The 56,925-nt window shown below is 59.0% G+C and carries 54 protein-coding genes and 1 pseudogene (1 of these 55 running past the window's edge); 34 read left to right on the forward strand and 21 right to left on the reverse strand.

All coding sequences use genetic code 11. From position 1 onward, the window contains the following. The 3 genes in view from fdxA to BJP08_RS07720 are tightly spaced (at most 6 nt apart) and all read left to right on the forward strand, a layout consistent with a single transcriptional unit that may run on beyond the window. A protein-coding gene (fdxA, locus tag BJP08_RS07710; RefSeq protein WP_071569037.1) for a ferredoxin crosses the window boundary here: on the forward strand, window positions 1-36 show its 3' end. 291 nt of this gene lie to the left of the window's left edge; 36 of the gene's 327 nt are visible here — the last part of the coding sequence; its start codon lies off the left edge, out of view; the stop codon is at window positions 34-36. Window positions 37-42: 6 nt separating this feature from the next. After that, window positions 43-1,149 carry a succinyldiaminopimelate transaminase gene (gene dapC, locus BJP08_RS07715; RefSeq protein ID WP_071569038.1) on the forward strand — a complete coding sequence of 369 codons (1,107 nt, stop codon included), beginning with the start codon at window positions 43-45 and terminating at the stop codon, window positions 1,147-1,149. 5 nt (window positions 1,150-1,154) lie between these two features. Continuing rightward, the gene (locus BJP08_RS07720) at window positions 1,155-1,718 is read left to right on the forward strand and encodes a GtrA family protein (RefSeq protein WP_255364801.1); all 564 of its coding nucleotides are present in this window, start codon (window positions 1,155-1,157) and stop codon (window positions 1,716-1,718) included. A 12-nt stretch (window positions 1,719-1,730) separates the two neighbouring features. Here BJP08_RS07720 and BJP08_RS07725 read toward each other — a convergent pair whose 3' ends face one another. The 3 genes from BJP08_RS07725 to BJP08_RS07735 all read right to left on the reverse strand — a co-directional run bounded on the left by BJP08_RS07725 (window position 1,731) and on the right by BJP08_RS07735 (window position 5,560). Continuing rightward, window positions 1,731-3,101 (reverse strand): amino acid permease, encoded by a 1,371-nt coding sequence (locus tag BJP08_RS07725; protein WP_071569039.1) that lies wholly within the window; start codon window positions 3,099-3,101, stop codon window positions 1,731-1,733. Continuing rightward, the gene (locus BJP08_RS07730; RefSeq protein ID WP_071569040.1) at window positions 3,098-4,528 is read right to left on the reverse strand and encodes an amino acid permease; all 1,431 of its coding nucleotides are present in this window, start codon (window positions 4,526-4,528) and stop codon (window positions 3,098-3,100) included. Before BJP08_RS07730 ends, BJP08_RS07725 begins: the two co-directional genes overlap by 4 nt. A 93-nt stretch (window positions 4,529-4,621) precedes the next feature. Further along, window positions 4,622-5,560, reverse strand: coding sequence for a succinyltransferase (locus BJP08_RS07735; protein WP_071569041.1), 939 nt, complete (start codon window positions 5,558-5,560; stop codon window positions 4,622-4,624). Window positions 5,561-5,687: 127 nt separating this feature from the next. Here BJP08_RS07735 and BJP08_RS07740 point away from each other — a divergent pair, with 127 nt between their 5' ends. Genes BJP08_RS07740 through BJP08_RS07765 form a run of 6 tightly spaced genes read left to right on the forward strand, consistent with a single transcriptional unit; the run spans window position 5,688 to window position 9,511 of the window. Next, complete coding sequence (locus BJP08_RS07740; RefSeq protein ID WP_071569042.1) at window positions 5,688-6,491, forward strand: TIGR00730 family Rossman fold protein; 804 nt, start codon at window positions 5,688-5,690, stop codon at window positions 6,489-6,491. Window positions 6,492-6,494: 3 nt separating this feature from the next. Further along, window positions 6,495-7,331 carry a dihydropteroate synthase gene (gene folP / locus BJP08_RS07745; protein ID WP_071569043.1) on the forward strand — a complete coding sequence of 279 codons (837 nt, stop codon included), beginning with the start codon at window positions 6,495-6,497 and terminating at the stop codon, window positions 7,329-7,331. Continuing rightward, complete coding sequence (locus BJP08_RS07750) at window positions 7,331-8,104, forward strand: glucosyl-3-phosphoglycerate synthase (RefSeq protein ID WP_071569044.1); 774 nt, start codon at window positions 7,331-7,333, stop codon at window positions 8,102-8,104. The genes folP and BJP08_RS07750 overlap by 1 nt, the downstream gene beginning before the upstream one ends. Window positions 8,105-8,113: 9 nt before the next feature. After that, complete coding sequence (locus tag BJP08_RS07755; protein ID WP_071569045.1) at window positions 8,114-8,470, forward strand: hypothetical protein; 357 nt, start codon at window positions 8,114-8,116, stop codon at window positions 8,468-8,470. Beyond that, window positions 8,442-8,609, forward strand: coding sequence for a DUF3117 domain-containing protein (locus tag BJP08_RS07760; RefSeq protein WP_071566913.1), 168 nt, complete (start codon window positions 8,442-8,444; stop codon window positions 8,607-8,609). Before BJP08_RS07755 ends, BJP08_RS07760 begins: the two co-directional genes overlap by 29 nt. A 32-nt stretch (window positions 8,610-8,641) precedes the next feature. Further along, window positions 8,642-9,511 carry an SAM-dependent methyltransferase gene (locus BJP08_RS07765; protein WP_071569046.1) on the forward strand — a complete coding sequence of 290 codons (870 nt, stop codon included), beginning with the start codon at window positions 8,642-8,644 and terminating at the stop codon, window positions 9,509-9,511. 7 nt (window positions 9,512-9,518) lie between these two features. Here BJP08_RS07765 and BJP08_RS07770 read toward each other — a convergent pair whose 3' ends face one another. Together BJP08_RS07770 and glgA are read right to left on the reverse strand one after the other, a co-directional pair. Next, a complete protein-coding gene (locus BJP08_RS07770; RefSeq protein WP_071569047.1) occupies window positions 9,519-10,907 on the reverse strand; it encodes a GH32 C-terminal domain-containing protein in 1,389 nt (462 codons plus the stop codon). A gap of 24 nt (window positions 10,908-10,931) precedes the next feature. After that, on the reverse strand, window positions 10,932-12,089 hold the full coding sequence (gene glgA / locus BJP08_RS07775) for a glycogen synthase (RefSeq protein WP_071569048.1): 1,158 nt from the start codon (window positions 12,087-12,089) through the stop codon (window positions 10,932-10,934). 121 nt (window positions 12,090-12,210) lie between these two features. Between glgA and glgC the strand changes: the two genes are divergently transcribed. Continuing rightward, window positions 12,211-13,434, forward strand: coding sequence for a glucose-1-phosphate adenylyltransferase (gene glgC, locus BJP08_RS07780; protein WP_071569049.1), 1,224 nt, complete (start codon window positions 12,211-12,213; stop codon window positions 13,432-13,434). Between the two features lie 67 nt (window positions 13,435-13,501). Here glgC and BJP08_RS07785 read toward each other — a convergent pair whose 3' ends face one another. Beyond that, window positions 13,502-14,194 carry an O-methyltransferase gene (locus BJP08_RS07785; RefSeq protein WP_255364803.1) on the reverse strand — a complete coding sequence of 231 codons (693 nt, stop codon included), beginning with the start codon at window positions 14,192-14,194 and terminating at the stop codon, window positions 13,502-13,504. A gap of 101 nt (window positions 14,195-14,295) precedes the next feature. Between BJP08_RS07785 and sigE the strand changes: the two genes are divergently transcribed. Genes sigE through tatB form a run of 3 tightly spaced genes read left to right on the forward strand, consistent with a single transcriptional unit; the run spans window position 14,296 to window position 15,738 of the window. After that, window positions 14,296-14,919, forward strand: coding sequence for an RNA polymerase sigma factor SigE (gene sigE / locus BJP08_RS07790; RefSeq protein ID WP_071569050.1), 624 nt, complete (start codon window positions 14,296-14,298; stop codon window positions 14,917-14,919). Between the two features lie 44 nt (window positions 14,920-14,963). After that, window positions 14,964-15,305: a zf-HC2 domain-containing protein gene (locus tag BJP08_RS07795; protein ID WP_071569051.1), complete on the forward strand. Its 342-nt coding sequence runs from the start codon at window positions 14,964-14,966 to the stop codon at window positions 15,303-15,305. A gap of 10 nt (window positions 15,306-15,315) precedes the next feature. Continuing rightward, window positions 15,316-15,738, forward strand: a complete 423-nt coding sequence (tatB, locus tag BJP08_RS07800; RefSeq protein ID WP_071569052.1) for a Sec-independent protein translocase protein TatB — start codon at window positions 15,316-15,318, stop codon at window positions 15,736-15,738. Between the two features lie 17 nt (window positions 15,739-15,755). Here the strand turns inward: tatB and BJP08_RS07805 are convergent, their stop codons facing one another. Further along, window positions 15,756-16,904: an Mrp/NBP35 family ATP-binding protein gene (locus BJP08_RS07805; protein ID WP_071569053.1), complete on the reverse strand. Its 1,149-nt coding sequence runs from the start codon at window positions 16,902-16,904 to the stop codon at window positions 15,756-15,758. 60 nt (window positions 16,905-16,964) lie between these two features. On the opposite strand from BJP08_RS07805, the gene BJP08_RS07810 reads away from it, so the two are divergent. Continuing rightward, the gene (locus tag BJP08_RS07810; protein WP_071569054.1) at window positions 16,965-17,510 is read left to right on the forward strand and encodes a general stress protein; all 546 of its coding nucleotides are present in this window, start codon (window positions 16,965-16,967) and stop codon (window positions 17,508-17,510) included. After that, window positions 17,491-18,303, forward strand: a complete 813-nt coding sequence (locus BJP08_RS07815; RefSeq protein ID WP_143110057.1) for a hypothetical protein — start codon at window positions 17,491-17,493, stop codon at window positions 18,301-18,303. The genes BJP08_RS07810 and BJP08_RS07815 overlap by 20 nt, the downstream gene beginning before the upstream one ends. Before the next feature lie 93 nt (window positions 18,304-18,396). On the opposite strand, the gene BJP08_RS07820 is transcribed toward BJP08_RS07815, so the two are convergent. Together BJP08_RS07820 and BJP08_RS07825 are read right to left on the reverse strand one after the other, a co-directional pair. Beyond that, a complete protein-coding gene (locus tag BJP08_RS07820) occupies window positions 18,397-22,110 on the reverse strand; it encodes a multifunctional oxoglutarate decarboxylase/oxoglutarate dehydrogenase thiamine pyrophosphate-binding subunit/dihydrolipoyllysine-residue succinyltransferase subunit (RefSeq protein WP_071569056.1) in 3,714 nt (1,237 codons plus the stop codon). A gap of 595 nt (window positions 22,111-22,705) precedes the next feature. Further along, window positions 22,706-23,623 carry a hypothetical protein gene (locus BJP08_RS07825; RefSeq protein WP_071569057.1) on the reverse strand — a complete coding sequence of 306 codons (918 nt, stop codon included), beginning with the start codon at window positions 23,621-23,623 and terminating at the stop codon, window positions 22,706-22,708. 101 nt (window positions 23,624-23,724) lie between these two features. Between BJP08_RS07825 and BJP08_RS07830 the strand changes: the two genes are divergently transcribed. Continuing rightward, window positions 23,725-25,290, forward strand: coding sequence for a carboxylesterase/lipase family protein (locus BJP08_RS07830; RefSeq protein ID WP_071569058.1), 1,566 nt, complete (start codon window positions 23,725-23,727; stop codon window positions 25,288-25,290). A 54-nt stretch (window positions 25,291-25,344) separates the two neighbouring features. Further along, window positions 25,345-25,944: a hypothetical protein gene (locus BJP08_RS07835; RefSeq protein WP_071569059.1), complete on the forward strand. Its 600-nt coding sequence runs from the start codon at window positions 25,345-25,347 to the stop codon at window positions 25,942-25,944. A gap of 9 nt (window positions 25,945-25,953) precedes the next feature. Here the strand turns inward: BJP08_RS07835 and BJP08_RS07840 are convergent, their stop codons facing one another. Continuing rightward, the gene (locus BJP08_RS07840) at window positions 25,954-26,415 is read right to left on the reverse strand and encodes a hypothetical protein (protein WP_071569060.1); all 462 of its coding nucleotides are present in this window, start codon (window positions 26,413-26,415) and stop codon (window positions 25,954-25,956) included. Window positions 26,416-26,538: 123 nt separating this feature from the next. On the opposite strand from BJP08_RS07840, the gene BJP08_RS07845 reads away from it, so the two are divergent. Both BJP08_RS07845 and BJP08_RS07850 read left to right on the forward strand, forming a co-directional pair. Then, window positions 26,539-27,747, forward strand: coding sequence for an MFS transporter (locus BJP08_RS07845; protein WP_071569061.1), 1,209 nt, complete (start codon window positions 26,539-26,541; stop codon window positions 27,745-27,747). Window positions 27,748-27,756: 9 nt separating this feature from the next. Then, on the forward strand, window positions 27,757-28,569 hold the full coding sequence (locus BJP08_RS07850; protein ID WP_071569062.1) for a nucleoside hydrolase: 813 nt from the start codon (window positions 27,757-27,759) through the stop codon (window positions 28,567-28,569). A gap of 62 nt (window positions 28,570-28,631) precedes the next feature. Here BJP08_RS07850 and BJP08_RS07855 read toward each other — a convergent pair whose 3' ends face one another. The 6 genes from BJP08_RS07855 to BJP08_RS07880 form a co-directional block, all read right to left on the reverse strand. Beyond that, a complete protein-coding gene (locus BJP08_RS07855; protein ID WP_071569063.1) occupies window positions 28,632-29,630 on the reverse strand; it encodes an L-lactate dehydrogenase in 999 nt (332 codons plus the stop codon). Window positions 29,631-29,771: 141 nt separating this feature from the next. Further along, entirely contained in the window at window positions 29,772-30,686 is a 915-nt protein-coding gene (locus BJP08_RS07860) for a NaeI family type II restriction endonuclease (RefSeq protein ID WP_071569064.1), read from the reverse strand. 9 nt (window positions 30,687-30,695) lie between these two features. Next, window positions 30,696-31,745 (reverse strand): DNA cytosine methyltransferase, encoded by a 1,050-nt coding sequence (locus BJP08_RS07865; protein WP_071569065.1) that lies wholly within the window; start codon window positions 31,743-31,745, stop codon window positions 30,696-30,698. A gap of 89 nt (window positions 31,746-31,834) precedes the next feature. Continuing rightward, entirely contained in the window at window positions 31,835-33,217 is a 1,383-nt protein-coding gene (locus BJP08_RS07870; RefSeq protein ID WP_369816413.1) for an amino acid permease, read from the reverse strand. A gap of 84 nt (window positions 33,218-33,301) precedes the next feature. After that, window positions 33,302-34,186, reverse strand: coding sequence for a trypsin-like serine protease (locus BJP08_RS07875; protein ID WP_071569066.1), 885 nt, complete (start codon window positions 34,184-34,186; stop codon window positions 33,302-33,304). A gap of 15 nt (window positions 34,187-34,201) precedes the next feature. Beyond that, window positions 34,202-35,173, reverse strand: coding sequence for a hypothetical protein (locus tag BJP08_RS07880; protein ID WP_071569067.1), 972 nt, complete (start codon window positions 35,171-35,173; stop codon window positions 34,202-34,204). Window positions 35,174-35,289: 116 nt separating this feature from the next. Between BJP08_RS07880 and BJP08_RS07885 the strand changes: the two genes are divergently transcribed. The 5 genes from BJP08_RS07885 to BJP08_RS07905 all read left to right on the forward strand — a co-directional run bounded on the left by BJP08_RS07885 (window position 35,290) and on the right by BJP08_RS07905 (window position 41,064). Next, window positions 35,290-35,973: a response regulator transcription factor gene (locus BJP08_RS07885; protein ID WP_071569068.1), complete on the forward strand. Its 684-nt coding sequence runs from the start codon at window positions 35,290-35,292 to the stop codon at window positions 35,971-35,973. Then, window positions 35,970-37,112: a HAMP domain-containing sensor histidine kinase gene (locus BJP08_RS07890; protein WP_071569069.1), complete on the forward strand. Its 1,143-nt coding sequence runs from the start codon at window positions 35,970-35,972 to the stop codon at window positions 37,110-37,112. The genes BJP08_RS07885 and BJP08_RS07890 overlap by 4 nt, the downstream gene beginning before the upstream one ends. Beyond that, complete coding sequence (locus BJP08_RS07895; protein WP_071569070.1) at window positions 37,109-39,214, forward strand: DEAD/DEAH box helicase; 2,106 nt, start codon at window positions 37,109-37,111, stop codon at window positions 39,212-39,214. The genes BJP08_RS07890 and BJP08_RS07895 overlap by 4 nt, the downstream gene beginning before the upstream one ends. An 89-nt stretch (window positions 39,215-39,303) precedes the next feature. Beyond that, on the forward strand, window positions 39,304-40,122 hold the full coding sequence (locus BJP08_RS07900) for a trypsin-like serine protease (RefSeq protein ID WP_071569071.1): 819 nt from the start codon (window positions 39,304-39,306) through the stop codon (window positions 40,120-40,122). 39 nt (window positions 40,123-40,161) lie between these two features. Then, a complete protein-coding gene (locus BJP08_RS07905) occupies window positions 40,162-41,064 on the forward strand; it encodes a trypsin-like serine protease (protein ID WP_071569072.1) in 903 nt (300 codons plus the stop codon). Between the two features lie 4 nt (window positions 41,065-41,068). Here BJP08_RS07905 and BJP08_RS07910 read toward each other — a convergent pair whose 3' ends face one another. From BJP08_RS07910 to putP, 3 genes are read right to left on the reverse strand one after another with little or no spacing between them, the layout of a single operon-like run. Continuing rightward, window positions 41,069-41,554, reverse strand: coding sequence for a DUF2269 domain-containing protein (locus BJP08_RS07910; RefSeq protein ID WP_071569073.1), 486 nt, complete (start codon window positions 41,552-41,554; stop codon window positions 41,069-41,071). A gap of 30 nt (window positions 41,555-41,584) precedes the next feature. Continuing rightward, on the reverse strand, window positions 41,585-42,220 hold the full coding sequence (locus BJP08_RS07915; RefSeq protein ID WP_071569074.1) for an HNH endonuclease family protein: 636 nt from the start codon (window positions 42,218-42,220) through the stop codon (window positions 41,585-41,587). 1 nt (window position 42,221) lies between these two features. Further along, a complete protein-coding gene (putP, locus tag BJP08_RS07920; RefSeq protein ID WP_071569075.1) occupies window positions 42,222-43,808 on the reverse strand; it encodes a sodium/proline symporter PutP in 1,587 nt (528 codons plus the stop codon). A gap of 105 nt (window positions 43,809-43,913) precedes the next feature. Between putP and BJP08_RS07925 the strand changes: the two genes are divergently transcribed. The 9 genes from BJP08_RS07925 (at window position 43,914) to BJP08_RS07965 (ending at window position 55,035) form a co-directional block, all read left to right on the forward strand. Beyond that, window positions 43,914-47,039, forward strand: a complete 3,126-nt coding sequence (locus BJP08_RS07925; RefSeq protein ID WP_071569106.1) for a DEAD/DEAH box helicase — start codon at window positions 43,914-43,916, stop codon at window positions 47,037-47,039. After that, a complete protein-coding gene (locus BJP08_RS07930; protein ID WP_071569076.1) occupies window positions 47,036-47,899 on the forward strand; it encodes a hypothetical protein in 864 nt (287 codons plus the stop codon). The genes BJP08_RS07925 and BJP08_RS07930 overlap by 4 nt, the downstream gene beginning before the upstream one ends. Continuing rightward, window positions 47,899-49,104 (forward strand): metallophosphoesterase, encoded by a 1,206-nt coding sequence (locus BJP08_RS07935; RefSeq protein ID WP_071569077.1) that lies wholly within the window; start codon window positions 47,899-47,901, stop codon window positions 49,102-49,104. Before BJP08_RS07930 ends, BJP08_RS07935 begins: the two co-directional genes overlap by 1 nt. Further along, entirely contained in the window at window positions 49,105-51,741 is a 2,637-nt protein-coding gene (locus BJP08_RS07940; RefSeq protein ID WP_071569078.1) for an AAA family ATPase, read from the forward strand. It begins immediately after the preceding gene. A 43-nt stretch (window positions 51,742-51,784) separates the two neighbouring features. Next, complete coding sequence (locus tag BJP08_RS07945) at window positions 51,785-52,258, forward strand: MarR family winged helix-turn-helix transcriptional regulator (RefSeq protein WP_071569079.1); 474 nt, start codon at window positions 51,785-51,787, stop codon at window positions 52,256-52,258. Window positions 52,259-52,279: 21 nt separating this feature from the next. Next, complete coding sequence (locus BJP08_RS07950) at window positions 52,280-52,513, forward strand: PspC domain-containing protein (RefSeq protein WP_255364802.1); 234 nt, start codon at window positions 52,280-52,282, stop codon at window positions 52,511-52,513. Between the two features lie 88 nt (window positions 52,514-52,601). Continuing rightward, on the forward strand, window positions 52,602-52,760 hold the full coding sequence (locus BJP08_RS11640; protein WP_177221736.1) for a hypothetical protein: 159 nt from the start codon (window positions 52,602-52,604) through the stop codon (window positions 52,758-52,760). Window positions 52,761-53,541: 781 nt separating this feature from the next. Further along, window positions 53,542-54,198 (forward strand): hypothetical protein, encoded by a 657-nt coding sequence (locus tag BJP08_RS11425; protein WP_143110058.1) that lies wholly within the window; start codon window positions 53,542-53,544, stop codon window positions 54,196-54,198. Between the two features lie 324 nt (window positions 54,199-54,522). Further along, a complete protein-coding gene (locus tag BJP08_RS07965; protein WP_071569082.1) occupies window positions 54,523-55,035 on the forward strand; it encodes a hypothetical protein in 513 nt (170 codons plus the stop codon). Between the two features lie 400 nt (window positions 55,036-55,435). Here the strand turns inward: BJP08_RS07965 and BJP08_RS07970 are convergent, their stop codons facing one another. Together BJP08_RS07970 and BJP08_RS07975 are read right to left on the reverse strand one after the other, a co-directional pair. Beyond that, window positions 55,436-55,975, reverse strand: coding sequence for a hypothetical protein (locus BJP08_RS07970; protein ID WP_143110059.1), 540 nt, complete (start codon window positions 55,973-55,975; stop codon window positions 55,436-55,438). Further along, window positions 55,938-56,141 (reverse strand): hypothetical protein, encoded by a 204-nt coding sequence (locus BJP08_RS07975; protein WP_071569084.1) that lies wholly within the window; start codon window positions 56,139-56,141, stop codon window positions 55,938-55,940. The genes BJP08_RS07970 and BJP08_RS07975 overlap by 38 nt, the downstream gene beginning before the upstream one ends. A gap of 597 nt (window positions 56,142-56,738) precedes the next feature. Between BJP08_RS07975 and BJP08_RS11645 the strand changes: the two are divergent. Continuing rightward, window positions 56,739-56,870: pseudogene (locus tag BJP08_RS11645) on the forward strand (IS256 family transposase); the annotation flags it as partial. Between the last annotated feature and the right edge of the window lie 55 nt (window positions 56,871-56,925).

Genomic DNA, 56,925 nt, shown 5'->3' on the forward strand with positions numbered 1-56,925 from the left:
GTGGAGGCGCTTCCACCGCAGAACCAGGACGGTTAATACTGCATGAGCACGCACGATCGCGCCAGCTTGGGGGAGCAACTGCCGGAGTTCCCTTGGGATACCATCCTTGACGTCAAGCAGAAGGCTGCTAGCCACCCCGGTGGACTTATTGACCTTTCAATCGGAACACCGGTAGACCCCGTCGACCCGTCTATCCAGCTTGCGCTGGCCGAACATGCAGCAATTCCTGGGTATCCGCCGACGCAGGGGTCAACAGCCCTGCGTGAAGCGATCGCGGATTCCCTGCAGCGGCGATACAACATCCACGGGCTGCACGCTGACGCGGTGCTTCCAGTTATCGGCACCAAGGAAGCCGTCGCGTGGCTTCCGACCATGCTCAACCTGCGTGGGGGCACCGTGGTGATCCCGGAGATCGCGTACCCAACGTACGAGGTTGCCGCGGTACTTGCAGGCTGCAAGGTCGTGCGCTCCGACGCTCCTGTCGATGGCGCTTCGCTGGTCTTTTTGAACTCCCCAAGCAACCCAACCGGACGCGTGCTCTCAGCACAAGAGATGCGTGTGTGGGTCGACTTCGCGCGGGAGACAGGCGCGATCATCGTGTCTGATGAGTGCTACATGGGCCTGGCGTGGGACGAAAATCGTGCCCCGGTGTCGTTGCTCGACCCGGCGGTCAGTAGCGGCGACAATACCAACCTTTTGGTCATGCACTCGCTGTCGAAAACCTCGAATATGGCTTCATACAGAAGCGGATTCATCGCCGGAGACGAGTCACTCGTGCAGGAGCTTCTCCTGATGCGCAAGCACACCGGGATGATGATGCCGGGGCCGATCCAGGCCGCAACGCTGGCTGCGCTCCAGGACGATCAGCACGAAACGCTCCAGCGGCTGCGCTACGCCAACCGCCGCGTGACGCTGTTGCGCGCACTGCTCGATGCCGGATGTAGCGTCGACCATTCCGAGGCAGGGCTGTACCTCTGGACCCGTAGGGACGGGGCAGACGCCCGCCAGACGCTCGACTGGTTCGCGCAGCGTGGCATCTTGGTCGCGCCAGGGGACTTCTACGGCCCAGGCGGCTCGCAGCATGTCCGAGTCGCCCTCACGGCCTCCGACGAGGCCATCGCTGGGGCCGCGCAGCGACTCTCGGAGTAGCCCCTGTGGATACCTCAACTGAGCGTCTTGGGACGCGTGTCGTTCGTAGCCTGCGCGAATTTCTCCGCTTCGGCATCGTGGGTGGATCCGGCGTCGTGGTCAATTTGGTGGTGTTCTACATCGCCAAGAAGGCAATCGACGCCGGGTTTGACCTTCACGAAGGCGATATCTTTTTCAACCTTTTCGGCACTCGCTTTAATGTGCGGTGGTACCACGTACTCGCTACCGTGGCGTTCCTCGTGGCAAATACATGGAACTACCAGCTCAATCGGTCGTGGACGTTCCGCGGGCCCCAACGTCGTTCGTGGATCCGAGGGTTCTTCCCCTTCCTCGCCACGGGTGTGATGGCGTTTGTCGTTTCGCTGGTGTTCTTGACGTTGTTTATGAACCCAAACTCCCCAATTGGGCTGCCAGATCACATTTTCGACGACTCTACGGGCCTTCGCACGAAGTCCTACTGGTCACAGGGGCTGGCGACGCTCATCGCAACGCCGGTGAACTACATCATCAATAAAATTTGGACGTTCTCGAAGCCGAAACAAGCTCCGAAAACGTCCGAGACGTCCTAGTTTCCCTTGCCGCTAGGCGCCTTCTTTGGTGCGGCGCACTAGGAAAGATGCGCCGATCAGCACCGCGGAGACGATCAGGACGGCGATGATCTGGCCTCGGGTGGAGGCGTCGAAAAGCATGAGTACCGTGAGTCCCACAAGCGCAATCAGCGTTGCCCATGGCACCCAGTTCGCTCCGCGGACCTGCACCGCGGAGTGCTTGATCTGCGGGTGGAGGCGGATATAGCTCAGCGTAATCATCACCCAGGTGACCATGAGGCATCCGCCGACGGCGTTCATGAGGAAGTCGAGGAGCCCCGGCGGGTTCCACCACTGCAGGCCGACCGCAGCGAAGGCGAAGAACATCGACACCAATACGGAGTTCATTGGGACAGCGTTCTTGTTCGTGGCGCGGAGCCAGCGTGGGGCGTCTCCCTCGAGTGCCTGCTGGTAGGCGAGGCGAGACGTGCCGTAAATCTGGGCGTTGAACGCGGACAGCAGCGCCAGGACGATGACGGCTTCCATGAAGCCGACGACGCCAGGAATGTTCGCCATGCTGAGCACCTGCGTGAATGGTGAGTCCGCCGCGGAGTCGGCGCCGTCGATCTCTGCGTTTGGGATCAGCAAGATGATGACGATGATGCTTCCGATGTAGAACAGCGCGATGCGCCAGATAATGGAGTTGACTGCGCGCTTGACGGCCTGTGCGGGGTTCTCCGACTCCGCCGCCGCGATGGTGACAACCTCGATACCGCCGAAAGCGAACGCCACGGCGAGCAGCCCAGCGGCGACGCCGGCGAAGCCGTTCGGCATGAAGCCTGACTCCCGAACATTGTCCAAGCCGACGAAGTCGTGGCCCGGGAGAATGCCAAGGAAAAGCGCAGCGCCGATGACCAAGAAGAGGAGAATGACGGCCACTTTGATCATGGCGAACCAGTACTCAAACTCACCGAAGCCCTTCACCTGCGCGAGGTTGATGACGGCGAAGAATACCACCGTGACCAGCGCCGGAACCCATTGTGGGACATCAAACCAGCCGGACATGATTGCGGCTGCGCCGGTGATCTCGGCGCCACCAACCATGATGAGGAGGAACCAGTAGAGCCAGCCCAACAGGAAGCCTGCCCAGTGGCCGAACGCCTGGCGCCCATACGTTGCGAACGAGCCGGAGGATGGGCGGGCTGCAGCCATCTCGCCGAGCATACGCATAACCGAGATAACAATCAGGCCTGCGATCGCGTACGCGACCAAGATGGCGGGGCCTGCGGCTCGGATGCCGACGCCCACTCCGAGGAAGAGACCAGCGCCTACCGCCATGCCCAAACCCATCAGGGTTAGGTGACGCGATTTGAGGCCGGTCCCCAGCGTGGCGTCGTCTGTTTCAGCGTTGTGTTGTGTAGTCATCGAATGTTCCTCTCGGCGGCGTCCTTAGCGCGCTGTTGGAAAGTGTCGGTGCGGGTCCAGAGGACGCCAGCGATTGAAATGATGCCCACGACAACTGCTACCGCGAACATTTGGAAGCGACCGTCAGGGTTGGTCAGCATGAGCACCACGATGGCTCCCGCCAGGACAACGGTTGCCCACGGCAGCACGCCTGGCGCCCACATGCGGACGTGCGTGATTTCGTCTCCCTTCACCAGCTGCGGGTGGATGCGCAGGAAGGAGAAAGTGATGGCAAACCACAGCACGATCAGGCAGCCGCCGACGGCGTTGAGCAGGAATGCGAGCAGTCCCGGCGGGTTCCAGTACTGCAGTGCGACAGCCACGAAGCCGAAGAACACGGAGAGGATCACGGCACGCATCGGTACGCCACGGTGGTCGGTGCGTGCGAAAGCTTCGGGAGCGTCACCACGCAGGGCGAGGTTGTGCAGGAACCTTGAGGAGCCGTAGATCTGCGTGTTGCACGCGGAGAGCAACGCAATGACGATGACGGCCTCCATGATCCCTACCGCGCCCGGGATGTTCGCCAGGTGCAGTACTGCGGTGAATGGGGACTCGGAGGCGTTGTTCGCCCCACCGATGTCCTCATACGGCAGCAGCAGGACGATAAGCAAGACGGAGCCAATGTAGAAGATGCCGATGCGCCAAATAATGGAGCGGATCGCGGAATGTACTGCGACCTCTGGATCTTCTGATTCGGCGGCGGCGATTGTGACGAGTTCGATGCCGCCGAACGCGAACGCAACCGCGAGCAGCGCCGTAGCGACGCCACCCCAGCCGTTCGGCATGAACCCGAACTCGGCAATGTTGGTTGTGCCGACGAACGACGTTCCTGGCAATAGCCCCAGCCACAGCGCTACGCCGAGGGCGAGGAAGAGACAAATTACGGTGACCTTAATCAACGCGAACCAGAACTCGAATTCGCCGAGGTTTCGCACCGCGGCAAAGTTGATCGCCGTGAAAATAACAATTGCTGTCAGGGCTGGGATCCACGGAGAAACAGACAGCCAGGAAGCGATGATGGCGGAAGCACCGGTGATCTCGACCGCCATGATCATGATCATCATGAACCAGTACAGCCAGCCGATAGCAAAGCCGGCCCACGGGCCGAAGGCTTGCTCCGCGTAGGTGGAAAACGTTCCGGAGGACGGGCGAGCGGCAACCATCTCCGCGAGCATCTGCATGATGCAGACGGTGATTGCGCCCGCGATCATGTAGGCAATAATGACGGCGGGGCCTGCTGCGGCGATACCCACACCAGTGCCGAGAAAGAGCCCGGCACCAATTGCTGAGCCGAGGCCCATCATGGTGAGGTGCCGGGTCTTGAGTCCGCGCTGTAGGGATGTCGACGCCCGAGTGGGGGCAACAACCGAAGAAGCTTTCAAAGACATGGCAATTACCTTAAACACTCATGTGGCTTCATGCCTATCATTTATCGACGTGTCGTTGCGTGGCGGGCCAACTCGGCCCGCAAAAGTTGAGCGTTAACTGTTTCGTGCGCGGAGTACCGGCGTTGTGCTCGCGGGCTCCTGGCTGATGGTGATATCACTCTGACCAGCAATCTCACTTGCTGGAATATGTGTCTCATTTCTTGTGTCGTAGATAATTGTCGACGGCTCCAGCATCACATTGACACCGATCTCACAGTTGTCCCCGAGATCTACCCCGAGTACACCCGATGCGGGGTGAAGTACGCAATTGCGGCCCACTCGCAACGGAACCCGGTTATGCCCACTGCCGCGCATGGCCATCAACACTGCCGACAACGCAACCTCGGTGCCCTCGCCAACCGTGACAGCAGAAGAAAGCCGTCCTTCAATTTTCGCCGGACCAAGCGCGCCGGAGTTGTGCGAGACGTAGCCTTCGCGGACCACGGTCGTTCCCGGAGCCAAGTAGGCTCCGAGGCGCACGCGCTCCGCCTCGGAGATTGAGACACCTGTTGGCACGACGTAGTCGACCATACGGGGGAGTCGCTCGATGCCGTAGACGTGGATGTTGCCCCTGCTACGCAGGCGAGTTCGCACGAACTCGAAGTTATCGGCCAAGCACGGGCCCTTATTCGTCCACACCACCGGTTCGAGATGTTCGAGGCAGTCTTCCATGTTAACTTCGAAAGGACGTACCAGACGGTGGGAGAGCAGGTGGAGCCGGAGGTATACGTCGTGGGCATCCACCGGAGGTTGGGAAAGGTCCGCGATTGTGGTGCGCACCGGCACATGTTCGACCAGGCGGTCAGAGTCCATACCGACCAGGCTTAAAAACGCATCGCCGAGCTCGTGTGCGCTCACCCGTCGGGACCCGGAGGTGAGGCCGGAGGGGTCGTCGATAATTGAGGGTGAGGGGTACCAGGTGTCGAGTACCGTCCCGTCCAGAGAAATATTGGCAATACCTGTGGCCTGCGCTCCTTGTAACATGCTTGTCATCTTAAACGTACAGACGCAATGTGTTGGACTCGGCCGAAAAGCCGGGGGTCCGTTGGCCTCCCGCAGGAGTTTTTGGCAGAGTCGAATCCAACGCCGAACCCAGCGTGCACCGAGGAAGGAAGGAACCATGGCACCCCACAAGTCCCCACGTCCGGATAAAGGCCGAAAGCTCCGTGGGCCGATCATGCTGCGCAGCGAAGACGCCGAACAACCGACGACGCACGACCGGCGCCTCTTGGAATCCTTGGGCTACAGTGACCACGACTGGAAGCATGCGGACCCGTGGCGCGTGATGCGGATCCAGTCCGAGTTTGTAGCGGGCTTTGATGCGCTAAGCGATCTGCCGAAAGCCGTGACGGTGTTTGGTTCCGCGCGACTCAACGAGGGGACTGAAGAATATTCGCTGTCGTGTGAAGTGGGCAAAGCGCTGGTCGAGGCGGGTTACGCGGTGATTACCGGCGGAGGCCCAGGCTTGATGGAAGGCCCGAACCGCGGTGCCCACGACGCTGACGGGATCTCGGTTGGACTCGGTATTGAACTGCCGTTTGAGCAAAACCTCAACGATTGGGTCGACCTCGGCCTGAACTTCCGATACTTCTTTGCCCGCAAGACGATGTTCTTGAAGTACTCGCAGGCGTTCATCGCACTGCCAGGTGGGTACGGAACGATGGACGAGCTGTTTGAAACACTCGTGATGGTGCAGACGCAAAAGGTGACGAACTTCCCGATCGTCCTGATGGGCTCCGAATTCTGGTCTGGGTTGGTTGCCTGGATTGAACAGCAGCTGCTGGGCCGCGGTTTGATCTCGCCAGGCGACGAATCCCTGTTTTACGTTACCGACTCCGTCGACGACGCCATCGCGCACATCGTGCACGCGCACAAGGTGATGACGGACGCTCGACTACGAGATACCGACAACGAGGACGTCTAAAACATGCACCGCCGCATCGCAGAGGTGATGGCCATCATCAACCGGACGCCCGATTCGTTCTACGACAAAGGCGCGACGTTTGCGATCGAGCAAGCGCTCGACCGTGCGGATACCGTGATTGCGCAAGGTGCGTCGATCGTTGATGTCGGCGGGGTGAAAGCAGGCCCCGGGGATGAGGTTGACCCCGCAGAAGAGATCGAGCGGGTAGTGCCGGTCATCCAGGGTATTCGGCAGCGCCACCCGTCCGTCCGCATCAGCGTCGATACCTGGCGCGCCGATGTCGCTGAGACCGCAATCGGTGCCGGCGCTGACCTCATTAACGACACCTGGGCAGGCTACGACCCAGAGCTTGTCGAGGTCGCCGGAGCACACCGTGTGGGATACGTGTGCTCTCATACTGGTGGTGCAGTACCACGGACTCGCCCGCACCGTGTGCATTACGACGACGTCGTTGCCGATGTCATCCGTGAGACTACCGCGTTAGCCGAACGGGCAGTCGCTTGCGGCGTGCCTGAGAAACTCGTGATGATCGACCCGACCCACGACTTCGGCAAAAACACGTTCCACGGCCTCGAACTGCTACGCCGCGTCGATGAGCTCGTTGCCACAGGGTGGCCCGTCTTGATGGCGCTGAGCAACAAGGACTTCGTCGGCGAAACGCTCGACCGCGCAGTCGGAGAGCGCGTCGCTGGGACGCTCGCCGCCACGGCGTGGTCCGCGGCGCGAGGCGTCGCGGCGTTTCGCGTCCACGAAGTCGCCGAGACCCTCGACGTCATCCGGATGACCGCCGCCATCCAAGGCAACATGGCGCCACTCAATACTGTGCGGGGGCTTGCCTAGTGCGCGTCAGTGTTGTCATTCCGGCCCTCAACGAGGCCGCTACCGTCGGGCAGGTCGTGCAGCGCTGCCGTGCATCCAACGCGGTCCTTTGCGGCGGCGAGGTCCTCGTCATCGACTCAGATTCAACTGATGGCACAGCAACGATCGCGGCACGCGCGGGGGCTAGGGTGGTCAACTGGCGTGAAGTGAGCCCCCTTGAGCCGCAGGAAGGCAAGGGTGAAGCCTTGTGGCGAGGAGTGAAGGCAGCGCGAGGCGCGCACGTTGTATTTGTCGACGCTGACGTCACCTCCCTACATCCGTGGTGGATTGACGCCCTCGCGAAACCTCTCCAGAACCCGGAGGTACACCTCGTGAAAGCCCGCTACGTGCGCGCGCTACACGGGAATCCAACGGGAGGCGGGCGAGTCACTGAGCTCACCGCAAAACCGCTCCTGCGTAGGTTTTTCCCAGATCTGGGCGATATCAGTCAGCCACTGTCCGGCGAATACGCGATTCGGCGAGACACGGCGTTGCAGCTGCCGTTCGTTGCCGGTTACGGCGTCGAGTCTGGTCTGCTTATCGATACTTATGCCAGGTACGGCCGTACTGCAATAGCGGAGGTGGACCTCGGGAGCCGGGTACACCGCAACCGCCCTATGGCGGAGTTGGGGCCAATGGCAGAGGTGGTGGCCTCGACAATCATTGATCGAGCGTTGGCGCTAGGTCAGGCTGACTCAGGGCTGAAGACAGTTCAACGACCGCCCTGGTGCGAAATTCCGCGCGCTGAACGCTAGTATGATGACATGCTTTCTTGGATCATCCTGATTATCGCCATCGCCATTTTTTGCGTGCTTGGCTTTTTGCTCTTTGCACAACTGTTTGGGCGTGGTGAACAGCTGCCCCCGATGATGGAGACCGAGGACGTGAAGTCCGCGAACCGTCTCGCCGTTGAAGAGGGCAACATTGGCGATGTACACCTTGAAGTAGTGCACCGAGGCTACCGGATGGACCAGGTTGATGACCTGCTCACAGCGCTCGGAGAGAAGTACGGGTTTGCGCCTGCTATCAGTCAGCTGACCGAAAACAGCGTAGTATTGGATACAAACGTTTTGACTGAAGGAGAAGCGACAGATGGCAGCAATGAAGCCGCGCACCGGTAATGGACCAATGGAAGCCGCTGAGGAAAGCCGGAAGATCGTCATGAGGATTCCGTCCGACGGAGGTGGCCGTCTGGTTATTGAGATGAGCAAGGAAGAGGCCGCTGAACTCGGTAATCTTCTGATCGAAGCCGTAGGATAAGAATTTTCTAAACTTAAGGTAATATACCCAGCATGCTCAAAGACATAATTGATGTGCTGGCAGATCCCGTAGACCTTACTCCTCTTCGTGGCGAAGAAGAGTTTTCACGCCTCGTTTCCGAAAGCGGCCACTCTTACGATGTGGCGAAGCAAGGCTACGTCACGTTGGCGAGTGGGAAAGGCCTGCAACATGTCGGTGACTCGTTGGAGATGATCCTCTCCCGCGAGTCATTTTTGTCGCAAGGGCACTTCGCCCCATTTGTTGAAGCGATGACTGAGCACGTAGAAAATGTGCTTGACCTCAGCGCGCCAGAGGAAGATCACCCCGTGATTCTTGAGGTCGGTGCGGGGACCGGCTACTACCTTTCGCATACGCTTGACTCCGTGCTGGGCGCCCGCGGCGTCGGGCTCGATATCTCGGTTCCAGCAGCGAAGTATTTAGCGAAAGCGCACCCGCGCATTGGCTCGATCGTTGCTGATGTGTGGCAGCAGCTGCCCATCGCCACTGGGGGCGTCCACGCAATCACGGTGGTGTTCGCCCCACGCAACCCGGCGGAGTTCGCTCGAGTGCTGGCCGATGATGGACAGGTTATCGCGCTCATCGCGGACCAGGGCCACCTCGACGAACTACGCGAGCCACTTGGTATATTAGGCGTGGAACCAGGCAAGCTGGACCGCCTGGTTGAGCAGGCGGAAGGGCATTTGGAGCTGGCTGAAGATCCACAGGAGCTTGTCTTTCCGATGCGCCTGGACCGCGAATCCATCGCGGCACAGGTGGGCATGAGCCCGTCCGCGCGCCATATCGAGCGTGGCGAGTTGGCGCGCCGCCTAGATGCCTTGCCAGATCACATGACCGTGACTGCGCATGCGCAGCTGGTGCGTCTGCGCAAGGCGTCCAACTAAACAGCGGTTATCGGCTGCGGCGCCATTCGTTCAAAATGGTGGCGCCTTCTTTCGCGCGCGAGCGGATGCCGATGGACCCGTTCTCCGGCCAGATGCGTGAGGACATGACGACTGCACCGCCGTCGGCGTAGACCTCGAGGGTTGAGCCGTCCACGATGACCGCGATGGTGTCCTCTTCGTCCTCGCTGATCTCTGCTTCGGCTACCTGGCCGTCGAATCGATCAACGGTGATTTTGTTACCACCGTGAGTGACCCGTGCGGCGACCTCACCATTTCCGTCAATGATCTCCGCGACGACACTGCCTCCATCAGGGATCTCGCACAGGGCGGTCCAGAGATGCGCGCCGCGAGTGGTGCTCACCGCCTCGGGCAGCCCAGGCGCCGGCACCTGGTAGAGGTGGCCGTCCTGGAGCGTGACATAGCGGGGAAGGGTGAGCGTATTTGCCCAGCCTTCAGCCTCCCAGTTTGCTTCCTTTGTCGGGGAGCCTTGGCGGCCAGACGGAGTCATGAAACCAAAGAGGTAGGTGCCTTGGTATCGCTGCGAAGGGTCCATCGCTACCGGCAGGTAGTTGGTGTTGCGAGGGCGGGTGAAATCATGGCCGAAATCGAGCGCCTGCGCAGGCGTGGTGACTCGGAACGTGTTGTCCTCCAGCTTGCCAATGATATAGGCAGAGCGATCCTTACCGTCCCTCTCCAGAGTAAAGAAGAAGACATCATAGATCCTGGAGTCCACTTCGTCGCGCAGCCGACAAATGCGTGGCGCGACCAGTGTTTCATCGAGATCGATGCCGGGATCACCGTCAAATGTGAGCGGTCCTTCGAAGCGCCACTCGATGCCGTCCTCTGATCGAAGCACTACCGGCTTCGGGGAATCGACGCTGCCAGTCACAGCGAGCATGAGCCAACCGTCGTGCTCTTCGCGTTCGTCGTTTTTCCAATCAGGAACGACACACGGCGAACGGAAGTTGTTGTATTCCGGTGTGTCTTCAACGATATCGCCAAGTCGCTGCACACCAGGTGTAGCATTTCGATCTTCGAGGAGCTCGTCGCCCAATCCCTCGAGCTCAGGTGCATGGGCCAGTTGGATGGTGTTGCCAGCAGCGGTTGCTGAGGTGAAGTACAGGTAGATGCCTTCCGGCGCGCCAACTACAGCACCTGCACGGACAGCTGATTCACCACCGGCCGGGACGATCGCATCGTTGCATTCAACCCAGCTAAACGGGTCGCCCTCGCTAATGTTGTGGCCCCAACGGCTTGGAGAGTCCGGCGTTGGGCGGTACTGGTAGAAAATGTGCCAGTTGTTTTCGCCTCCGCGTCCATCGAAAATGACACCGGCTGGCCCCTCGAGGATGCCACTGTCTGCGGTGACGTGAAGTTCTGGTCGGAAAGTACTCATCGTTAAGTGGTGTTCACCCCTGCATTATTTCGTGAGCTGTTCGTAGATCTTGACAGTGTCTTGTGCGATTGTCTGCCAGGAGAAGTCATTGCGGGCGCGTGCCAAGCCAGCGTGACCTAGCCTGCGTGACAGATCCTTGTCACCGGCGACGCGGTTGACTGCCTCGGCGAGGTTGCGTTCGAAGGCTCCGGGCTGCGTCTTGTCATAGTCCACCAGCACGCCCGTCTCGCCGTCCACGACGACCTCGGGGATGCCGCCGACGCGGGATGCCACGACCGCGGTCTCACACGCCATCGCTTCTAGGTTCACAATGCCCAATGGCTCGTAGATGGAAGGGCACACAAAGACATTGGCCGCGGAGTATACCTCGCGGATTTTCTCTGCTGGCAGCATGTCTTGCACCCAAAACACCCCGTCGCGCTCGGACTGCAGCTTTTCGACGAGCCCCTTCGTCTCCGCGGCAATCTCCGGAGTATCCGGTGCACCCGCGCACAGCACGAGCTGAACATCTTCGTCGAAGTGTGACGCGGCCTTCAGCAGGTGCGCGACGCCCTTCTGCCGAGTGATGCGTCCAACGAATGCGACGATCGGCTTGGAAGGGTCGACGCCAAGGTCCGTCAGGACGGTTCCCTCGGTCGGGTACCACTTTGCGGGGTCGATGCCGTTGAGCACGACGTGGATCTTGTCCGCAGAGATGCTCGGGTAGACACGGAGGATTGCTTCCTTCATGCCAGCCGAAACCGCGATCACCGCATCAGCGTTCTCAAACGCGTTCTTCTCGCTCCACGACGAAACGTTGTAGCCTCCACCGAGCTGCTCGCGTTTCCACGGCCGGTCGGGCTCTAAGGAGTGAGCAGTAACAACGTGTGGGACGTCGTAGAGGAGACCCGTGAGATGGCCACCGAGACCCGCGTACCAGGTATGAGAGTGGGCCACGTCCACATTGTTGGCAGCGTGGGCGATCCGAAGGCCCGTCGACAGGGTCTTGATGGCGCCATTGGCATCTGCAAGTACCGGGTCGACCCCGTGGACGTAAACATCTTTCATGTCGCGGGGAGTGCCCATGCAGTGAACGTCGACGTCAACGATCTCTCGCATAAAGCGCGTGAGTTCCGTGACGTGCACGCCGGCTCCACCGTAAATCTCAGGCGGATACTCTTTGGTCATCATTCCGACTCTCATACCGCACGAGCATAGTGACGAATTGACATCGGTGCAGGGAAGTGAAACCCGAAATGTAGCGCTGCCCACTTTAGGAGGGAAAACGCTGCAAGGTCACGGATTTTTCAATAGGCTCGAGGACGTGAGAAGCCAGCCTAGAGTACTTGCAATTGTCCTTGCCGGAGGCGAAGGGAAGCGCTTGTTCCCGTTGACCGCTGACCGTGCCAAACCTGCTGTCCCGTTTGGAGGCAACTATCGATTAATTGATTTTGTTCTGTCGAACTTAGTTAACGCTGGGTACATGCGAATCGCTGTGTTGACGCAGTACAAGTCGCATTCGTTGGACCGACACGTGGCGACAGCCTGGAATGTGTCCGGTCCAACGCCGCAGTACATCGCATCGGTGCCGGCCCAGCAGCGTCGTGGGAAGCGCTGGTACAACGGCTCTGCAGACGCAATTGTGCAGTCCCTCAACCTCATTTACGATGACAAGCCGGATTATGTGCTGGTCTTCGGCGCTGACCACGTCTACCGGATGGATCCGTCGCAGATGGTGGAAAACCACATCAAGTCCGGCAAGGCCGCAACGGTGGCGGGCATTCGCGTTCCGCGCTCAGAGGCCACAGCATTCGGTTGTATCCAGGCGGAAGAGGACGGCACGATTACCGAGTTCCTGGAAAAGCCTGCGGACCCACCAGGGACCCCAGACGATCCAGATATGACGTTTGCGTCGATGGGCAACTACGTGTTCTCCACCGAGCCGCTTATCCAAGCGCTACTCGAGGACGAACAGAACGAGGACTCCGATCACGATATGGGTGGCGACATCATCCCGTACTTCGTGAGCAAGGGTGAAGCAAACGTATACGACTTCTCCCAGAACGATGTACCCGGTGCTACGGAACGTGACAAGGGCTACTGGCGCGATGTCGGTACCATTGACTCTTTCTACGAGGCGCACATGGACCTTATTTCTTCGTACCCGGTGTTCAACCTGTACAACTCGACGTGGCCGATCCACTCCACCGAAGACGGTAATCTTCCCCCGGCGAAATTCGTCGTGGGCGGCATTGCACAGGAGTCGATGGTGGCGTCTGGATCGATTATCTCTGGCGCGACGGTACGAAACTCCGTGCTCTCCACCGACGTGCGAGTCGAGGAAGGTGCGACAGTTGAAGGCTCCGTATTGATGCCGGGCGTTCGCATCGGTAAGGGGGCGGTGGTTCGCCACTGCATCCTCGATAAGAATGTCTACGTCGCCGACGGCGAAATCATCGGCGTGGACCTTGAGAAGGACCGCAAGCGTTACACCGTTTCGGAAAATGGCGTAGTGGTCGTCGGCAAGAACCAGGTGGTGCAGGAATAGCTGCGCAGAGGAGGCCCGCCCGAAACGAAGAAAAGTCCGGGCGGGCCTTGCTTATGCGTACGTTGCGTTAGCGCTTGGTGACGATGGTCAGGCCACCATCGAGGGGCAGGCGAGCCACGAGTGCGCCATAGTCAGCGGCGAGACTACTCACGTACCGGTCGGCTTCACGGGCGGCTTCGGTCTCACGGTCCCTGCGGGTGGAATCGCTGACGGTGCCGTCCAACAAGGAGTCAGCAAGAATGAGCGTGCCGCCCTTGCTCAGGAGAGGCCACGCGGCATCAATGACCGCCGTGAACTCGATCGGTGCAACATCGGCGTACACAAGGTGGTACGCCTCGTTTGCTAGCCTGCCCATCACATCGAGTGGTCGTGCTGTCAGGAAACGCGTGCGGGACGCCGGGTACTCGGCGGCGCGGAAGGCTTCTTTGGCCCCGGTTTGCAACGTGACTTCGGGCTCGATACAGGTAAGAGAAGCGCGCTCGGGCAGGCCGCGCAGCAGGTGCAGGCCGACAACCCCGGCTGCCGGGGTGATCGCGACAGCTCCCTGAGACTGACCACTCGGGCAGGTGGCTGCGAGTGTAGAGAGCAGCGTGCCGACGATGACAGACGGCGCACGCACACCGTTTTCCTGCGCTTCGACGCTGGCGTATTTCAATGCCTCGCGGAACGCAGCAGGAAACTGTTGCTGCTCGTCATCAGTGAAAGACTGATGGATGTAATTCGTCAACTGATCAAAAGCGGTCGCACTCACAGCCAACATCATAACCGGAACTGCGCTCACAGCGTGTGCGCTACGCGCATGCAGTAACCTTTACGATTTTTCGTTGGAGAATGCGATATCAATCTGCCACAATATGAGGCATGCAACCCGATAATGTCGCCGCTCACCACGATTCTGTCGCGCTCGAAGACCTGCGCGGGACGGCTGCATTCGATGCCGGGGTAGGGGCGATGCCGTCGTGGGAGGAGCTTGTCGCGGAACACGCTGACAGTGTGTACCGCCTCGCATACCGCCTTTCCGGCAACCAGCACGACGCGGAAGATCTCACCCAAGAGACATTCATCCGGGTATTTCGGAATCTGAAGAGTTACAAACCCGGTGCGTTTGGTGGATGGCTGCACAGAATCACCACGAATCTCTTCCTCGATATGGTGCGCCACCGCACGAAGATTCGGATGGAGGCACTTCCGGAAGACTATGAGCGTGTTCCGGGGACGGACATGACGCCCGAGCAAGCGTATAACGTCGCGCACCTTGATCCCGCGTTGCAGCACGCGCTTGACGAGCTCAGCCCAGACTTTCGCGTCGCAGTCGTGCTCTGTGATGTTGTCGGCATGACGTATGAGGAAATTGGCGAGACGCTCGGCGTCAAGATGGGCACCGTTCGTTCACGTATTCACCGTGGTCGTACCCAACTACGGGAATCGCTCGAGGAGCAGGCACGACACGACGTCGCCACGGAAGAGTTAATTCGGCTACGCTAGGGCGCGAGGCAGTCGCCGACCATCGATGCGAAAGGAGCGTTACCGTGCGAGCGTTTTGTTCCACTGAGCATTTGAACCCCGAAGCGATCGCTGCTTTCGTAGACGGAGAACTCTCACGTTCCGCAGCTCGTCGCGCCATGAAACACATGGTGGAATGCCCGGAGTGCTTCCAAGACGTCCTTGCACAACGAAGGGCCTCAGCACGTGTGAAAGCCTGCAACGACGACAACTTGCGAGCACCCGATTCGTTGGTGGCCAAGCTCAGTGGGCTGTGCAACGAGATGCAGTCGGATGCAGCACGCGATGAAGAACGGAAACAAAAGGAGCGATCGCCCCTCGTCGCTGCTGTTGATGCCACGCTCCGAGCGCTGCGACACCGAGAGTAGGATGTGATCCGTGTTTTCCAGTATTGGCTGGGGTGAAATCTTTTTCATCCTGATCATTGGCCTCATTGTGATCGGACCGGAGCGGCTTCCTAGCGTTATCGAAGATGTTCGGGCCGCGATTTACGCTGCCCGCAAGGCAATTAATAACGCGAAGCGTGAACTCAACGGGGAACTCGAAGAGTTTGAGGAACTTCGGAAACCACTCGATACGGTGTCGCAGTACGCATCGATGGGGCCGAAGCGTGCTATGGCGAAGCTGTTCTTCGAGGATGACGAGGAGTTCCTGGAAAGCTTTGACCCTCGCAAGATGATGGAAGACGATCGGCCGGCAGCTCCACAGCCGTCGCAGTCGCCGCAGCCTTCGTCGAAGAAGGGACCGGAGGATGGTGGCCAGCCCAGTGGTGGGGGGTTTTCCTGGGCTGACGTTACTTAGTTTGGTGCAGCGCCTCTCTAGTCCTCGGTGTGCTTGACGCCAAGGTTGAGGGACTTGCCTGCAAGTGAATCACGGCGAATCTTCAGCTTGGCAACGATCTCCTGGATAGCAGTTGCAGCAGGAGAATCTGGGTCAGCAGTGACGACTGGTGTTCCTACGTCGCCGTTTTCGCGCAACTTCGGGTCCAGCGGAATAGAACCGAGCAGCGGTACATCGCTGTCAGTGAGTGCAGTGAGGCGCTCGGCAACCTGTTGGCCGCCACCTTCACCGAAGATGTTCATGACGGAGCCATCCGGCATGACCATCCCTGCCATGTTTTCAATCACGCCCGCGATGCGTTGCTCCGTCTGCTGCGAGATTGTGCCGGCGCGCTCAGCAACCTCGGCTGCGGCAGCCTGCGGCGTGGTGACGATGAGCAGCTCAGCATTTGGGATGAGTTGCGCCACCGTGATCGCGACGTCACCTGTCCCCGGTGGCAGGTCGAGGAAGAGCACGTCCAGATCGCCCCAGTAGACGTCGGACAAGAACTGCTGAATAGCGCGGGTGAGCATCGGGCCACGCCACACCACTGGAGCATTGCCTTCCACGAACTGGCCTACCGAGATGTGGCGCACGCCATGTGCGATCGGAGGCATGATCATCTCTTCTACCACCGTTGGTCCCATGTCCGAGGAGCCGAGGAGACCCGGTACGGAGTGCCCGTAAATGTCGGCGTCGACAACTCCGACGCTGAGGCCTTGTGCCGCCATTGCGGTAGCGAGGTTCACGGTCATCGAGGACTTGCCGACGCCACCTTTGCCCGAAGCCACCGCGAACACCCGGGTACGCGAGGATGGGTCGGCGAACGGAATGTCTGGGCCAGGCTGCTGTGCACGGAGCTTCGATGCCATTTCGCGGCGTTGCTCCGCGCTCATAGTGTGCAGCGTGACCGTCACGTTTTCTACGCCGTCGATTTCCTCAATGACAGCGCGGACGTTGTTTTCGATGGTGTCGCGCATTGGGCAGCCTGCGATGGTGAGGTAAATACCGACGGTGACGTTGGGACCGTCGATACGTACGGACTCGACCATGCCGAGCTCGGTGATGGGCTTGCCAATCTCGGGGTCGTCAACGCGGGCGAGTGCTTCTCGGACTTGTGATTCTGAAATGAGTTCTACGTTAGCCATAACGGGCTTCAGTATAGTCAGAGAAGCTGGATGATCGTACGAGCAGAGGAGTGACGAGGCATGGCCCAACTCAACAACAATCGCCTGGTAGCACGAGAGGTACCAACGGGGTGGCCAGTGGGAAGCTTCACTACCTACCAAGAAGCACAGGAGGCAGTTGACACTCTGTCGGACAAAGAGTTCCCGGTAGAAAAGCTCACAATCGTCGGCGTGGACTTAATGCAGGTTGAAAGCATCACTGGCCGACTCACCTGGGGCAAAGTACTCGGGGGAGGTGCGTTGTCGGGCTTGTGGATGGGCATGTTCATCGGCATTATTTTTTCCTTGTTCGCAGAAGAAGGCGGTTGGGGCATCTTCGTCTCATGCGTAGCGATGGGCGGTGTGTTCGGCGCGATCTTCGCCGCGATCGCCTACGCCTTTACGGGTGGCAAGCGCGACTTTGCCTCTGCGACCAGTATCGTTGCACGCCGATACGATGTGCTGTGCGCGCCTGATTCGGCGCGGCGGGCGCGTGACATGATCGCCGCGATGCGCCCGCAAAACGGTACAGCGCGGCCAACCGAGATAGCGAACGACGACGCGACCAATGACGACGCTACGCGCTAAACTAGCTCTGTTTCTCGGCTCACTCGAGCGCACTACGAAGAAGGTGTTTATGGTATCCCTGCGTCCTAGCCGCACGTTGATCGCAACAGTGCTGGCAACAAGCCTGGTAGGCGGTTTGACTGGTTGCGCTGATGATTCAGATTCACCGGTGAAGTTCGTCAACGGTGAATCGCGTGGCAGCATCGTTAAGATTGGGATTGATTCTTCGGAACCTGAACAGGTGGTGCTGGGGGAGATCTACTACGAAATCATCAAAGCGATGGGGCACTCGGCCGGGGTAGTCCCATTGAATGACGTCTACGACCGAAACGCGGCTGAGCTGCTGCAAGAAGAGGACGTCGACCTGGTGGTGGCATGCTCAGGCGACCTCTTGGGGTCGCTGGATCCGCACGGAGCGAAGGCGCTCGAGAGCGACATTGCGCACGATCGTCTCGAAGGTGAAGACCCATCAGAAGCGACGTTTGATCGGCTTGCAGGTGCGCTACCTGGCAACATTCAAACGGTAGACCCTTCGCCAGCACAGGGATGCGCATCGAAGGTGGAACTCGCGCACCTTCCGAATAGCATCATTCCGCTCTTCCACAAGTCCAAGTTCGCCCGCAAAGAAGTCAGGCGTATCAACGCGATGACGCGTGTGATCAGTACTACCCAGTTAGAGGAGATGAGTGAAGAGGTTGCACAGGGGAAGCAGCCACGTTTCGTGACTGCGGACTGGCTACGCGAGTACGCAAGCATCAACATTGAGAACCCCGACGCCAACGGCGGGGAAGCCGAGCCGACGACCGCTCCCTAGCCAACCTCAAAAGGGACTATCCCGGACCGTTAAGAAAAATAAAGTGCCCCCAACCGCGGTGAGCGGTTGGGGGACTGTTGCTCGTAGCGCTATCTACTTCGCAAACGCCTCATCCAGCAGAGTCTTCTCCTCTTCCTGGTGGACCTTTGCCACACCGGTCGCAGTGGTCGACTGCATGCGGCGAGAGACACGGACCATCTCAGGCATCTCAGGGATCAGCGTGCGCAGGTGCTCGTTGTAGAACGGCCATGCGCCCTGGTTTGCTGGCTCGTCCTGCACCCAGCGGATCTCCTTCACGTTCGGGTAATTCTCGAACGCGTCCCGGATGCGGTTGAACGGGATTGGGTGCAGCATCTCGATACGGATGATGGCGACGTCGTCGCGCTTATCCTTTGTACGATGCTTCTCCAGCTCGTAGTAGATCTTGCCCGAGCACAGCAGGATCGTCGTGACCTTGTCGTGGCCCGCACCGTCGATCTTGACGTTGCCGCGCTGAACGAACGCGGGATCGTCGATCACCGACTGGAACTTGTCCACCTCGATGAAGTCCGCAGGTTGTGAGACAGCGGCCTTGTTGCGCAGCATCGACTTCGGGGTGAAGACAACGAGCGGGCGCTTCATATCACCGAGTGCCTGACGGCGCAGCAGGTGGAAGTGGTTCGCAGGCGTGGTCGGCTGGGCAATCGTCATCGAGCCTTCAGCGACAAGCTGGAGGAAACGCTCGATGCGGGCAGAGGAGTGGTCAGGGCCCTGGCCCTCGTAGCCGTGAGGCAGCAGTGCGATCATGCTGGAAAGCTCGCCCCACTTGGTCTCACTGGAAGACAGGTACTCGTCGATGATGGTCTGCGCACCATTGGCGAAGTCGCCGAACTGCGCCTCCCATGCGACGACCGCGTCCTTGTTACCGAGGGTGTAGCCGTACTCGAACCCCATGCCGGCGTACTCAGTCAGTGCTGAGTTGAACACCTCGAAGCGGCCACCGTTGTCCTGTGCTTCCGCATTCGCGTCGAGTGGGTTGTATGGGGTGCCGTCGTTCGGGTCGTAGAGCACTGCGTGGCGCTGCGTGAACGTACCGCGCTGCGAATCCTCACCTGCGAGGCGGACAAACTTGCCCTGCTCTGCAAGGGAACCGAAGGCGAGCAGTTCGCCCCATCCCCAGTCGATATCGCCGTTTTCGAATGAACCACCGCGCTTCTTAATCACGTTGTTGAGACGCTTATTCGGCTCAAACGACTCAGGCAGCTTGCCGTACGCATCTGCGAGACGCTTGAACGTCTCTTCGCTGATCGAGGTGTCCAGGCCACGCGTCAGTTCCTGCGAGTGCGTGATACCGGTCTGGTCGCTTGGCCTGCCCTCCGCAGATTTCACGTCGGAGAAGACTGCATCGAGCTGGTCGTGGAAGTCCTGCGCCGCGATCTTGGCTTCTTCGTGTGTGATGTCGCCACGACCGATGAGGTCCTTGGTGTAGCGGGTACGCACCGAGTCGTGGGAGTGGATGCGGTCGTACATGACTGGTTGCGTCACGGTTGGGTCGTCAGCCTCATTGTGGCCACGCAGACGGTAGCAGATGAGGTCGATGAAGACGTCCTTGCCGAAGGCACGACGGTACTCAGTTGCCAGGTGCGCCACCCATGCGGCTGCTTCAGGGTCGTCACCGTTGACGTGGAACACCGGGCAGTTGAAGCCCTTCGCCAGGTCGGTTGCGTAGTAGGAAGAACGACCGGAATCTGGCGTTGTGGTGAAGCCAATCTGGTTGTTGACCACGATGTGGATCGTGCCACCGACGGAGTAGCCGGGCAGGCGGGACAGGTTCAGCGTTTCCTGCACAATGCCGAGGCCAGCAAACGCTGCGTCGCCGTGAAGCATGATTGGCACCACAGGGTTGTCGTCGCGGACGCCGTTTTCACGCAGAGTGTCAGCCTTCGCGCGGGCGATACCGACGAGCACCGGATCAACAGCCTCAAGGTGCGATGGGTTGGCTGCCAGCGATACCTTGATCTCGCCGTCGCCGAACATCTGGATGTGCTTGCCTTCGAAGCCAAGGTGGTACTTCACGTCACCGGAGCCACCCTGCTGCGCCGACTGCATGTTGCCTTCGAACTCGTTGAAGATGGTGGCAACAGGCTTACCGACGATATTAAACAGCACGTTCAGGCGACCACGGTGAGGCATGCCGATAACGGCTTCGTCGAGGCCCTGGCCCGCGGCAGTATCGATCACCGCATCCATCAGCGGGATAAGGGTTTCTGCGCCCTCAAGGGAGAAGCGCTTCTGGCCGAGGTACTTCGTCTGCAAGAAGTTCTCGAACGCCTCGGCGGCGTTGAGCTTCTGCAGGATGTACTTCTGCTCAGGGTTTGTTGGCTTCGGCATACCAGCCTCGATGCGTTCGAGGAGCCACTCGCGCTCGTCACGGTCAAGAATATGCGTGTATTCGGCACCCACGTGCAGTGTGTACGCGGCGCGCAGGCGGGAGAGCACCTCACGCAGCGTCATGGTTTCCTTGCCGCCGAATCCACCAACGTGGAAAGTGCGGTCGAGGTCCCACAGCGTCAGGCCGTGGGTTTCCATCAGCAGGTCACGAGAGTCAGGCTGCTGCAGGCCTGGCTGGCGCCAGCGCAGCGGGTTCGTGTCAGCGATGAGGTGACCGCGGGAGCGGTAGGCCTCGATGAGCTGCATGACGCGAGTGTCCTTGTTTACGCCGGAGTTCGGCAGATCCTTCGCCCAGCGCATCGGGTGGAACGGGATCTCTAAGGACTCAAAGATGGAGTCCCAGAACTTGTCATCAACCAGCAGCTGCGAAATGTCGCGGAGGAACTCGCCAGACTCTGCCCCCTGGATAACACGGTGGTCGTACGTGGACGTAAGCGTCACAAGCTTGCCGACGCCCAGCTCCGCCAGGCGATCCTCACTGGCGCCCGCGAACTCTGCCGGGTAATCCATTGCGCCAACACCAACGATGGTGCCCTGGCCCTTCGTTAGGCGCGGAATCGAGTGGCGGGTACCGATACCGCCTGGGTTGGTTAGCTGGATCGTCACACCGGAGAAGTCGTCCATCGTGAGTTTGCCGTCACGAGCGCGACGAACAATATCCTCATAGCTTGCGACGAACTCCGAGAAGGACTTGTTCTCGCACTCCTTAATCGCTGCCACAACCAGCGAGCGAGACCCGTCCTTCTGCGGCAGGTCAATCGCAAGGCCAAGGTTGATGTGATCCGGTTGTACCGCGAAAGACTTCTTGCCATCCTCCTTGTAGCTCTTGTTCATGTCCGGGTGCAGCTTGGTGGACTGAATAATGGCGTAGCCAAGAATGTGGGTGAACGAAACCTTGCCGCCGCGGGTGCGCTTGAGATGCTCGTTAATCAACGTGCGGTTTTCAAACATGAGCTTGACCGGCATGTCACGCACTGTGGTGGCAGTCGGAACCTCAAGCGATTCGTTCATGTTCTTCGCGATAGCACGGAATGCCCCCTTGAGCTGTTCTTCTCCAGGGGCGACCTTCACACTGTCGAGCTTGTCTAATGGGGAAGCAGCTGGCTTCTTCGCGCGCTTCGATGCTGCCTCGTTTGCTGCACGGTCGACCTGGGTTTCGCGGCCGTCCTGGCTAGGGGCGCTCGTGGAGCTGCCAGCGCTTGATGCAGTCTTCGACGAACGGTTAGGCGCGGGGGTGCTTGCCGCTGCCGATGGGGTGCCCTTCTTCTCGAAAAGATCACGCCACTCCGCGTCGACGGAGTTGGGATCCTGTTTGTACTGCTGGAACATCTCCTCAACCAGCCAGTCGTTCTGGCCGAACGTATCTTCGCTGCTCACGGCAGGTGCTCGCCTCTCTTCTTGGGTTGTATGTAACTTTTCAACGACTTTAATTGTCTGGGATTAGGTAGTGCTACCTTACATTCCCGAAAAGCCCTCGTACGTGTGAGATCTACCCCCTTTAGCGGTAGATAACCCACAAATGGGCATATCTTCCGTTCTGAGTGAGAAGGGTCTCATGAGAACCGTCATCAATGATACGTCCTCAATCGTTAACAAGTACTTGAACGGTATTCGGAGTGCACCCAGATTGATCGCTCATCGCGTTGTCTGCGCGCGTGAAGCTGTTGCGAAGCGACGAATAGGGCAAGGTCTGATCATGGTCTGGCGTGCGGTGCGGAGAGGGCGTCGAGAAGCATTCGTGGTGGCAGTTGTCGGGAAGTGTCCGATCGGGGTGGTCCGAACACCTCGCCACCGTGAGGGATCTGCAGACGCTGATGTCGAGCGAATCCCGCGTCTGGGTGACGCGGTGGTGGGGAGAAGGAGATGTAGTTCTCCAACTAAAGCAGAGGTGCTACCGGGGGTAGGCAAAGGTTGGAAGTGCGTCGCTCCCGCCTCGGTTACGGGGGAGGCGGGGCGAACCATATTGGCAAAGTTACTTCGTAATTTCCTGCGGGGCCTCGGCCTCGCGTGCATCGGCAACCTTGTCCTCGTCGCCGAAGAGCTGGAGGACCCAGCGCAGCAGGTTCTTTGGATTCGCGCTCAAGCCAGCTTCTTCCTTTTCCGGTTTTTCCGGAAGTGGGCTCAGGAAGCTTGCAGGAGGGGTGCCGAGTGCGACGGCGATATTGTCCATAAGGCGGTCCGCAAGCTTCCGATTCGCTGCGGTGCCCGCGATCGCGCCAAGCCCGAGTGGCAGCATCTTGCCAATCCAGGCGCGGCGGAACCTCTTCGTAAACGACTTCATTGCCACGCGCGAAAGGACGCCATTGGCCTCGGCGAGGCCAGGGCCTGCGAAACGCGTCAACACATTTTTCGACGCCAAGTCTTTCGGCTGGGCCTTGTCGGCGCCAAGCAGCGCATCGACGATCGCAACTCCCTGGGCGCCCATCATTACAGTGAGCACGCCGGTGCGGCGCCGTACCTTGTCGTCAATGTCGACGTCGCGCACGTACATCGAGGCGAGCGTGTAAAACGCGGCGAGGTCGAGGAACACAACGGATTCGCCAGCGACAGCTGCAGCACCGGCGATGAGACCGACGCCGGGGACCGCTGCGGCAGCGCCCACGCCAGCACCGGTTGCAGAGACCGCGTTTTTAAAGTGCTTATCCATCGTGTGCTGGATCTCCGCGGGGCTTTGCTCGGGATGCTGGCGACGCAGCCAGTGAACATACGCCCGAATGGCGCCTGATTGAAGATGCACGGCCTTGTCTACCGCAGCGATGAATGCGCGACCGGCTGGTCCGGCTTCCTCTTCGAGGGATCCCAAGTCCTCAGTGCGGGCGTCCTCAATAATCTCGACGATTTCGTCAGCGTCGGTGGCTTCATCTTTGTCTTTACGGAACTTTTCTAACATGCGGTGTGGTGTTCTCCTTATATTTATTGGTCCGGCCGTTCATCGTACTCGTCTTAGGAAGTTCAACGAGAATGGTCAGCATTGCGGGCTAGGCTAAAGGCATGCATGCCACCAGCCATCATCCACAGGAGCACCTTCGGGTGCAGACAACCTCGGGGATCGTTGCTGGCACCATCGACCCACAAACCGGGGTCCGTACTTGGCGAGGGGTGCCTTATGGGGCCGACACGAGTGGCGAGAACCGATTCCGTGCTCCGCGTCCTGCGCCTCCGTGGTCGGGTGTGCTTACCACGACCAATTACCGTCCGCCCGCTATGCAGACAAGCTTCGGGTGGAAAGATACCGTGATCGGCACTGAGGACTGTTTGCACGCGGACATCGTGCGCCCAGATACGGACGACGTGCTCCCCGTCGTGGTCTACTTCCATGGTGGTTCATTCGTGAGTGGGTCCAGCCATGAAAAAGTGCTCCAGGGGCACTTTCTGGCTAAGGCTACTGACATTGTCTATGTATCGCTCAACTTTCGCCTTGGCGTGCTCGGGTACTTGGATCTGCGCAGCATCGGTGAGGACTGCGTCGCCAACCCCGCAATCCTGGACCAGATTCTGGCGTTGCAGTGGGTTCACAAAAATATCGCCGCATTCGGAGGCGATCCGAACAACGTGACCATTATGGGGGAGTCAGCTGGCGCAGCATCCGTGATCCATATGATGTGTGCGCCGGCGGCCCGTGGGTTGTTTCACCGGGCTATTGCCCAGTCCACTCCGCTTTCATCCGTGCACACCAAAGCGCAGGCTGCGATGTGGACGTCGACACTGTTGGATGGCATGGGGCTGCCGCGGCTGTCCACCCTCGAGCACCTTCGGGAGGTATCCGCCAAAGAGCTGGTCCAAGTGGGGCAATCGATGTTGCTGACCAGCCGTGAGCTGCGCGAGCTGAACTTAAGCTTTATGCCAACAGTTGACGGCACGACCTTGCCTGCGCATCCACTAGATATGTTCCGGGAAGGAAAGCAGGCGCCGGTGCCACTCATTATCGGGACGAACGCCGACGAAGCCAGCTTTGCCAAAGCGTTGTACCAGCGAACGAAAGCACGGCAGCGGGCTGCGCGCCGTCTGCTGGAAGCGTACGACGCGAAGAACGCGACAGCAGTGATCCAGGCGTACAGCGACGTCAGTCAGCGCACGGACTTCGCTGAGTTCCTTGCCGATGCTGTGTTTTGGGGGCCATCTGTGATCGCGGCAGGGGAGCATCGCAAGGTAGCTCCGACATGGATGTACCGCTTTGAATACGCATCGGCGACGATGCGACGGCTCGGGCTTGGTGCAATGCATACAGCGGATCTGATGGCGGTGTTCGGGGACAGGGAGGGCACGCGTTCAGCGAAGATTGATCGTTTCGGTTCCACCGTGGCATTCGAGGCGGTAGTCGATGTCATGCAACGCAACTGGGGATCGTTTTTCCATACCGGAGCGCCCGAGCCAAACTGGCCCCGCTACGACTTTCGTGGCGACGACCACCCCGGACGTGCCACTGCGGTCATTAATGAGCATCCTTCGATTGTGTTTGATCCAAAGCGCAACCAACGCCGGGCGTGGGAAGACTTTGACATGCGTAGTTGGCAAGGCGGTGAAGCGTGGATGCGCATCGTGGGTGCGGAACAGTAGGCTTAGCATTGTCCGCCGGTGACAACCCCGATGACGAAAAGCAGAGGATACTTCGTGAGCTTTCTTGAAGACATTGCTGCGGCTTTAGACCGTGAAGGTATTGAGTCTCGTGTGCACGACGACACGATGTTTGTTCCTATCACGCCCGAGATTGAAATCCAGTTCGTTGTAATTGACGAGCAACTACCGGCCGCAAACGTATATATCGCCGCTGCCGATGTAGATGAAGACGATGAGGACTTCGAGGCCGCACTGGTCGAAGTCATTTTTTCTGCTGAAGATGCAGTCGCTGCGGTCGCAGAACACATCGCTACTGATGAGGTTGTGACCGTGTTCCGTAGTTTGCTCGAAGCTGCTGATGAACGCATCGCCGGACTTGAGTTTTTTCCTGATGCTGAAAACAGTCAGCTTGTTGTTGCCGAAGTCGGCGAAGAAGCAGAGGTGCATGTGGAGGTCGAAGTTATCGACGCCACCGCAACCGCGCATGTGCAGTTCGTAGTTCCGACAGACGAAGAAGACTCGGACCCCGAAGAGCTTGATTTGGGAAGCTTCACCGATATTGACCGGCTGTTTGATGTGCTCAACCTGGTTGCCGACCAGGCAGAAGAATGGGAAAGCCAGTTGCTTCCACTGGATGACGAACCAGGCCGGTAAGTCAGCCGGTTATGCCACGTTCAGCCCCGCGAACAGTGAGGAAGGTGAGCGGACGGGTTGGAAGTGGCCGTCGACAAGCCAGACATATGTTGCAGCGTACGGGTGAGGCAACAGGTGGAGCATGTCTTCCGTCGCGTCCGGGTAGAGCGCTTGCATCCAACCTTCAGCGACTGCGGGGTTTACTGGTGCGCCTGACTGGGCAGTGAACCGTGCTTCGATGATGTAGGCAGGGCGTGCTGATGCGCCGTATCCCTGCACCATTGCTTGGGCGCGGGGACCGACTCGCCTCCGTGTGAGCGCAAGGTTGATGTGCTCCTTGCCTATCACCCGTGGCAAAGAGAGGACAGGAGGCCGCCATGAGCCAGTTGGGCGTGCGAGTGAGCGCGGGTGCTTCACCGTGGCGCTCAGTACCTGGACAGTGTCGTAGAAGCGGTGCATGATTTCTTGGGCAATCGATGATTCGTAGAACATGCTTCGAAGCGTACGAGAGGCGGTGGACAGAAGACGCACGAATTCACAAGAACATCGAACACAAGTGCTAATTTGTATTGCCGGTGGGACGTCCTGACAAGAAAGACTAGGGTTGTCGCTGGTATGACGAAACAAACTTTGCAGCGCGATACCTCGCCGAAGCTTCCATCAGTGATCTGGGTGCTGTGCACCGCGGCGTTTATCATCGCGCTTGGATACGGGTTTATTGCACCGGTGCTGCCGCAGTTCGCAGCCAGCTTCAACGTATCGATGGCAGCAGCCGCAGCCGTGATCTCAGTGTTTGCAGCGGCTCGATTACTAGGCGCGCCGGGTGCAGGTGTGCTGGTGGACAAGCTTGGATCGCGGCCGGTGTATCTTACCGGGCTGAGCATCGTGGCAACTGCAACGTTTGCAGTGGCATTTGCGCAAGAGTACTGGCATATTTTGGCGCTGCGCTTCATTGCTGGCTTTGGCTCGACGATGTTCACGCTCTCTGCCCAGGCCCTCATCGTCCGTGAGGTCCCTCCGGGGATACGCGGCAGGGCCAATGCACTCTACGCGTCGTCATTTCTGCTGGGCAATATTTTCGGGCCGATTATCGGAGCAGGTCTCAGTTTTCTCGGCTACCGGATCCCGTTCGCGGTCTACGGAATTGGCGTCGGACTCGCAGCCGCCATTGTGTGGATTGCGACGTCGCGGAAGCACGCACCGGAAACCCGGAGGGCACAGCTCCCGCCCATGCCGCTTCGCGGGGCCTGGAAGCAGCCGACGTACCGCGCGTTGCTCGCTGTGGCGTTCACGAATGGTTTTGTAAACTTCGGCGCGCGCGTTTCGGTCCTCCCGCTGTTCGCGGCGGCTATCTTCGCAAATGGTGGTGCGGCATCGGGGCTTGCGCTGACTGCGTTTGCCTTGGGCACGGGCGTCACACTGCAGTTTTCTGGGCGATGGGCCGACCGGATTGGGCGCCGACCATGTATCTTGGCAGGTCTTACAGTCTCAGCAGTGTTTACAGGTTCGCTGGGTTTGGCAACGAGCGTGTGGGTGTTGTTGCTAGTCTCAGTTTGCGCGGGTGTCGGCGGTGGGCTGATGAGTCCTTCATTACAGGCGACGCTGGCAGACATCATCGGCAACGATCGCTCGGGCGGCAAGGTGATTTCTACCTACCAGATGGTGCAGGATTCCGGGCAGATTGCTGCGCCGATAGTGATTGGTTTCCTAGCGGAGGTGTTTGGTTTCGCTGCTGCGTTCGGCGCATGTGGCGTGGTGGCTGTGATCGCTCTGTTGCTGTGGACAATGTACGGTAAGGAAACTCTGCACAAGTCGGCCGCGTAAAGGAGCACCGTGCGAATCATCGTTGACTGCACCCCGGGAATCGAAGACGCCCTTGCATTGGCGTATGTGGTGGCCGCGCACCACAGTGGGCGCGCCGAGCTGGAGTGCGTGACAACGTCAAGCGGTGCCGCTGCCGCCGAACAATGCGCCCAACATGCCGCCTGGGTGTTGTCGAAGTGCGGGCTTCCCGCAGTTGCCGTCGCAACCGGCTGTGATGTACCAGGCCACCAACCACAGGATACTGCCGGGTTGGGCGCTGCTCACGTCCCGGAGCGGTACGTCGCAAACGACTGGGATCTTCTCTGGGCAGACGCATGCGAGCGTGGTACGCAGGACCTGTGCTTAATCTGCACGGGGCCTCTCACAAACCTTGCTGAGTTTTCTCGGCGCTCCCCCGAGTACTTCGATGCGCTCGAGCACATCGTTGTCCTTGAATCTGGCCTTTGCCTGGACCAAGATGCCTCCGATGTGGTGCTGCATGACACCCCTGTAGCGATCACCGTTTGTACAGCGCCAGACACGCTAACTCCGGTGGATACGCGAAAGTGCCCTCCGCTGGGAGAAATCGGGGCTGACAGGGTTGGCGGCGGTGCTCTGTTCGCCGCACAAGTCGCGCTCGGTGATATCCAGGCTGATGGCCAATGGGCGACACTCGCGCCAGCAGAAGAAGACGATGACCCGAACGCGTTCCTTCTCGACACCACGGGTGTGGACGCAGGGGACGTCGTCAAGCTTTTCGACGCCTGCTGCGCCACCTACGATGCGCTCACACGCGGCGACAGAGCGCTGGAGACAACAAGGCACCTGCGGGCGGAGGACTAGTGCAAAACAAAGCGCCCGCCGGAGTGTGACCGGTGGGCGCTGCTGAAAAGGAGAAGCAGAGCTTACGCCTCGGTGAGGCCAGCTTCGACCATCACGCCACGAAGGGTGTTGGCGGAGTGATCGAACTTTTCCTTCTCGCTATCTTCGAGGTGCAGCTCGACAACTTCGCGGACACCGTTGCGGTTGATGACCGCAGGGGTGCCGATGTAGATGTCGTCCTGACCGTACTGGCCTTCAAGGTGAGCAGAGACTGGCAGCACGACGTCCTCGTTCATCAGGATTGCGCGGGTGATGCGGGCAAGGCCAGCACCGATACCGAAGGACGTGGAGCCCTTGGCTTCGATGATCTTGTAGGCGGCATCGCGGGTTGCGACGAACATCTCGTCGATGCGCTCATAGATCTTCGGATCGGTTTCTGCTTCCTTCTCCAGACGACGACGCAGCGAAACGCCAGCGACGGAGCCGGATGCCACGACAGGCAGCTCGGTGTCGCCGTGCTCACCGATGATGTAGGAGTGGACAGAGCTTGCGGAAACACCGAAGTACTTGCCGAGGTTGCAGCGCCAGCGTGCGGTGTCCAGAATGGTGCCGGAACCCACGACCTGTGCGGAGGAAAGACCGGTCTGCTTCCAGGTGGCGTAGGTCAGGACATCGACAGGGTTGGTTGCAACCAGGTAGATGCCGTTGAAGCCGTTGGCCATCACTTCCTTGTTGATGGACTCGAAGATCTTCACATTGCGGCCCACGAGCTCAAGGCGGGTTTCGCCGTCGCGCTGTGCAACACCTGCACAGTTGACGATGAGCGCTGCGTCGCGGCAGTCCTCGTAGGTGCCGACCGTGATCTTGGTGTTGTGGCCTGAGTACGGCATTGCGTGGTTGAGGTCCTCGACCTCACCCCACGTCTTCTTCTCGTTCAGGTCGATAATGGCGAGGTGGTCGCAAATGCCCTGGTTGAGAATGGCGTATGCGAACGCGACGCCGACATCACCAGCACCGATCAGGACAATCTTGTTGCCTGGTGTGATGTTATTCGACGGGGTAGACGGATTGGTGATAGTCATGTGATCTCTCCTGAATCCAGTAAAACTATGTTCCGCTCTCTATCATTGCAGATTTTCCTCGACAATGGGAATACCAATCGAAATATGTAACCAAGATAACGGAAATAGCCGGGCATAACCGGGCGGTAGGCTGTTGGGGATCTAGAAGGGGAGGCGTGGTGCTCGATGTACTGGGTCGGCTTCGGTCGCGATCCGCCACGCCTGCCGTTCAATCTCTACGACTGGTCCTACAAAATCTGGTTCAGCAGGTACTACTCGTACTGCAAGGCTGTCACCATCTCTGCAAATCGGTAGCAGGAGTGCCTCAGCGATTGCTTGGTGGCGACGGTAATCCCCCAGGATGAGAATGCCTTCGTCTTGGAGCCGTGATCTGGAACCGCCGTTGTATCGAATGCGCTTCATCGGGTCTTTTTGCTGGGCGACGGTGTAAACAATGCCGCGTGGAATGAGAACCTGCTGGATCGAGCGGAACAACATGTCGAGGCGTTGCTGTCCAGACGCCAAATGCATTATTGAGGCAACAGTATCTGCATCCGCATGGAGCAGTACGTTGCTTGGGTATGGGTGATCGAACCATGCCCATTCGATATTTTTGCGCGCCGCTGCTTTGATGGTGCGCTTGCGGTCCCGGTTACCACCAGCGGTGAGGATGTCATCGGTAATCTTGATGAAGCCAACCCGAAAAGTCGAAGTGGCTTCATCTGCGTGGCAAAGCATTGCGTGGTGACCGACAGCCTCCATCGGGATCATCCAGCCATATGGGCTTTTTGAATACTTGCAGTCAACTTCCTGGCCAAGGATCTTGAAATCCATCTTGTCGCCATCAGTGATGATGCCGTCAAATCTGCGTCGAATGTTGATCTCGACTAGCGAGCCGATGTGGGCAAGCTCCGTCTTGCTGAGCTGGGAAGGACTGAACCTGCCTGTGTGCTGACCGTCAAAGGCCTGGTCGAACGTTTGGCGAAAAATTCTTCCCATCGTTTCGCCGTCGGGAAACTTGCTGCGAAAAAGCTCGGCAAGTTCGTACGAAAAGTCACCTTCATGGGTGTCGGTCATTTGCGGTCCTTATGCGTGCGTAGGAAGAGTCAGTTGCGGTGAGACTTTCGGAGTTTTTGTCGTCGCAGCGTAGGAAAGTAGTGCCTTCTTAATCGAGGTTCCGATCGCAGCTGCGACCGGTGGTGGAAATGCGTTGCCGACCTGGCGCCATTGAGCAGTTTTCCCGCCTTGCCAGTCCCAGTTCTCCGGAAAACCTTGAATGACACCGCCCATTCGGACAGTGAGGCGTGGCAGATTATCAGGATCATCAACGGGGAAATCAGGGTCTGGTGCACTATCTGCGATCGAAGTGCCTCGGACACCGAGTTTCTTCCAAGCTGCTTTCGCTCGAGTTGGGCCGACATCTGGGCCCCCGTGCTTCTTTGACCCGCCAACCAGAGTCGGCGCCACGGTATTGGCCTGCTCAGCCCAGGCATCTGCTCCAGGCCAACCGTTTTCACCCATGAGGTGACGAAGAGCGCTACCAACTGAAGTGTGGCGCATATTCGGAGTTGGCCACTCGAAAAACTCAGCATACTCATGCTTGAGTGCCACCAATATGAAGCGCGGACGCAGCTGAGGGACCCCGAAATCTGCGGATTGAAAGAGTGACCAGTAGGTGGTGTATCCCATGCGATCGAGTTCACTAACGATCTCGTTGCGATACGCATCAAACCGCTTTTGCCCGAGGCCACGGACGTTTTCCAGCATCACGGCCTTCGGGTTGATTTCTTCTACCAGGCGAAGGGCTTGGGGAAACAAATCGCGCTCATCGTCTGCGCCAAGCTGCTTTCCAGCAATTGAAAAGGGCGGGCAAGGTACGCCACCTGCAAAGAGATCGACCTGGTCGCGCCAAACGGTGCCGTCGAAGTCATGGACATCCATCTCATGTACTGGCCAAGGGTGAGGGTGGTCGCTACCGCGGTTGGCGCGCAGCGTTTCCGCTGCCCAATTATCGATTTCCACAACGGCCAAATGGTGGAACCCCGCCTGTTCTAATCCAAGTGCTTGGCCACCGGCCCCAGCGCAGATCTCGATAGAGGTCAACGTTGGGTCGGAAGCTACCGTAGATAGGCGCATTGCGTCTCCTTTTGGCTAAGAGCTTGGAACATGTAGCCATAGGATAGCGTGCGTGGCCGACATTGGATATTTATATTCGAAAATATGTGCTATTTCATCTCGTAGGTGACGTGTGCTTGAGCGACTGCCTTCGGGCGTCCGGTGACGAAGTAGAGCACCGTCATGATCACCAGGAACGCAACACCGACGGCGAGCGCCATGTGATACTGCGGCAGCCAGACCATGATGCCGAATGTGAACAGGATGAATACGATCGCGAACCACTGACCGTAGGGCCAGAACGGCACCGGGAAGCTCAGGTTTTCGCGCTCTGCGGCGGACATATTTCGGCGGGAAGCAACGTGTGCAAGCAGGATCATCAGCCAGACAAACACGGTGGCAAAAGTCGCCAGCGCCGCGATAGTTTCGAAAATGTTCGGGTAGCGAGCGTTGAGAATAACGCCGATGACGAGTACCAGGAGCAGGGTGATGGTCGTCATCACTGGGATATCGCGGATGGTGCGCTTCATCATCTTCGGTGCGAGGCCTTCCTTGGCCAGGCCTGTCAGGACGCGCCCTGTGCCGAACAGGTCTGCATTAATTGCAGAAAGTGCGGCGGTGATGACAACAAGGTTGAGTAGCGCGGCAGCCCAGTTCACGCCGAGCGTGTCAAAGATCTGAACGAATGGGCTTTCTTCGCCGGTCATTGCGCGCCATGGGTTGAGCATAAGAATGACCAGGATGGCCAGGACATAGAACAGCAGGATGCGCAGTGGCACGGTGTTGACCGCCTTCGGGATCGAGCGGTCTGGGTCATCGGCCTCAGTGCCGGCAACGCCGATGATCTCGGTGCCGCCGAACGCGAAAAGTACGAGGATGAACGCTGCGATCATGCCCTCGATGCCGTTCGGGAAGAAGCCGCCGTCGTTCCAAAGGTTAGAAATGCCGGTCGCCTCGGGGTTCGTGCCCAACCCGAACGCCAGGATTGCAGCGCCGCCAACGATCATGGCGACCACTGCAACGACTTTGATAAGGGTAAATGCGAACTCCAGCTCGCCGAACCAGCGAACGGACGCGAGGTTCGCCGCGCCGATAATCAGCAGCGTTGTGGTAATCCACACCCACGCCGGGGTGTCCGGGAACCAGAACTTCATATAAATGCCGATGGCGGTCAAGTCTGCGAGGCAGACGATCATCATCTCGAAGGCGAACATCCACCCGGTGATGTATCCGCCCAGGCCGCCAAGGTGCTCCCTGGTGTACACCGCAAATGACCCACGAACTGGGTGCTGCACGCTCATCTCGCCCAGGGCGCGCAACATGAAGTAGACGACGGCCCCTCCGAACAGGTACACGAGCAGTACTGACGGCCCGGCGGCCTGAATTGCGCCGGCCGAGCCGTAGAAGAGGCCGGTACCGATTGCCGACCCGAGGGCGATGAAGTGAATATGGCGGTGTGTAAGCCCCTTGGGCTTCGACGAGCGGGAAGTCATGGCAGACATCATAACGTTTAATTACGCTGCTCTGTAAATTATTCACAGGTATTTCTGTGAGTTCTATCGCCTTTTCGGTCAGCGCTACTTTGCGGTGTCACCATCGCGCTTCCGTGAGCGGGCGACCGCAGCGCCAGCTAGGGCAATCACAGCGATTGCGCCTACTGCGATGAGCAACCAGGTTTGTGAACCTTCGGTGCTGTCGTCGTTCGTCGCTTCAGCGGATTCATCCGTCGCGGAGATCTGCTCGCGGATCCAGTCCGCTTGGGAAGAAACGGGGGCGAAGGCGACCTTTGGGCTCACACCCTCCTCAGCGGATTCTGGGTTGTCTGGATCCATAAACAGTGACGCGGACGCAATGGCCGCCACTTTGCCCTCGCTGAAGAGTGCGCCGCCAGAATCGCCAGGCTGCGTCGCTGCCCCATCTTTCATGGTGGCTTCGACGCCGTCGGTGCCTTCGAACAGGATCATTGGGGTTGAGCCATCGACGGTTGCCTCCGCGTAGGGAAGCGTGCGTCCTGCGCCAGAGCCATCAGAGGACCAGCCGTAGAACTTGGCATCGCTGCCTGCGGCCGGGATGTCGTCGGAAAGATCGGGGTAGGAATCAAGGCCGAGGTCTTCGCTGGTGTGCAGCAGTGCGATGTCGCCCTTCGGGGTGGTCATCCACTTATCGACGTCGAAAAACTTTTGGTCGTCGCCCTGGCCAGTACGCACGGACCCACCGGCTTTTGGAAGGTGGTCCATGCAGTGGCGCGCGGTAATCACCCAATGCGACGCAATTGCGGTGCCGGTGCACACGCCGGTGTCTGGATCGTCGTCGGCGGTGCGGACGGAGACTACTGCGTTGGACTCGGCTGATGGCTCTGCGAACGTATCGGACTGCATTGCAAAAGCAGGTGCTGCTGGGAGTGCTACGAGCACAGCAGCGACGCAGGAACTAATAATGCGGGTGGAAGTATGTAGTTTCATCGGTTTTCCTTTTCTTTAGTGTTTGAGTGCGGGGAGATCGGTACGGGTCGCGCGGGTCACGATGGTGCGCATCGCTGCTTCAAGTGGGCCGCGGGTAAAGAAACTGCGCCACAGTACAGCGAACGCGAATGCGACTATCACGGTGGCTGCCGCAAACACTGCTCCGCTGTGTCCGTTCGCAGTGATGACGTGCGCACAGTACACGGTCAGCGGCATTCGGCCCATGTCACAACCGAAAGGCACGAACTGCGAGATGATAATGCACAGGGCTGTCACGCCAGCAGCGACGGCACATTCGCCGATTACTGAAATGAGTCCTCCGGTATGCCCGTTCGGATCGATTGCGGTGACGAGCAGGTTTGCACCAGCCGTGTCCAGGTGTAGCCGGGTCGCAATGACAGTAGGCAGCGCAACGGCCGCGACGCCGACTGCAGCCCAACGGCGCCACGCATGGTGCAGCACAATGCGCCACGCCACCATGCCGGCGACCATGAGTGCGGCCCACGAGAAGACTGGGTAGGGAGCCCCGAAGACTGCTGCTGGCAGGGCGGCAACTTGCCCGAGCGCAGCCGTTGCAGCAGATGCTACGAGCAGCCCCGCAAGCAGTAACCCTAAACGTGCGGTTGGCCAGTGGGGGACCGTCGCCAAGCAGAGGTAGCAGATGCCAAAGACTAAGAGCACGACCTCGATGTCACCAGCAAACGGCACCAGCAGTACATGCAGCACGATGAGTAGCGTGCCGCGCACGTAAAAGCTATGGCGGCAGCGCGCGACCGCTTCGCCACCTACTTCTTGGGCGCGGCGGGCCATCAGCTCCATCGAGATGCCTGCCAGGAACGCGAACGTCGCTGCGGGAAACCCATAAAGTAGTTGTCCCGCGACCCCAGTCGAATGAGTGAGGTGCGCAAATATCATGGCGGCCAGCGCGACTGCGCGTGCGTAATCAATGCCGTTCACGCGTGAGTCTGGTGTGGAAGTCTTTGACATGGTGCTCATGCTACGAAGCGCTATGTTGCGAGAGCGTTAACATTGCAGCCCCGCACGAAACCCCAATTAGAATCACAGCTGAATGAGAGAACTCCAACGTGGAAGGGACAGTTGTGATGGCTGCGCCGCCGAAGATTTTGGTCGTTGAGGACGAAACCCTGCTTGCTGATGCATTAGGCAAAGCACTGCGTCGCGAAGACATGATTGTCGATGTGCGTTACGACGGCCGCTCCGCGCTCGAACGCCTGGAATCGCAGCCGATTGATGTGGTTGTGCTCGACCGCGATATTCCCGAGGTACACGGTGACGATGTGTGTGCCGCCGTGCGCGAGTCGTTCCCGAACACGCGCGTGTTGATGCTGACTGCCTCTGCAACGCTTGAAGACCGCCTCGAGGGGTTTGAGGTGGGGGCGGACGATTACCTGACGAAACCATTCGAACTGCCCGAGCTGTTAGCCCGGGTCAAGGCGCTGCTGCGTCGCGGAGCGCCCGAGCCAGCGTCGGTGCTCGCTTGCGGAGACGTCATGCTCGATAAAGGCACCCGCCAGGTTCGTCGAGGCGACCAGCCGATTGCGCTGTCTCCGAAAGAATTTGCTGTGCTGGCAACGCTGATGCGCGCGCAGGGGGACGTTATTTCCGCAGAGCAGCTGCTGGAAGAGGCCTGGGATGCAAACGCTGATCCGTTCTCTAACTCGATTCGCGTTACTATCTCTCACCTGCGCCGGAAACTGGGGCAGCCATGGATCGTGCAGACCATGCCGGGCGCTGGGTATTACGTGGCTGAGGAGCCCTACCAATGAGCCTGTCACTTCGCGCCCGTACGTCCTGGCTCTTCGTCGCGACAGTGTTTACTGCAGGGCTGAGCCTCACCGCAGTGGTGTACCTTTACCTGCGCTTAACCCCAGTGCCTGTACAAGCGGTGATCGAAGGCGCCGGGGGAGGCCCCGGAGTCGATGGTGCGTTCATCGACGGCTCTGTACCTATCTCGCACGAGGTGCTCAACGTGATGCTCGGTGCCTCGCTCGTCGCTCTGTGCGTGCTGACCGCTCTCGCCGGCGCCATCGGTTGGTTCGTTGCGGGTGTGTTGCTCAAGCCCGTACGTACCATCGCTGCGACTGCGCGCTTGGTCTCTGCCGGCGATCTTGACCAGAGGTTTGACTACGAAGGCCCCGCTGACGATGTTGCTGACCTTGCGCACGCACTCGATTCGATGCTAGAATCCCTTGCCCACTCCATTGGGGCACGGCAACGCTTTGCTTCGAATGCGTCCCACGAGCTGAAAACCCCGATCGCGACCATCCAAACCATCGCTGATGTCGCGCTTCTGGACCAGGATGCCCCCGCGGAGGAATTACGGGATGCCATCCTTGACATACGCACTGTCAACGCATCATCCGCCGAAATGGTCACCTCGCTGCTGAACTTCAGTCAGGCCGAGGCCAAGGTGCTCGAGGCGCAAGACATTGACCTTACGCAACTCATCACCGCCCTCACAGCGAACACGCCAGGTATCGACGCAACCATCGCCCCAAACCTCCACGTGCTCGGCGACGAGGTGCTGCTGCGCCACGCGATCCAAAACCTCACCGACAACGCCCGCATCCACGGCGCGGATGGGGCTGTTTCAATTCATGCTCACAAGACCGATTCTGGCGATGGCGTCGAAGTGGGCGTCGTCAACAGTGGTGATGTGTTGGACCCGGCCACAGTCGGGCAGCTCGTCGAGCCTTTCAGTAGGGCGAATGCGCGAGTTCCCGGGGCGCGCCGGGGACATGGGCTTGGGCTGGCGCTGGTGGACACGATCGCGCGAGCACACCACGGGGAGCTGACACTCGAGGCGCGACCCGCTGAAGACGGTGGCGGACTTGTGGCATGTATGACGTTGCCGGTGGCGAATAGGAAAAACACAGCAGGGTGGCGTACTGTGGGGAAACAATGATCACTTCCGAAAACGCCACCGGCGGCGAGAAAGAGCCGGATATGAATGTGTCGGAAAATCAGGAAAACCCGCAGGATGTCGCAGCGGATGCTGCACGTGAAGACACCAGGGATGCGGGAGTTTCTGAGGAAACCGGCGCTGCGCAGGACGCAGCCAATGCCGAAACTAATGAGACTGAGCAGATCTTGAGCCTTGCCGATGTCGTCGGTGGCGACGTGGCGGACCTCGCTGGGAGCGAGGTGGACGAGGTCACAGAGGCAGACGAGACCGCTGAAGAGCCAGCGAACGGGTTCGAGAACCTGAACCTGCCCGAAGAAGTCGTGGATGCTGTGAAGAAGGTGGGCTTTGAGCAGCCATCCGCCATCCAGGCTGAAACCATTCCGCTGTTGATGGAAGGCCGCGATGTGGTCGGCCTCGCGCAGACGGGTACCGGTAAGACCGCGGCCTTTGCGTTGCCGATTCTTTCCCGAATTGACCGCAAGGAGCGCTACCCACAGGCGCTCATCCTCGCGCCGACCCGCGAGCTGGCGCTGCAGGTATCGGATTCCTTCCAGTCGTTTGCAGACCACCTTGGTGGCATCTCCGTGCTGCCGATCTACGGCGGTCAGGCCTACGGCATCCAGCTGTCCGGCCTGCGCCGCGGCGCCCAGATCATCGTGGGCACACCGGGCCGCGTCATCGATCACCTGGAGAAGGGCTCGTTGGACATTTCCAACCTGCGCTTCCTCGTGCTCGATGAGGCAGACGAGATGCTGAACATGGGCTTCCAGGAAGACGTGGAGCGCATCCTGGAGGACACGCCGGAAGAGAAGCAGGTTGCACTGTTCTCGGCGACGATGCCGAACGCGATTCGTCGCATCTCGAAGCACTACCTCGACAATCCGACCGAAGTGACGGTCAAGTCGAAGACGCGCACCAACACGAACATCACCCAGCGCTACCTGTTCACGGCGCACCGCAACAAACTCGACGCGATCACACGAATCCTCGAAGTCACCGAATTCGAGGCCATGATTGTCTTCGTGCGCACGAAGCAGGAGACGGAGGAGCTCGCGGAGAAGCTGCGTGCTCGCGGGTTCTCCGCAGCTGCCATCAACGGTGACATCGCTCAGCAGCAGCGTGAGCGCACCGTCGATCAGCTTCGCGACGGCCGCCTCGACATCCTGGTCGCTACCGATGTCGCCGCTCGTGGCTTGGACGTCGAACGCATCAGCCACGTGCTGAACTACGACATCCCGAACGACACCGAGTCGTACGTGCACCGCATCGGCCGCACCGGCCGCGCAGGCCGCACCGGTGAGGCGATCCTGTTCGTTACGCCGCGTGAGCGTCGCATGCTGCGTTCCATCGAACGAGTGACCAACGCGACCATCGAGGAGATGGACCTGCCGACGGTCGACGAGGTGAACGACAGTCGTAAGACCAAGTTCATGGACTCCATCACCGAGTCGCTCGAAGCGAGCGATGTGCAGGTATTCAAGTCGATGGTCCGCGAGTACTCGGCCACCAACAACGTGCCGATGGACGACATCGCTGCCGCTTTGGCTACGCAGGCCCTGGCTGGCGACGAGTTCCTGATGAAGGAGCCGCCGAAGGACCGCCGTGATCGCCGCGACCGCGACCAGTGGAACCGCGATGAGAGGCGTGGTCGCGGGCGCGACCGCGATGACCGTCGTGGGGGCCGCAGCCGTTTCGAACACGACTCGGAGAACTTCGATACCTACCGTCTGGATGTTGGTAAGCGCCAGCATGTCCGCCCAGGCGCAATCGTTGGCGCACTTGCCAACGAGGGTGGCTTGAGCTCGAAGGACTTTGGACGTATCACGATCGGTGGGGATTTCACGCTGGTTGAGCTGCCGAAGAACCTTGATAGGGCAGTGCTTGATCGGTTGACGGATACCCGTATCTCGGGCCAGCTGATCAATATCCAGCGCGATCACGGTGCACCTCCGCGGGGTCGTGGCGGACGTGGCCGTGGCGGATACGATCGCGATGACCGCCGTGGCGGACGTGGCCGTGGTCGTGGTCGCGGTGGCTACGATCGTGATGACCGCCGTGGTGGTCGTGGCCGTGGCCGCGGGAACGACCGCAACTGGGACTAGTTTCCCTAGGAGCTGAGCGCACCTGCCGAGCAATGGTTGCTCGGTAGGTGCGTTTTTCATTGCGTGGTTGTGCAGTAGACTCCACTGGCATGAAGTTGAATCGCCGTTTGCTCACGCTGGGGTGGGCGCTTGCCCTTGGAGTGGGCGTCGTAACGAATATGCCGTCCGCATCTGCACAAAACCTGCAGCGCATCGAGCAGGGCGGAGCCGTGATGGTTGAAGGCGGCGGGTATTGCACTGTTGGCTTCAACGAGCCCTCACGCAGGCGCAGCCTCGTCGCTGCACACTGTGGCCCTGAAGGCGCACGGGTGCGAATCGTGGACCACAACGCGCGGGTTGCCTCGCCGCAGGTGGGCACGCTGTATCGCTCGAAGGCGTACGACGGCCGCCTCGGCAATGACTGGGCCGCGATCCAGTGGGATGCCCCGGTGCAGATTGGTGGCAACCGTTTCTCGGGTGATACGTGGGTGAACCCGAACAGCATCGCCGTCGGCGAGCGCGTGTGCTACTACGGGCAAACTTCGAACCGATCGACGGGAGCGCCAACGTGTGGTCGCTTCGGTGGGGCAGAGGGCAACACGTTCTTCGTCGAAGCGCCGATGACCCGCCCCGGTGACTCTGGCGGGCCCTTGTGGATTCCCGGGCGCGGATTTGTTGGGGTGATTTCCTCACAGTGGGTCGCGCAAAAACTCCCAGTGTTGGGCTCGCGGGACCTGGTTGTCGGGGTACACACCACGGATGGGCCTCGTGTTGCTGAGTCGCGGCTGTTAGGTCTGTATGCGCAGAACCTTGTGATGCCAGCGTCGGGTTCGGCAGTTGGGCCCGCTGCTGATGCGGTTCGTGGCGCTGTGACCGATGGGTTTAGCGCACTCGCCGGATTTTTGCCGGGTGCCGTGAATTACAGCTAGTCATCTAGTTTTTCTGTGGAACTGTGCCAGTATGGGAGCATGTTGAAAAAGAAATACACATCGGTGCTGGCCGTTACCGTGTGTGCGGTAGCGATTGCTGCGCCAAGCGCTACTGCGGCGCCAATCCAACCTACCCAGGGCGACGCTATCTACGCCGGCAGTGGTCTGTGCACGCTCGGATTTAACGATCACGAGACTGGTGTCAGCTACACCGCAGCGCACTGCGGAGGCGATGGGGCTCGGATAGCGTTGTACGACAGGAAAACGGACCGGCCCATCACGGGGAACATTGGTACCCTGCACCTTTCACCGGGCTACGACCAGCAGTATTCGAACGACTTCGCCCGGATCGAGTGGGACCCCGGTGTCACCATGGGGGAGAACATCTACTCAGGTGACATCAAAGCGGATATCACTTCTATCAAACGTGGTGTGAAGACGTGCTTCCACGGGGAAACATCACATACGGGAACGAACGATGTCACGTGCGGGGAGTTCCACCGCGCGGCGCGTGGTGGGGGTGGGTTCTCTGCCACAGTACGCTCGCCAAGGTCAGGGGACTCGGGCGGTCCAATCTGGGTAGAAGAGCAGGACGGCACAAAGAAGTTTGCAGGCGTCCTGTCAGCGGGCCCGGCGTTTGGCAATGCTGGTGCAGCCAGCATCAATGGCATCGAGATTAAGGGAAAAGAATGGCTGTGGGCCGCCCCGATTGCTGAGGGGAAGAAGGTCAGCCAGTCCGAAGCGTCGGACCTGATTTTTGGGGCTGCCGGAATTAATGAAGCCGGCCTGTACGACCGGCTGTTGTCCTCCGATAAGAGTTCGGAGCGGGACTCCTCATCCAAATCAGAGGGGTCAAGTGATATGTCTCCAGGTGAGATTGCCGCGATCGTAGTGCCGATCGTGTTGGCGCTGCTTAGCTTGGCGTCGTCGATAAAGTTTTAGTGGCTTAGAAGGTTGGTGCTGGCAAGAACATCAGCACCAACACGATGAACCACAGCAGGTTAAACACACCGGCGAAGGCGGAGGCCTTCGCCTTCGACTTTTCAAAGTTCGCGGTGACGTCGGCCGGGTCTGCTTCGGCTGGCTCCAGCTCGCCAAGCGTGCCTACCATCTTGCGCTGGGTCGGGATGACTACAAAGAGCAACAGTGCCCAGGCGATAACCGCCAACACGATAGAGGTGTGCAGGAAGTAGTTCGTCTTGTACGCAGCCCAGTCACCGAAGAGGATTGCGACGCCGAGCAGCGGAACGAGCGAGGACGCAATGCCGTAGGTGCGCGAAATGCGGTACAGGATTGACGCTCGGCCCGCAGCAGCTGTGTCGCCCGTATGCGCCTCGGCGGCCTGGCGGGGGAACATCGAAGTGGACACAACGATTGGGCCCAGCAGCAGGATGGCCGCTGCGACGTGAAGAAAAGTTAACAGAGTAGTCATAGGCAACCACTGTACTTGATACGTCCACTATCACCTAGGTGAATTGGCAGTTGGGAACATCCCGATTCCTGCGAAGCGGGCGGCGATGCCCCGCCAGCCCCGGCAGGCGTGTCGCATGGTGCGGAGGTCGCTGGTGCTCACACGCAGGCCGTACATAGTAGCTACTCGTGCGAGCTGGCGGGCGTACGCGCACTGTTGCGGGACAGACGAAGGCATCCATTCGCTCGGCAACATGTCTGATTTTTGCTGGTTCGCGTCGCGTGAGGTCACGATGAGGTTATGGGGATCGTTCGCGAATTGGAGGCGTTGCTCATCGGTCCAGGCATGGGCGCCCATATCCCAGGCCGCGGAAAGCGGGAAAAGGTGGTCGAGCTCCACATCGCTTGGGCTGATTCGTTTGCGTGTATACGGGTCGAGGACGTCTACCGGTGCCCACTGTCGGTAGGGCACCTCGCAGTGTGGTTGCTCGAACGCGTAGGCCATGGCGTGCTCGCGAGTCGTGCACCCGGTGGCGTGACGCTGCCAACCGTGCCCAAAATTATCCCGCTTGTAGCCCACGATGGTGATGCGTTGGTGGGCGGTGGGGGCGTCGATACGCGAAAACCCCGTGGGAAACGGGGCGTACGCGATGGTCAGAATGAGAAGGAGAGTCAGGTAAACACGCACGTTAGTTAGACGCGCGCGAGGTCCCCTCGGTTCCCGTAGTAGCCTGAAGCGCCTCAGCGAACGTGGCGCCTGGTGTGGCGAGTGCGAAGTCTGTCACGGCGAGTGCACGCGTGAACTCGTCCTCGACGCCCTCCTTTGGCTTCGTCAGTAATGAGACCATAACGAGTGCGATGGAGGCGAACGCGATACCCGGAACGATTTCGTAGATGATTCCGGACAGCGTGTCGGAGGAGCCCCACACGAACACAGTGATCGCACCGACGAGCATGCCTGCGATAGCGCCCGGTGCGGTGAGGCGACGCCAGTACAGCGCAGCAATCACCACAGGGCCGAAGCTCGCACCGAAACCAGCCCAGGCGAAGGCGACGAGGCCCAGGATCGTATCCGATGGGTTGATTGCCAGCACCATCGCAATTGCGGCGACCAGCACCACCATCGTGCGCGAAAGGACCAGCAGAGCGGTCTGACTTGGAGCCTGCTTCGCTACGGCGCGGTAGATATCCTCGACGAGCGCGGAGGACGTGATCAGTAGCTGGGAGGACATGGTGGACATGATCGCCGCGAGCACCGCGGTCAGGACGATGCCTGCGATCAGCGGGTGGAAGAGGATGCGGGCCAGGTCCAAGAAGATGGTTTCGAAGCCGCTTTGGTCAGTCACGCTGTGCGGTGTTTCGGCGAAAAAGACCGTCGAGACGAGTGCGGTGAATACCGCACCAGCGAAGCAGATGGTGACCCAGCTGATCCCGGTCCTGCGTGCGCTGGTCGCCTCGGCAGGGGAGCGCAGCGCCATGAAGCGGGTGACGATGTGTGGCTGTCCCATGTAGCCGAAGCCCCACGCCAGGTTGCCGATGATCGTTGCCAGCGAGACACCGGCGATCATGTTGAAATAGTCCGGGTTGCCGGCCTCCCACGGGCCGTAGGCATGGTGGGATGCGAACGAGAAGATATCAGAGGGGGTATCGAGCGAGATCAGCGCCATCAGCGGCACCGTGACCAGCGCCAAGAACATCAGGATGCCCTGGACAACGTCGGTATAGCTCACAGCGAGGAAGCCACCGATGAATGTGTAAAGGACAGTGATCGAACCGACGATGAGCACGCCGGTGAGGTAGTCACCGTGGAAGGTGGACTCGAAGTAGCGGCCGCCCGAAACCATGCCTGAGGAGACGTAGAACGTGAAGAAGAAAATAATGATCACGGCTGCGACGAACCGCAGGACGTGCGAGGAGTCTCGGGTACGGTTCTCGAAGAAGGAAGGCAGGGTAATCGAGTTGTTCGATACCTCCGTATACGCCCGGAGGCGAGGGGCGACGAACTTCCAGTTTGCCCAGGAACCAACCAGGAGCCCGATGACGATCCAGAGCTCACTCATGCCGGAGACAAACAATGCGCCAGGCAGCCCCATGAGCAGCCACCCCGACATATCTGAAGCGCCTGCGGAGAGGCCCGCCACGAACGGGTGCAGTCCACGGTCGCCAAGAACGTAGTCGTCATACTTGCTCGTCTGGATCCACGAATAAAACCCAATGGCAACCATGACTCCGAAATACAACACGATGGCAAGGACAAGCCAGAAGCTATCGGCCATGTTTGCCTCCCTAAAGCAATAGAAAAGATAAGCGAGTAGAGTTTTAAAGATTACCGTTAAAACCGTAGTCGATGTAGCAAAATCAAGGATGGTATAAGGGTGGGCATGCCAAAATTCCTTCTTCACGGGCTGTGGCTGCCAGATTCTGGCCTGCAGGTCTGGGTCGAGCAGGTGGCGGGCCACAAGATCATCACGCTTGATGAAGTACCGAAGGGGACCTTCCCCGAACCGGTCCACACGCTGCTGGAAGGGGTGAAGTTTCGACACCGCGGCAAGGTGCTTCTGCGCACGCCGAAGGGGAAGCTTCTACGGCTTCGGGTGCCGACGGCGGCATTCGCTCCCGATGAAGCCGTGCAGTTTCTTAAGGCAATGTCCTTTCTCATGAATCCGGACGCTGAGGCGCCGGAGGGGCTCACTGAGCAGCAGCGGGCGTCGGTGGCCCCGGACCTTCTGTGGCTGATTCAGATGTTCCTTGGCCTGGAGCGGTTCGTGCGTGCTGGGAGAGTGTCCATCCACGTGCCCTCCCAGGATTTTCAGTGGTACGCGCAGTGGCAGCTGGGCACCGGGGTGGAGGAACGCGGCTGGCTCGCAGACATGATCGCGGCCGCGCCGGGCGTGCTGACGGAAAACAACAGAAGGCTTGACGAGGACTGCTCGCGTACCTTTGTGCACTGGATTGCCTCTACCCAACTACGCAACTCCTCGATGCTGCGTGGCGAGCGCCCTTTCCCGTGGCACGACTTTGTGCAGTCGCTGCTCAACGGGACGCCGTTACGGCGAGGCTCGAGTGCATTCGCACGCCAGATGAGTCAGTGGAACGGATCGATTACAGCGACGAACTTCCAGCTGGTGTTTATTGTGGAGCAGCCCGCAGATCCAGATGAAGAGGTCGACGAGGCGCTCACGCAGTGGCCGATTCGGGTGAACGTGCGTTCTGGGGACGAGTCGCCCCGCCCTATCCGGTTGTCGGAGTACGACGCCTACACCGTGCAGCAGTTGCACTCCGTGCTTCGCGACGCCATCAACGTCTCCGACCTGATTGATCCAGCAACGCACCGGCGTGCGGCGACGACGCCGGGCTCCGCGCTTGACGGGGACTGGGACGTGTACCTGTCGGCGGAAGAGATTGTGCAGTTCGTAGAGACTGAAGTGAGCAAGCTACGGCTCGCAAACTACGCGGTGATGCTGCCGCGTGCCTGGACAACCGCGGAGACAACCTCGAAGCTGCACCTTTCGGAAGCGAAGAATCCGTACGACGCAACTGCGGTGACCAGGCTGGGCTTCGGCCAGCTGATCAATTACGACTGGCGTGTGAGCATCGGTGGCACTGAGCTGACAGACGATGAGATGCAACGACTCGTCGAGTCCAAGTCCGGTCTGATCAAACTGCGCGGTGAGTGGGTGCTTGCCGATACGCGCCACCTCGAGCGCACGAAGCGCTACATGGAAAAACTTCATGGGACCGCGCTTGCGCGTGCAAAGCGTGAAGCTGAAGAGGCACGGATGACGGCGCAGCTCGCAGCAGATGCGGGAGCAGACGATGCGGAGACCCTTGCTGCTCGCGCAGATCAACTTGAGGAGGAGTACCAAAAACTCGAAGCATCAGAGGACCACGGCGCGGTGACGGCGGAGGAGCTTCGTCAGCTCGCGCTGGAGGGCGGGCCGGAGTCGCCACTCGAATTCACCGGTTCCCGGTGGTTTACGTCTCTGGTTGGTGGGATGGATCGACCTGCGCCGGAGCGCGTCGACATCCCAACGACCGTGCATGCAGAGTTACGCGAGTACCAACGCCGTGGCGTGGACTGGCTGTACTACATGTCTCGCAACCATCTAGGCGCGGTGCTTGCCGATGACATGGGACTCGGCAAGACGCTCCAGCTGCTCACGCTGCTTGCCGTCGAAGAGGAACGGGGTCAGCGCACCGGCCCAACTCTCGTTGTTGCTCCGACCTCAGTGGTGGGCAACTGGGCCCGTGAGGCGGCGAAGTTCGTCCCGCACCTCTCCGTATATGTCCACCACGGCAGTGCCAGGTACAAGGCCGAGGAACTCCGGGATGCCATCAAGGAACATGACATCACCATCACTTCCTATGGGATCGCGTCGCGCGATGTCATCGATTTGTCTCTTATCGAATGGGATCATGTAGTGCTCGATGAGGCGCAGGCGATTAAGAATGCGGGGACGAGGGCGTCGAAAAGCGTGCGAGCGCTGCCAGCTCGCCACCGTATCGCGCTGACAGGCACCCCCATCGAAAATAAGCTCTCCGAGCTGCGCAGCCTCCTCGACTTCGTGAATCCAGGCATCCTTGGTTCGCAATCTTTCTTCCGTAACCACTTCGCTCGAGCGATTGAGTCGCGCCGGGACGAGGGCCTCGCCGAGGAGATGGGGGAGCGGCTGCAGCGCCTCACCGCACCGTTCATCCTGCGCAGGTTGAAGACGGACACCGCGATTATTGATGATTTGCCGGAGAAGGCTGAACACGTACTGACAGTCGACATGACCGCTGAGCAAGCAGCGCTCTACACAGCACTCGTCGACCGCATGCAGCGTGAACTGCAGGAACGCAAGGGGATGGCGCGTAAAGGCCTGGTGCTTGCCACGATTACCCGCATCAAGCAGATCTGTAACCACCCGGCACACTTCTTGGGTGATGGCTCGCCAGTGCTTGCCGACGGCCACCATAGGTCTGGCAAAGTCGCGCGCCTCGTGGAGCTACTCGGTGAGGCCGTGCGTAGCGACCAACGCGTACTGATTTTTACCCAGTACAAGGCATTTGGCGACATTCTGCAACCATTCTTGAGTGACTACCTCGGTGAGATCATCCCGTTCCTCCACGGCGGGGTAGGAAAGAGTGCGCGAGATGCAATGGTGGCACATTTCCAAGAACCGAACGGTCCGCGAGCGATGCTGCTGAGCCTTAAAGCCGGTGGCACCGGGCTCAACCTCACTGCCGCATCGATGGTGATCCACCTCGACCGCTGGTGGAACCCTGCCGTGGAGAACCAGGCGACCGATCGCGCGTTCCGCATTGGCCAGAAGAAAGACGTCACCGTGTACAAGATGATTACGCGCGGAACCATGGAGGAGTCGATCCAGGACATCTTGGACGGCAAGATGCACCTCGCGGGCGCCGTGATTGGTGAAGGCGAGGGTTGGATCACGGAACTCGACGCGGACGACCTTGCACAACTGATGAGCTATCGAGGCAACGGAGACGAGCGCAACCTATGAGCACACAGCGGCCACGTGAAGACAATGTCATCTACGCCAACTTTGGTGCACGGCGACGCTCGCCGGAGCAGAAGCAGGCGAAACAAGCAGCGGAGACTCGCTCCCGTTATGGCGATGTACCCGTGACATGGAATGCAGCCGGCGGCAGAATCTGGGAAGCAGTAGTACGCTACAGTGATGCCGGTCGCATTAAGCGGGGCATTGCGTACGCCCACGGAGGTCACGTCGCCGAGCTCTATCCGCGGTTAGGCGGAATTGATGCGGTTGTGACGGGCTCACAAATCGAACCGTTCCACACCGTGATCGAGCTGCCGCGACGCACTGCTGCTGACATCGGCGGGCTGCTTTCCGACATTGCGCACGATTCAGCCGCGCTGATGAAGGCACGCAATGGTGTGTACACCGACGAGGCATTAGACACGCTGATCGCCAACGGGCCCGAAGAGTTTCGGCTGTACTGTAGCTGCCCTGACCCCGTCGTGGCCTGCAAACACATAGTGGCCGTGGGGTATCAGGCCGCGCAGCGCATGAGTGAGCACCACGAGTTCATTCTGCAACTTCGGGATAGCTCGATTGCACGCTTGACCGGCATGGCACCACCGACCGTGCAGCATGAGGCGGCGCAACCGGATGCACCAGGCGAGGTCCCTTCACCTGGGCCCAGCCCGGAGCCAGACTTTTGGGAGGGCGGCACGCTGCCAGATTTGCCCACGCCCCAAGTCGCCCCGATGATTGAAGATTCCGACATCACGATGCTGCATAAAGCCATGCAGACGATCTCGTTTACGAATATCGATCAGCTTCGCGCGGTTTCCGATATCGAAGATTTGTTCTATGCCCTGACTGAAACTGAGGACTAATGTCCGGGCCGTTTGGTAGTAGTAAGTATGTGAACACTTTTCGATTTATCCACTCCTCTGACCTGCAGCTTGGCATGACTCGGAAGTTTCTGCGCGCCGAGGCTCAATCAAGGTTTGACGACGCCCGCTTGCGTGCCGTCGAGCGCCTCGGGCAGGCCGCCACGGAGCATGATGCTTCCTGCATCGTGATCGCCGGCGATGTCTTTGAACACAATGCGCTGGAACAGTCGACGTTGGGCAGAGCGCTCGAAGCTTTGAAGCGTCTTCCGGTACCTGTGTTGCTGCTCCCGGGCAACCACGACCCGCTGGTGGCTGACTCGATCTTCAACGCGACTGAGGACTTGGAGAACGTTCAGGTGCTGGACTCCTTCGACCCCGTGGAGGTGGCGCCCGGTGTCGAGCTCGTCGGCGCACCGCTGAAAGCCCGATACGCCTCCGAGGACCTCTGCGCCCGTGCCGTACGTGACTTGGAGCCGACGGATACGATCCGCGTCCTCGTTGGGCACGGCCAAGTAGATGGCTACGGGAAAGAACAAGCCGAAGCGCTCATCGATTTGGATTTGTTGGAGGAAAAGCTGGCCTCAGGGGTGATCGATTACGTCGCGTTGGGGGATACGCACTCCACTCAGTCGCTCGGCACGAGTGGCCGTGTATGGTTCTCGGGCAGCCCGGAAACCACTGATTTCCACGACTTCGCCACCGGCGGCCCCTCCGGTGGCGGCGAGGTTGACTCCGGCAATGCCCTCGTCGTCGAGATTGCGAAGTCCTCCGCAGACGATTGCACTGTGAACGTCGAGCCAGTTGAGACAGGAGCATGGACGTTTGAGGCACTGGACTGGGAAGTTAGTGACGAAGGGGACGTCGCAAAGATTGTGGATCAGCTTGAACGCTACGAGCACAAAGACCGCACGGTGGTGAAGTATTCGGTGCGTGGCACGCTTGGCCTTGCGGCGATGGCTACCTTTGAGCAGGCGATAGGGCGGCTTGAGCCGGTGTTTGCCGCGTTGTATGAGCGTGAGCGCCTCATGAGCTTGCACTTGGCGCCCAGCGATGAAGAGCTCGAAAACCTTCCGCTGAGCGGTTACGCGGCCGAAGCGATGCGGGAGCTGATCTCCCAGGCATCCGCGCAAGATAATGCCACAGGCTCCGCGACAGCCCGTGACGCAGTGAACCTTCTGTTCCGATTCTCCAAGGAAGTGAACTAAATGCGCATCCATTCGATCACCATTGAAAACTTCCGTGGAATTCAGCGATTAGAGCTCAGAGACCTGCCAGATACCGGTGTGATCGTGATCCATGGCAACAACGAGGCAGGCAAATCCACCATCCTTGACGCGCTGACGACAGTGCTCAACGAACGCCACACTGCCGGCGGGAAGAAAATTGGTGTGCTCACTCCAATCGGGAGGGACGTTTCGCCTGCAGTGCGGCTTGAGGTGACGGTCGGGGACTACAGCTTCACTATTGCGAAGCAGTGGGGGAAAGGGAAGTACTCGGAGCTCAACATCACTCGCCCGCAGCTGCGCCAGTACACCGGGCGCGAGGCCGACGACGAGCTTGCGCGGATCCTTTCAGAAAACCTTGACCAAGAGCTCGCCTCCACACTCTTCCTGCGACAGGGGCAGTTCGCGGCAGGGATCAGAGCAGCCGGTATCCCAAGCGTTGTTCGGACCCTTGACGGGGATGCCGAACTCAGTGCAGAGGAAGCTGCTTACGATGACACCGCGCTCATGCAGCGTGTCAGCGACGAATATGCAGCGTTCTTCACACCCACGGGTCGCCCGCGAGGCGAATACGACAAGCTCCGGAAAGCCGCCGAAGATGCGCGCCAACAGCACGAGGAACTTGTAGCGCAAAAGCGGAAGTTTGACGGGGAAGTCGTCGAAGTGGAGCGGCTGCAGCAGCAAATGCAGCAGATTCAGGATGAGCTGCCCCAGGCGCAGCAGGATCTCGAAGCCCGACAAATCGACGCGAAATACGCCGAAGAGGTCGTTTCCAAGCGCCAGGCAGCTCAGGAGGCTGTGAAGTACGCGGACCTTACAGCACAACGCGCCGCACAAGACGTGGAGAACAGGAAAAAGCTTGAGCAGCGCCTTGCGCAGTTACGTGAGCAACACGTCGCGCTCGAGAAGGAGAGAGCTCTCGCGCAGCAAGCCAACGATGAGGAAGCAGCAACCATCGCCTCACTCACCGATGCCTTAAAGCGGCACCAAACCGAGCTGGCGAAAGCACGTGAGAACGCACGTCGTACCCGTGCCATGCGGGAGTACGCGCTGTGCCAGCAGGAGCTTTCAGAATTGCAGGCAGTGCTTGACCAGATCGAGTCCGCACAGACTGAATATCAAAAGCTTGTTTCCGAATCACCCGTCCGACCTATCACCGACGCGGACGTGACTCGCGCTGAGGAAGCTGCAAGCGAGGTGAAAATCCAACGCACCATCCGCGCTGCGGCGACCGCAAAGCTGACCGTGCGTGCCGAAGACGCCACGTTCATCCACGATGACGCCCCCACGCACGTTGATGGGGAACGCACCATCGAGCTTTTCGACGCCACCACCTTCCAATTCGGTGAATTCCATCTCACGTACAGCGCAGGTGCCAACAGTGTGGGTGAACACGACGCTGTGGAGGCCGCAGAACGTGCGCTTGAAGAGGTGCTCGCGGAGCTCGGTTGTGAAGACGTTGCGGAAGTGCGCGCGAAGCGCGACGAGCACCGATCCTTTGCCCAACGCGTGGAGGAGGCGAAGCGGCGTCGAGAAGATATCCTCGCAGGCAGAGACCTATCTGCGCTACAGGAACGCCACGTTCGGTTGCAGAAACTGCACGCGGAACACGCAGCAACCCTGGGCGAGGATCCCACGGCGTTGGAACGAGAAGTCGCGGAGCAGGAATTCGAATCCGCCGAAGCAGCCTTACAGACGGCACAGCATGATGCAGAAGTAGCTGCCGCCGCATTGGAGCCCCACCGAGAACGCAAAGCGCAACAAGCGCTACTGGTTCTGGAGACGAAACTTTCGACCCACGAGGAAGTTGTGCAAAACGCAAAAGAAGAGCTGCGCGCAGACCAGGAACACGCCACATTTGAAGAATTGGATGCGGCCCAGCAAGCCGCAGCAGAAAGCCTTAGCGCCGCCCGTGCCACGCTGGATGAAGTGACGGCGGCGGCACAGGACGCGAATGTTGATATGGCACAGGCACTGCTCGAGAGCGCGCAGACCCGTTTAGTGAACCTGCAGGATCGCTACACAGCGGCCGACAAGCGCATCGCAGAGCTGAAAAGCTACTTCGAGATGGCCTCCGGCATTGCGGAAAAGGTTGACCGCGCTGAAGCAACCCTCGATGCTGCCGAATCTGAATACCACCGCACGAAGCGTCGCGCCGAGGCAACCAAACTCTTATACGACACACTGCAGCGCTACCGCGAAGAAGCGAATGCGCGCTATGCGGCACCGTTCGCTGCGGCGCTCGAAGGGTATGCGGGGGCGTTGTTCGGCCGAGATGTGGAATTCGAACTGGACGACCAACTACAAATCACTCGGCGAAACGTCGCGGGTGTGTCACTACCGATCGAAGAGCTATCCGGTGGTGCGCAAGAACAATTGGCACTGCTGACCCGCTTCGCGATAGCAGAGCTTGTCGCACGTGACGGCACCTCCCCGGTTCCTGTGGTCATTGACGACGCTCTTGGAGCAACAGACCCGCACCGCCTGCAACTGATGAACGCACTGTTTAATAGGGTGGGCAAGCACGCTCAAGTCATTGTGCTGACCTGCTATCCCAACCGTTACGACGGGGTGTCCAGCGACAACCGTTACGAAATTGAGCAACTGAAGACTAATTGATGGATGCTATGAACATGATTGGGGATCTACTACAGTGAGAGGTATGTCTGACGCACCACACTGGCTCAGCGACGCCGAACAGGACCTCTGGCGGCTCATGCTTGCCACTTCGCGGAAGATTTCCCGCGCTCTCGACGACACCCTCCAGGCAGATTCCAATCTCTCTTCGCCAGAGTTCTCGGTGCTTGTCAGTCTGTCTGAAGCTGAAGAACACACCATGCGGTTGCGCGATCTGTGCTGGGTTCTGGAGTGGGACCGTTCTCGCACTTCGCACCAGGTCACCCGCATGGAGAAGCGCGGGCTGGTGTTGAAACAGAAATGCCCTGGTGATGCCAGGGGTGTTCTCGTCACCTTGACTGACGACGGCTTGCGTCGTCTGGAGGCAGCGGCACCAGGCCATGTTGAAAGCGTTCGGCGGCTCGTCTTTGACCACCTCGACCCCAACGATATCCCGACGCTGACCAAGTTCTTCCAAGGAGTACTTGGGGCTCAAGCCAACTCCCAGCTCCGTAGATAACCAAAAGGAAAGCGAGGCGCTATGTCCTTCCCAATGAACCAACCCCAGTACCAGCCAAACCCTAGCCCAAAGCGCCTGCAGCGCTCCATGGTGGACAAATATATTGCCGGGGTTTGCGGGGGAATCGCGGAGTATGCTGGCCTCGATCCTGCACTTGTTCGAATCGGTATCGTGCTTATCGGACTCGTTACGGCGTTTGTACCTTTGATCATTCTTTATGTTGTGGCCTGGATTGTGATTCCGCCGGAGTTCTAACGCGTGAACGCTCTCTGACGAAGCTGGAGTGCTACACTCAACTCGCTCTATACCGAGCTGTCTATTTTGTGTAGGGGAGATGTTTGCGATGTCGGAACCGTTGGAGAAGATGCGTAATCGCCGACCGGCCTCGGCCCGCCCGCTGGCGTTTGTAAAGGTCGATCCAGACCGGAGTGATTCTGGTGATGATTTCCAATGGATCGTGGATCTGGCCAAGGGGAGCGCAGAGAAGGAAAATACGTGGTAGCTGCTGTTTTGTGCTTGATGATCCTCGTATGATGGTCGAAGCAAGAAAGAGTCAAGAAAGAGTTGTTGCAGGTGAATCCGTATTTTGACGGCTGAAAAATGGGAAAATGTCGATTTTGCGGCGGACCAAGCAAGAAAAGATTGCAAGGAAGCCCTAATTCGCATGCCATCGTTGCCAGGTAGGGGCCACGACAGCCTTTGAGTGGGAAGCATTAAGCAAATTTAAGAGAGTTGGCTGCCCCGCTCGAAAAATTACAAACCCCCATCACCAGGCAGCGGGGGTGGTGCGGGGATTCGGAAAACTCCTCCAGCTGCTCCAACCCCATATCGTCCGGTGTTCCACATTCCACGGCCACATCCAAAATGCTCCACGCCATCACGTTTACCTGGAAAGTCACTGCCACGCTCCGGCATCCGTTTCGTAGCTGGACCCGGTCCGCGAGACGGAAAACCGCGCTGTCCAGGAAGGTAGACATACGCCGACAGCATCAGACACACCGCCCGACAAGCTGAGTAAGCCGGCCACGACTCCGACGTTGAATCCGCCGTGTGCTCGGGGTGGTTTCTCGATTTTTGCTGGCTGTGATTCTATTCCCCAGAAAACCAGTGAAAGGCTGACCCCCGAAAAGGTGGGCACTTTCGTTCCAATTTTGTGTACAGGGCTAGAGCAATTGATGGAACGCGGGTAGTTTCGGCGTTAGAAGGAGACAAAACACCTAGATGATATTTCTTTCCGATTGTCTCATGAAAACAAGACAGTTGACGCCAAAGTTATTTCAACTATGACAGGCATCGCAATACCCGGAAGGCTTATTATGTCCCGCAGTTACATCTTGAATTCGCAAAGTAAGCAGAAAACTACTCGTTCTGCCAGAAGAAAACTGGTTGCTTTCCTGATGGCTACCGTTCTTCCAACGTCCTCTTTGTTCATAGTACCCGCTGCAAGTGCTGACAGTATTTCAGAATCTGCCCCAATCTGTGGTGAAAGGGTGGAAGGGTTTCCGCCGGAGTTTTATGAAGCTCTCGACAATGCCTCGAAAGAATCTACTCCGGAAGGCGTAGCTGCGGCGCTTTTTCCGAGCGATCCGGAAGCTCAAGCTGAGATAATGCCTTCGCTTCGTGAAGTTGAAGCAATCCAGAAGCAACATTCTGATTCGGAAGAGGTTTCTGTTCGTGCGGTTCCAGCCGCTATTCTGCCGTTCATTGCTGTAATTGGTGGCTGCGTCGTAGGGGCTCCTGGAGGAGCGGCTGTAGGCGAGCTGGTTAGTAAAATAAGGCATGGTCACAGACTAGAAGCCGAAGCACGTGTTGATGCGCTAATTGGTGGCTGTATCACAGGGGCAGTCCCGCCGGCGCTTCGTCCTGTCGCAAACGCTGCAAAGGTCCCCATTCGTAATGCCGTATTAGCGCTTATGATTAGGTGGTATCAGATTACTTAAGAGCTGAGTAGGATACTTATGAAAAATGGGGTTTGGCCTCTCTGGCAAGTAATCACCGCATCTCTCTTAGGAGCTATCGCGACCACCATTATATCGCTCCAGAGTGAGCCGGGGACCCTCGTGGAAGCGATTTTAATCTTCTGCTTGTCTTCGGTTTTTCTTTTTACCGTATTCTTTTCTGCAGCGAGATTATTCAACGCGCTCTACCGACGTTGGAACTCTTTCAATCAGGAGTAGACGTAAAATTATAACGTCAAATTGTCCTCGGTCGGGTCCAGGTCAGCCCGCTCCGAGTATTGCGTGTCCTCGTCCTTAGGCGACTGATTGCCGGGAATTAAGGCGTTCTCAGACCTCGTCAACATTCACGCAGAGTACAAAGAGACGAAAAACCGGGAGGTCTACCTCCACCCCCTTGAGTTCCGCAAGCGTTTTGAGTTGCCTCACAAAGGTATCACAAACGTCGGTGTTGAGCGCCGTATGTGCCTTGTCCGTGCCAACGGCACCTCGCTAGCTTGCCCGCTCGTGCTGCGGTCCAAAGAGAGCTCGACTTCCAAGGTGCAGATTCCGCTCGCAGTGAAGGAAGTACCGTCCAAGGAACAAGCTCCGAAGGTGTGCCGTCAGACCTCTGGCACCATTAACAACACCGCAGCCGACGGTGCCAAGCTCAGTCAGGACGGACCCGCTTACAAGAACCCAGAGTGGGGAGAGGTCTACGGCCAGCGAAACTCCATTGAGTCGCGTGACGACAAGCTCACAAACGCTCGCGCGTGGGAATTGGCGACCAAACCAACCGACTCATGCGCGGCTGGGCCGGCCAACTGCTGGCGTCCGCAGTGAGTTGTGTCGCGGTCAATGTCCTGCTCCTCGCGTCCGACTGCGAGTGGTTCGAGCATGAGCCTGGCGAGCCGAAGCGCCACACCACCCGCTACACCCAGGACCGCGCTGCAGCACGAATACGCTGGCCGGCACGTTCCCGAATGCGCTGCCAGTGGCCGCATAACCCGTCAGGCTGCAAGGTTTTCGCAGAAGAAAGCCTTTCGATCCAGAAGTCGTGTTCGAAAACTCTAAAGCCCTGGAATTGGTTGCAAAAGACCGACTCCGCGGCCTATTTTATTGGGAAAGCGACCAAATTTAGAGCAAAAGGGGCTTTCACGAAACCTCCTGACCAGTTATATCAGGTTCGCGGTTACACCCCGATTACACCGGGTTCCGTCTCCGGTTACACGACACATGACTACTAACCGTGCCGGCCAGCAGCTTCCTCGGCGGGAGCAAGCACCACGAGCGGCAGTGCCCACTGTTCGTTTTCCTCCGACTGCAACCCGTGCGGAGTCTTGGACATGTGGCCCCACGGCAAGTCCCCCAGCTTAAGCGCCCCGAGAATGTTGAGGTCGAGGAACCAGGCATCGGGGTGCTCGTCTGCCCACTGCTTAACTTCTTCTTTCGTTGTGAGCCAACGCGGCTCGGCGCCGCCCGCAATCGCGCGAGCAATTCCTTCGGCACCGCCGAAGCCTTCGTGGTCGGTGAGCCAGTTCTCCCCGTCACGGGGCTCGTCACGGTATGCGTAACGGAAGCCGTCCTCGTTTAACGCGACGGAAACCGTCTTGGCCTCGTTCTCGACAGTCCAGGAGCCGTTTTCGTTCTGGCTTGCCAGCACGGCTCGTGGGTGGACGTTATGGGCGCTGTAGTAGATCTTCTTCATGGTTTGGTCATTCTCCTTGTGCTCTGCGTTGTCCGGGCTAGGCGTTCGCTTCGCGTTCTTCTCGCTCGTTCTCATGCCGCTCGAGCTCCTTCTCCAACTTGTCGTTGAGCTCAGCGAATTTGTTGACGTAGGCGGTCACTAAGCCGAGCGAGACCACCTCCGAGTGGAACAGGTCGCTCACGGTTTTCGTCTTGCCCGCGTCCCATTCAGCGGCCAGCGCTTGCATTTCGTCGTTGCTCATAGGCTTCCGCTTCGTGACCCGCGACGTGCGCGAGATCCGCCAATACCAGGCGTGACGCTCCTTCAGTTCGTCAGAGGCAATTTCTTCTCCAACCAGCGCTTCGTGACTTAAGTGCTAAACTAATCGGCGTGGCCGGGGTTTCTGTATACTGTTTCAACTGAGATACAGTAAAAGCGGAGGCATGAATGGATGTAAATAAACTATACATCGTATCTTCAGTGATTATGGCAATTGCGGGAATCGCCGTGCTTTTTAGCCGAAATTTTCTTGCAGCCAGCGCTATGCTTATCGCCTCAGGGTTAGCCGCTGACATTTACCGCTTGAGGAATAATATGAGTGGAAATCAACGGTAATTTCAGAAGACTTGCCTACACCTTTAGTTAGCGACCACCAATTGTGGTCGCTAGCTTTTTGATGCATCTAGTCAGGACGATCTGTGACCTCCTCAGCAACCGTTAAACAGACGTTTACGTCCTCAAGCTCCGTCGACACCCTTGCGGATGCCGACGGCTCACACTAAGACAGCTACGCGCAAATCACAACAATGTGAGACACGCCGAGCCAGTCTGTGGTAGTAGGCGGTGGTGTGGTGGCTCAATGCCAAAGAACCGACCATACTGCTACTGCGGCGGTGATGCCAAACGCAATGGAACAACCAGCAAACGCACTACCCGATGGCGATGTAAGGCCTGTGGAGCCTCAGTCAATAAAAGTCGGCCAGATGTCACAGTAGCAGACCACCAGCCTCGTTAGACCCCATGCGTAGCTATATCCCCACTATGCG

Source organism: Corynebacterium sp. NML140438 (assembly GCF_001875725.1).
Lineage (GTDB): Bacteria > Actinomycetota > Actinomycetes > Mycobacteriales > Mycobacteriaceae > Corynebacterium.

Excerpts from the sequence above, each read along its gene's own strand:
- BJP08_RS07755 (WP_071569045.1), top strand. The coding sequence starts at position 8,114 with ATGCTTTCTTGGATCATCCTGATTATCGCCATCGCCATTTTTTGCGTG.
- sigE (WP_071569050.1), top strand. The coding sequence starts at position 14,296 with ATGCAACCCGATAATGTCGCCGCTCACCACGATTCTGTCGCGCTCGAA.
- BJP08_RS07735 (WP_071569041.1), bottom strand. The coding sequence starts at position 5,560 with ATGACAAGCATGTTACAAGGAGCGCAGGCCACAGGTATTGCCAATATT.
- BJP08_RS07935 (WP_071569077.1), top strand. The coding sequence starts at position 47,899 with ATGTCCGGGCCGTTTGGTAGTAGTAAGTATGTGAACACTTTTCGATTT.
- BJP08_RS07930 (WP_071569076.1), top strand. The coding sequence starts at position 47,036 with ATGAGCACACAGCGGCCACGTGAAGACAATGTCATCTACGCCAACTTT.
- BJP08_RS07840 (WP_071569060.1), bottom strand. The coding sequence starts at position 26,415 with ATGTTCTACGAATCATCGATTGCCCAAGAAATCATGCACCGCTTCTAC.
- BJP08_RS07760 (WP_071566913.1), top strand. The coding sequence starts at position 8,442 with ATGGCAGCAATGAAGCCGCGCACCGGTAATGGACCAATGGAAGCCGCT.
- putP (WP_071569075.1), bottom strand. The coding sequence starts at position 43,808 with ATGGCCGATAGCTTCTGGCTTGTCCTTGCCATCGTGTTGTATTTCGGA.
- BJP08_RS07905 (WP_071569072.1), top strand. The coding sequence starts at position 40,162 with ATGTTGAAAAAGAAATACACATCGGTGCTGGCCGTTACCGTGTGTGCG.
- BJP08_RS07870 (WP_369816413.1), bottom strand. The coding sequence starts at position 33,217 with ATGACTTCCCGCTCGTCGAAGCCCAAGGGGCTTACACACCGCCATATT.
- BJP08_RS07875 (WP_071569066.1), bottom strand. The coding sequence starts at position 34,186 with ATGAAACTACATACTTCCACCCGCATTATTAGTTCCTGCGTCGCTGCT.
- BJP08_RS07730 (WP_071569040.1), bottom strand. The coding sequence starts at position 4,528 with ATGTCTTTGAAAGCTTCTTCGGTTGTTGCCCCCACTCGGGCGTCGACA.
- BJP08_RS07740 (WP_071569042.1), top strand. The coding sequence starts at position 5,688 with ATGGCACCCCACAAGTCCCCACGTCCGGATAAAGGCCGAAAGCTCCGT.
- dapC (WP_071569038.1), top strand. The coding sequence starts at position 43 with ATGAGCACGCACGATCGCGCCAGCTTGGGGGAGCAACTGCCGGAGTTC.
- BJP08_RS07815 (WP_143110057.1), top strand. The coding sequence starts at position 17,491 with ATGACGACGCTACGCGCTAAACTAGCTCTGTTTCTCGGCTCACTCGAG.
- BJP08_RS07970 (WP_143110059.1), bottom strand. The coding sequence starts at position 55,975 with ATGAGAACGAGCGAGAAGAACGCGAAGCGAACGCCTAGCCCGGACAAC.
- folP (WP_071569043.1), top strand. The coding sequence starts at position 6,495 with ATGCACCGCCGCATCGCAGAGGTGATGGCCATCATCAACCGGACGCCC.
- BJP08_RS11640 (WP_177221736.1), top strand. The coding sequence starts at position 52,602 with ATGTCGGAACCGTTGGAGAAGATGCGTAATCGCCGACCGGCCTCGGCC.
- BJP08_RS07765 (WP_071569046.1), top strand. The coding sequence starts at position 8,642 with ATGCTCAAAGACATAATTGATGTGCTGGCAGATCCCGTAGACCTTACT.
- BJP08_RS07855 (WP_071569063.1), bottom strand. The coding sequence starts at position 29,630 with ATGACTATCACCAATCCGTCTACCCCGTCGAATAACATCACACCAGGC.
- BJP08_RS11425 (WP_143110058.1), top strand. The coding sequence starts at position 53,542 with ATGACAGGCATCGCAATACCCGGAAGGCTTATTATGTCCCGCAGTTAC.
- BJP08_RS07900 (WP_071569071.1), top strand. The coding sequence starts at position 39,304 with ATGAAGTTGAATCGCCGTTTGCTCACGCTGGGGTGGGCGCTTGCCCTT.
- BJP08_RS07975 (WP_071569084.1), bottom strand. The coding sequence starts at position 56,141 with ATGAGCAACGACGAAATGCAAGCGCTGGCCGCTGAATGGGACGCGGGC.
- BJP08_RS07895 (WP_071569070.1), top strand. The coding sequence starts at position 37,109 with ATGATCACTTCCGAAAACGCCACCGGCGGCGAGAAAGAGCCGGATATG.
- BJP08_RS07845 (WP_071569061.1), top strand. The coding sequence starts at position 26,539 with ATGACGAAACAAACTTTGCAGCGCGATACCTCGCCGAAGCTTCCATCA.
- BJP08_RS07910 (WP_071569073.1), bottom strand. The coding sequence starts at position 41,554 with ATGACTACTCTGTTAACTTTTCTTCACGTCGCAGCGGCCATCCTGCTG.
- BJP08_RS07785 (WP_255364803.1), bottom strand. The coding sequence starts at position 14,194 with ATGTTGGCTGTGAGTGCGACCGCTTTTGATCAGTTGACGAATTACATC.
- BJP08_RS07810 (WP_071569054.1), top strand. The coding sequence starts at position 16,965 with ATGGCCCAACTCAACAACAATCGCCTGGTAGCACGAGAGGTACCAACG.
- BJP08_RS07945 (WP_071569079.1), top strand. The coding sequence starts at position 51,785 with ATGTCTGACGCACCACACTGGCTCAGCGACGCCGAACAGGACCTCTGG.
- BJP08_RS07770 (WP_071569047.1), bottom strand. The coding sequence starts at position 10,907 with ATGAGTACTTTCCGACCAGAACTTCACGTCACCGCAGACAGTGGCATC.
- BJP08_RS07885 (WP_071569068.1), top strand. The coding sequence starts at position 35,290 with ATGGCTGCGCCGCCGAAGATTTTGGTCGTTGAGGACGAAACCCTGCTT.
- glgA (WP_071569048.1), bottom strand. The coding sequence starts at position 12,089 with ATGAGAGTCGGAATGATGACCAAAGAGTATCCGCCTGAGATTTACGGT.
- BJP08_RS07860 (WP_071569064.1), bottom strand. The coding sequence starts at position 30,686 with ATGACCGACACCCATGAAGGTGACTTTTCGTACGAACTTGCCGAGCTT.
- BJP08_RS07825 (WP_071569057.1), bottom strand. The coding sequence starts at position 23,623 with ATGTTAGAAAAGTTCCGTAAAGACAAAGATGAAGCCACCGACGCTGAC.
- BJP08_RS07925 (WP_071569106.1), top strand. The coding sequence starts at position 43,914 with ATGCCAAAATTCCTTCTTCACGGGCTGTGGCTGCCAGATTCTGGCCTG.
- BJP08_RS07830 (WP_071569058.1), top strand. The coding sequence starts at position 23,725 with ATGCATGCCACCAGCCATCATCCACAGGAGCACCTTCGGGTGCAGACA.
- BJP08_RS07725 (WP_071569039.1), bottom strand. The coding sequence starts at position 3,101 with ATGACTACACAACACAACGCTGAAACAGACGACGCCACGCTGGGGACC.
- BJP08_RS07940 (WP_071569078.1), top strand. The coding sequence starts at position 49,105 with ATGCGCATCCATTCGATCACCATTGAAAACTTCCGTGGAATTCAGCGA.
- BJP08_RS07950 (WP_255364802.1), top strand. The coding sequence starts at position 52,280 with ATGTCCTTCCCAATGAACCAACCCCAGTACCAGCCAAACCCTAGCCCA.
- BJP08_RS07880 (WP_071569067.1), bottom strand. The coding sequence starts at position 35,173 with ATGTCAAAGACTTCCACACCAGACTCACGCGTGAACGGCATTGATTAC.
- BJP08_RS07805 (WP_071569053.1), bottom strand. The coding sequence starts at position 16,904 with ATGGCTAACGTAGAACTCATTTCAGAATCACAAGTCCGAGAAGCACTC.
- BJP08_RS07890 (WP_071569069.1), top strand. The coding sequence starts at position 35,970 with ATGAGCCTGTCACTTCGCGCCCGTACGTCCTGGCTCTTCGTCGCGACA.
- BJP08_RS07865 (WP_071569065.1), bottom strand. The coding sequence starts at position 31,745 with ATGCGCCTATCTACGGTAGCTTCCGACCCAACGTTGACCTCTATCGAG.